The organism is Amaricoccus sp., from assembly GCF_047602525.1.
In the GTDB taxonomy this organism is placed as follows: domain Bacteria; phylum Pseudomonadota; class Alphaproteobacteria; order Rhodobacterales; family Rhodobacteraceae; genus Amaricoccus.
In genome coordinates, this window is sequence record NZ_JASGHB010000001.1 from 2,659,390 (window position 1) to 2,715,240 (window position 55,851).

Sequence of the window (55,851 nt, forward strand, 5' to 3'; positions counted from 1 at the left end):
GCCGACGTGGGCGCCGATGTCGAACGCGAGATCGCCGGGCCCGACGATGCCGCGGTAGAACCGGGCGAGGCGCGGGATCGTCCACGGCCGGGCGCGGTAGACGACGAGCGAGCGCGCGAGCCCGAGCCGGCCGCGCCAGCCCAGGCCCGCCCCGGGCACGCTCCCGCCGCCGGTCATCGCACGCCGAGGAGATGCGCGAGGTCGGCAGCGAACGACCCGGCGAGCGCGGCAAGCGCCGCCGCGGCGAGCAGCGCGGAGGTCGGCGGGCCGAGCGGCGGCGCGAGCAGGACGGCGAGGACGGCGATCTGCATCCCGCACACCGCCCGGCGCCGGGTCGACGGCGGCAGCGGCGCCGCCAGCGCGGGCACCAGCCAGCCGGCGGCGACGAAGCCGTATCGCATGAGGCCGATCGCCAGCACCCAGGTCCCGGCCTTGCCGAGACCGAGCGCCAGCACCGAGAGCGCGAGGATCAGGAGCGCGTCCACCTCCATGTCGAAGCGCGCCCCGAACGCCGAGGCGAGGCCCTGCCGGCGGGCGAGCCAGCCGTCGAGGCCGTCGAGCGCGAGCAGCGCCAGCGCGAGGCCGAACGCCGCCCAGCCGGCCCGGGCCGGCATGAGGGGCGCGGGTTCGAGCGCGAGGGCGGCAAAGACGGCCGTCGCGCCGGCGCGCACAAGGGTGACGGCGTTGGCGAGGCCGAATCGCGGATGGGGATGAAAGGCGGCGATGCGGTCGAGCGCGACGGCCCCCACCCCCGCGAGGACGAGGACGCCGGCGGCCGGCGCAAGGCGCCCCTCGAACGGCAGCGCCGCGAGCACTGCCGCCGTTGCCGCCGTGGCCAGCGCCAGGGCCCGCGCCGCCGGGCGGACCACCTGCCGCCCCGGCGCCGTCGGGATCACGCTCACCGGCGCGCCCCGCAGGGGATGCCGGCGCGCGGCTTTCGTGCTAGGCTGCCACCCGGTCGCGGGCGGAAGGAGAGGCCGTGCGGTACGGGCGCGTTTCCCGGCTGTTCCACTGGATCACCGTGCTCCTGATCCTGGTGATGATACCGGTTGGCCTCACGATGATACAGGAGATCCCGCGGCCGCTTCAGGACCGGCTGTTCGTCCTGCACAAGGGGCTCGGGCCCGTCGTCCTGCTCGTGGTGGTGCTGCGGCTCGGCTGGCGCGCCTTCCATCCGGCGCCGCCGCTGCCCGCCGACCTGCCGCGACTGCAGCGCGGCGCCGCGGCGGTGGTACACGCGGGGCTCTACCTGCTGCTCCTCGTCATGGCGACCAGCGGCTATGTCCGGGTGACGACCGGCGGCTATCCGATCGAGGCGCTGAACGCGCTCGGCATCCCGCCGCTCTTCGGCAAGCACGAGACGGTCTCGGCGGTGGCGAAGACCGTGCACGCAACCGCCCTGTTCGCGCTTCTGGCGCTGATCGCCGCGCACATCGGCGCCGCGGTCTGGCATGGCCTGGTGCGGCGCGACGGCATCGTCCGGCGGATGTGGCCGCCGCTCTAGCGGAGCCAGGCGGCCAGCCCGTCCCAGACCAGCTTCAGCGAGATGAGAAAGAGCGCGACCCGGATCAGCTCGAAGAAGATCTTCTCCGGCAGGAGCCGGGTGGCATACATGCCGGAGACCGCCCCGACCACGGCCACTGGCATCAGGAACGCGGCGCTCTCCACCGTGCCGAGGTTCATCTGGCCGAGTGCCCAGTACGGCGGGATTTTCGCGAAGTTGATGACGGCGAAAAGGATGGTGGAGGTTCCCGCGAACACCATCTTCTCCAGCCGTTGCGGCAGGACGTAGACCTGGAACGGCGCGGCGCCGGAATGGGCGACGAAGCTCGAGAAGCCCGCGAGCGTGCCCCAGGCGATGCCGCGCGGCAGATCCGCCGGCTTCGGCTCGGCCGGGACGCGGCGAAACCAGCTCGACAGGCAGTAGAACAGGCCGACGAAGCCGACGAAGAGCAGCACCGTCTCCTCCGACACCGCCTCCGCCGCCATCCAGCCGCCGAGGACGCCGAGCAGCCCGGCGGGGATCAGGATGCGCAGGTTGCGCGCGCTGTATTCCCGCCGGTAGAGCCAGAGCCCGACCAGATCCGACGCGACGTAGATCGGCAGCAGCAGCCCGGCCGCCACCACCGGCGAGATCTTCAGCGCCATCAGCGGCACCGCGAGCGAGCCCACCGCCGGCAACCCGCCCTTGGAGAGCCCGACGATGAACGCCGCGAGCGCCGCGACGATGATGAAGGCGAGGGGCTGATCGAGCAGGCTCACGGGGACGCGTCTCCTCTGCGAACCGCGGGGCGGCCGCCCGCCGTGCCTAGGGCCAAGCCGCGGCGGAGGTCAACGCTCCTCGCGCGGGCCGCCGGGTGGCATCACGAAATCCTCCTGCGCCTCGCGCACGATCTCGGCGAGGAAATCGGCCACCGCCCGCACGCGCGCCACGTCGCGGAGGTTTTCGTGCACCGCGGTCCAGTAGGAGCGGACGGCCCGGGCCTCGGGGACGACCGGCACGAGGTCGGCCTCGGGCGCCGCGAGGTAGTCGTGCAGGATGCCGATGCCCGCACCCGTGCGGACGGCAGCGAGCTGGCCGATCGCGCTGCTGATCTCGAGGCTCGAACGCCAGCTGCGCAGGAATTCCTGCGCGTAGTTCAGCGCCGGGGCGGCGACCAGATCCTCGACGGATCCGACCAGCCGGTGTGCGCCGAGTTCGGCGAGGCTCGCCGGTGCGCCGTGCGTATCGAGATAGCCGCGCGCGGCGTAGAGCCCGAGCGTGTAGTCGGTGAGCCGCCGCGCCACCAGCCGCCCCTTGTCCGGCCGGCCGACCATCACCGCGATGTCCGCCTCACGCCGCGAGAGCGAGAAACCCCGGGGCGTCGGCACGAGCTGCACCGTCAGGTCGGGGTGCCGCGCCGCGAGCCGGGCCAGCCGCGGCGCGAGGAACCCGACGCCGAAGCCATCGGGCGCCCCGACCCGCACCACGCCGGCGACGGTCGCGTCCGCGCCGTGCAGCCGGCCCTGCGACGCCAGCAGCTCCGACTCCACCCGCTCCAGCGCCTCGAGCAGCGCCCGGCCGGCGTCGGTCAGCTCGGAGCCGTGCGTCCGCCGGATCAGGAGCTTCGCGCCGAGCGCCTGTTCCAGACCCGCGATCCGCCGGCTGAGGGTCGCCTGGTTCAGCCCGAGCGTGCGCGACGCCGCCAGCATCTGCCCGGCGCGTGCAACCGCGAGGAACAGCCGGCAGTCGTCCCAGTTCAGCTGGCTGAATGCCGATTCCTGCATATCAGATCCTGATTTCGGATGATTGATTTCGGATTTCTACAATGCGATCTCTCCGCCTGCAAACTGGGAGGAAGCAACATGACCGATCTTAGCAATTTCGTCGGCGGCAAGGCCGTCGCCGGGACGTCCGGCCGCTTCGCCGATGTCTTCAACCCGGCGACCGGCACGTCCGAGACCCGCGTCCCCCTCGCGACCACGGAAGAGGTGAACGAGGTCGTGGCCGTCGCCAAGGCGGCGTGGCCGGCCTGGGCCAAGACCCCGCCGCTGCGCCGCGCCCGCATCCTCGACAAGTTCAAGGCGCTCCTCATCGAGAATTCCGACAGGATCGCCGAGCTGATCTCGGCCGAGCACGGCAAGACCCACGACGACGCGCTCGGCGAAGTCACCCGCGGCCTCGAGGTCGTCGAGTTCGCCGTCGGCATCCCCCACCTCCTCAAGGGCGAGATCACCGAGAATGTCGGCACCGGCGTCGACAGCCACTCGCTCCGCCAGCCGCTCGGCGTCGTCGCCGGCATCACGCCGTTCAACTTCCCCTGCATGGTGCCGATGTGGATGTTCCCCGTCGCGCTCGCCTGCGGCAACTGCTTCGTGCTGAAGCCCTCCGAGCGCGACCCCTCCGCGCCGCTCTTCATCGCCGAGCTGCTGGCGCAGGCCGGGGTGCCCGAGGGCGTGTTCAACGTGGTGAACGGCGACAAGGAGGCGGTGGACGCGCTGCTCGACAACCCCGACGTCAAGGCGGTGAGCTTCGTCGGCTCGACCCCGATCGCCCGCTACATCTATGCCCGCGGCACCGCGGCGGGCAAGCGCGTCCAGGCCCTCGGCGGCGCGAAGAACCACGCGATCATCCTGCCCGACGCCGACATCGACATGGCGGTCGGCGCGCTGATGGGTGCCGCCTACGGCTCGGCCGGCGAGCGGTGCATGGCGATCTCGGTCGCCGTCCCGGTCGGCGAGGAGACCGCGAACCGGCTGATCGAGAAGCTCGTCCCGAAGATCGAGGCGCTGAAGATCGGGCCGGCCGCCGACAAGGCGTCGGAGATGGGGCCGCTCGTCACCGCGCAGCACCTCGCGAAGGTGAAGGGCTACGTCGACGCCGGCGAGAAGGAAGGTGCGAAGATCGTCGTCGACGGCCGCGGCTTCAAGGCGCCGCAGGGCTATGAGGGCGGATATTTCATCGGCGGCACGCTGCTCGACGACGTGACGCCGGACATGACCGTGTGGAAGGAGGAGATCTTCGGGCCGGTGCTGTCGGTGGTGCGGGCGAAGAACTACCAGGAGGCGGTCGATCTCGTCGGCCAGCACGAGTACGGCAACGGCGTGGCGGTCTTCACCCGTGACGGCGACGCCGCCCGCGCCTTCGCCCACGACATCGAGGTCGGCATGGTCGGCGTCAACGTGCCGATCCCGGTGCCGATGGCGTTCCACTCGTTCGGCGGCTGGAAGGCCTCGCTCTTCGGCGACCACCACATGCACGGGCCCGAGGGGGTGCGCTTCTACACCCGCCTGAAGACCATCACGACGCGCTGGCCCACCGGCATGCGCGCCGAGGCCGAGTTCGTCATGCCGACGATGGGCTGAACCCGGATTTCCGGCCCGCGCTTGATCGAGATCAACGGCGCGGTGCCGGAAGCCCGGTAGCAACCCACCAGCGTCCGCGCTTCCTCCGATGCGCCGGGCGCACGTGCCTCGGGGGGCCTTCCCGGCCCCCGGGGCACGAGCCTGCCGTCAACCCTGCGGCACATGCCCCGGGCGGCCGGTGGCACCGGCCAGCAGACCGAGAGCGCGGTTCATCCCGCCCGTCTCCCGCAGCGCCGCCACCTTGGCGTGCAGCGGTCCCCAGTCGTCGGCCGAGTCGATCGCCGACCAGATTGCCTCCACCTCCTCGATCACCATCGTCTCGGGCGGCCGCCCGGCCGCCGGATGCGCCAATGCCGCAGCCAGCCCGGCGGCGGGCGCCTGCGCCCGAAGCCCGTCGATCACCTCTGCCCAAGCGGCGGTTTCGAAGGTGGCGCGGATCGGGCTCTCCCGCAGCCGCTCGGGCAGGCCACCGCCGAGGAGGTCGTGGAACACCTGCTGAAACGGCGGGGAGGTCTCCTGCATCGCCCCCCAGAAGCCATGCATCAGCGGCTCGTCGGCGGCATCGAGGCCGAGACGGGCAAAGGTCTGGCGGGCGAGGGCCGCCCGGAAGCGGCCGGGAAAGCTCTCGAACACCGGCTCGATCGCCTCGCGCGCGGCGATCGGGATCAGGCATTCGCCGAGGCGGGCGAGGTTCCAATGCAGCGCCTCGGGCTGGCGGGCGAAGGCATAGAGCCCGGAGTGATCGAAGTAGGCGGCCGTGAACGCCGGATCGAAACGGTCGAGGAACCGCCACGGGCCGTAGTCGAAGCTTTCGCCGGTCAGGTTGATGTTGTCGGTATTGAGCACGCCGTGGACGAAACCGGCGGCGAACCACTCGGCCCCGAGACGCGCGACCGCGCCGACGACGGCATCGTAGAGCCCGCCCGGCCCGTCGGCATCGGGCCAGTAGTGGGCGATCGAATGGTCGACGAGCGCCCGCAGGTCGTCCCACTGCTCAAGGGCGGCGAGGCGCTGGAAGCTACCGATGCGGATATGGGAGTGCGAGAGCCGGACGAGGACGGACGACCGCGTGGGCGACGGCTCGTCGCCACGGGTCAGCGCCTCGCCGGTTTCGATCACGGAGAACGTCCTGGAGGTGTAGACCCCGAGTGCCTCCAGCATCTCGGTGGCGAGGACTTCGCGGACGCCGCCCTTCAGGGTCAGCCGGCCGTCGGCCGTGCGGCTCCAGGGCGTCTGGCCGGAGCCCTTGGTGCCGAGGTCGAGCAGGCGACCGTCGGCGAGGTCGCGCGCCTGGGCGAAGAGGAAGCCCCGGCCGTCGCCGAGGTCGGGGTTGTAGCTGCGAAACTGGTGCCCGTGATAGCGCAGCGCCAGCGGCTCCGGCAGGCTGCCCGGCAGCGGCTCGAAGCGGGCGAAGTGGGCGATCCAGTCCGCGTCGGTGAGGTCGTCGAGGCCGATGCGGGCGGCCCATCGGTCGTTGCGAAACCGCAGGATCGCGGCCGGAAAGTCGGCCGGACGGACCGTATCGTAGAAGGCCGGGCCGAGGCGGGCGTGGATCGTCTCGGGGCGGAAGGCCGGCGTCACCACCGGCGCCCGGGCGCGAAGCAGACGGATTTCTCGCGCGAAGTGGGCGTTATACCCCTGATTTCAATTGAATTCATCCTGGTTGGTAGCCTCCCCGCCCCGTTGGGGAGACTTAGGACGCCGGAGGGCCGGCGTCCAGCATGGCCTCAGGGCGCCAGCGCCCCGCGGGTCATCCGCTCGAGCGTGCCGTCGCGACGCACCCGGGCGTGGTAGAGCGCCATGACGACATGGCCGACGACGAGCGCGAGCAGCACCCAGCCGAGCAGGGAATGCAGCGCGTTTCCCGGCGCCGTCAGCGCCGGGATCGCGGCCTGGCGCGGCGCCGAAAGCTGGATGCCGTAGACCGTGAAGCCGCGCGTGCCGCCGACCGCGCGCAGGATGGCAAGGCTCGGGACGGCGACCATCAGCGCGTAAAGCGCGAGATGGCCCGCCTTTGCCGCCCGCGCCATCCGCGCCGATCCCTCATGGGCCGGCCGCCGGCGCAGGTTCGCAAGGCCCCAGGCGCCGCGGACGAGCACGAGCAGCCAGAGCGTGAAGCCGACGCTGAAGTGGGTGTTCCAGAAGAACCGTTCGATCGCGGTCTTGTCGGCGAGCAGGTGCAGCAGCGCCCCGGCGAACTGCCAGGCGAAGAGCGCGGCCATGCCCCAGTGCAGGGCGCGGGTGACGCTGCCGTAACCCGAGGGGCTGTCCCAGAGGCGCGATGCGGGGGCCATGGGGCGGTCCTTGCTGGTTGCTGCGCTGCGGCAGTGAGCCGGGATTCCGCTGCGAGCGCAACACTGCCGCGGGTCACGAATGGGAGAGGCCGGCGGGGACGGGCCGGACCGGGATGCCGTCAGAGCAGCGCGGCGAGGAGCACCCAGAGCGCCATCAGGATCACCGCGACGGAGCCGATGGAGAAGAACACGGCGCGGACTTCGTGGCGCTGGCCGGTGCCATAGGCCCAGGTATGGGCGAAACGCGCGGGACGAAGGCGGCGAAGATCAGGTTCGCGGCCCAGGCCGGCGGGGTGACGGTGACGAAGACGACGCCGATGGCGGGGAACGCCGGGATGCTCTCGAGATCGTTGCGCTGCATCCGCCGCGACCGCTCCACCCGCGGCTCGGGGTCAAGCTGCGCCGGCCGCGGGCTGCGGTTGGCGGGGCCGGGCCGCAGATCCTCGGGGTTGAGGAGGCCGGCGTCCGAGCGGATCATCAGGACGACGGTCGCCCAGCCCTGCACCATCAGCTTCAGGACCATCAGCGCCCCCGCGACGGCATAGGCGGCGAAGACGGGGTTCTCCAGGGTGAGGAGGGGCATGGGGGCACGGCTCTCCGGGAGGGTGACCGCTCGACGCTAGCGCGACCGCGGACTGGAGCAAGGCTTGCAGTTATCACCAGCGCTCAGCGCCGGACGGCGCGCAAGACCGCCACATCCGTAAGGTGGGTGAGTCACCCACCTTACACGCGCGGCAGCGAGACTGGCCGGATGCCGAACTATCGCCGCACCGCGGTCCCCGGAGCCGCCTATTTCTTCACCGTCGCGCCGCCGACCGCCGGGCGTGGACCCTGGTCGAGCACGCCGATGCACTGCGCTCCGCGTTCGTCGCGACCGCGCTGGAGCACCCGATGCGGGTGGACGCCATGGTGGTGTTGCCGGACCACCTGCACGCGGTCTGGCGGCTGCCGGCGGACGACGCCGGCATGGTACTTGCCGACTGGGGCGAAACGGCAGGAGAGCGAGTTCGGGGAGTGAGGAGGAAAAAGGTGGGTGCGTGCACCCACCCTACTTGCTGTAGTCTCCGCATTGCGTTTCTTACAATAGCTGGGCGCGAGGGGATGGATTGGCTGACCCTCTACCAAGGCGTGCGAGGGAAGAGAGCTGTAAATGCGGACCTACTTCCACTTCTTCGCACCAACTCAAAAACCATCTTTTAAAGCGGATGATATTGTGATATGAAACATGGTTGTTACTTCTAAAAAAATTCGATAATTATCCAGTATAAAAATGGAGATATGCTATGGCAAAATCTAAATATCCCCTCGAATTTGAAGAAGATTCGAATGAGAATCTGGAAGCGTTGGAAAGTGATATCTCACCTTATGTGGCGCCTTGGCCTTTCCCATGGGCATGCCCGCATCCGCAATTTTTTGTCGATGAGTTGGACACTCACGGCAAGGAGTGTCATCGATTCAATTTAGCACAAATAAAGAATTGGCCCGAAGTTAAGACAGATTTTAAGCTGAAGTGCGTGAAGGTATTTGGGAAGAGAATTTGCACTAAAGTTCCAGTTGTTTATCACAGGACATGCACGAAATATGCCTTCGTGAACATCTGTTATCCAACCGGCGGCCTCCAAGACGTAACTGATTGCGTGGTGGGCGCTGGCTTGGCGTCAGCAGTCGCTGCCGTAGTCAGTGGAGGCAGCGCGGCCGCCGGAACCTTCAAGGCTGCGCTAGAGACATGCTTGATCGCGAAGGAAGTGGCCTGGGCAGATCAAGTCACTGTTACGGCGGGCTGGGACTCAAAATGCGGGCCTTGGCATTAAGCGTAGCCAACAAGTCATAGAACACGCGCGGAGACATAAAATGGGAAGTCGCTATGAAGCCGTCTCGCCTACTCTTGAGGGAGCGCTCAAAGCTGCGGTCAGAAAGATACCTCCGCGAGTTGGACGCGACTTTGCGACTGGCAATGTAGTTAGCTGGGGCGTGCAACGCGGGGGATTTGTCGACGCGACGGTATTCTTCGTTTCCATCGAAGAGGATGCGGATGCGCCGCCGAGGACCGTGGCATTCGCGGATGAAGCGCTCGATAAGGGCTGACGTTCACCGCGCAAACTTCTTATACTTGATCCGCTTCGGCTCCACCGCGTCCGGCCCCAGCCGGCGGATCTTGTCCGCCTCGTAGTCCTCGAAGTTGCCCTCGAACCACTCCACATGCGCGTCGCCCTCGAAGGCGAGCATGTGGGTGCAGATGCGGTCGAGGAAGAAGCGGTCGTGGCTGATGACCACGGCGCAGCCGGCGAAGTCGACGAGGGCGTCCTCGAGCGCCCGCAACGTCTCGACGTCGAGGTCGTTGGTCGGCTCGTCGAGGAGCAGCACGTTGCCGCCGGCGCGGAGGAGCTTCGCGAGGTGGACGCGGTTGCGCTCGCCGCCGGAGAGCAGGCCGACCTTCTTCTGCTGGTCGGTGCCCTTGAAGTTGAAGGCGGAGCAGTAGGCGCGGGAGTTCATCTCGGCGTCGCCGAGCTTCACCACGTCGAGGCCGTCGGAGATTTCCTCCCAGACGGTCTTCGCGGGGTCGAGCGCGTCGCGGGACTGGTCGACGTAGGAGAGCTGCACGCTCTCGCCGTATTCGATCGTGCCGGCGTCGGGGGTCTCCTGGCCGGTCAGCATGCGGAACAGCGTGGTCTTGCCGGCGCCGTTCGGGCCGATGACGCCGACGATGCCGCCCGGAGGCAGCTTGAAGTCGAGGCCGGAGATCAGCTCGCGGTCGGCGTAGTGCTTTTCCAGCCCTTCGACCGAGATGACGTTGGCGCCGAGGCGCGGACCGTTCGGGATGACGATCTGGGCCGTCGTGATCTTCTCGCGCTCGGACTTCGACGCCAGCTCGTTGTAGGCGTTGATGCGGGCCTTCTGCTTGGTCTGGCGGGCCTTGGCGCCCTGCCGGATCCATTCCAGCTCGCGGCTGAGGGTCTTCTGCCGCGCCTTGTCCTCGCGGGCCTCCTGCTCGAGGCGCTTGGCCTTCTGCTCCAGCCAAGCGGAATAGTTGCCCTCGTAGGGGATGCCGCGGCCGCGGTCGAGCTCGAGGATCCAGCCGGTGATGTCGTCGAGGAAATAGCGGTCGTGGGTCACGATCAGGATCGTGCCCTTGTACTCGATCAGGTGCTTCTGCAGCCAGGCGATGGTCTCGGCGTCGAGGTGGTTCGTCGGCTCGTCGAGCAGGAGGACGTCGGGGTTCTCGAGCAGCAGCTTGCAGAGCGCGACGCGGCGCTTCTCGCCGCCGGACAGGCTGTCGACGGACGCGTCGTCGGGGGGGCAGCGCAGGGCCTCCATGGCGACGTCGACCTGGCTGTCGAGATCCCAGAGGTTCTGCGCGTCGATCTGGTCCTGGAGGGTGGTCATCTCCTCCATCAGCTCGTCGGAGTAGTCCTCGGCGACCTTCATCGCCACCTCGTTGTAGCGATCGAGCAGGCCGCGCTTGGCCGCGACGCCTTCCATCACGTTGCCGCGCACGTCGAGGGCCGGGTCAAGCTCGGGCTCCTGCGGCAGGTAGCCGACGGTGACGCCCTTCGCGGCCCAGGCCTCGCCCTGAAAGTCCTTGTCGGTGCCGGCCATGATGCGGAGCAGCGACGACTTGCCGGCGCCGTTGACGCCGACGACGCCGATCTTCACGCCGGGCAGGAAGGAGAGGCGGATGTTCTCGAACACCTTCTTGCCACCGGGATAGGCCTTGGAGAGGCCGTCCATGTGGAAGACGTACTGCGGGGTGGCCATGGGAGTCGCCTCTCGGGTATCGCGGGTTGCCGCGGGGTGTAAGCGCTCGCGCGACGGAAGGCAAACCCGGGCGTCAGCCGAGGCCCGGCAGCAGGGCCTTCAGGCCGGCGGTGAACATGCCGACGGCGAGCGCGAGCAGGATCATTCCCATCAGGCGGGAGATGATGACGCGCAGCGTCGCCGAGAGGTGTTCGCCGATCGCGGCGGCGAAGTGGAGCACCGTGCCGAGGAGCGCGACCGTGAAGAGGACCACCCCGGCAAAGACGGCGTAGCCGAGCGGCGTGCGCGCCTCCTGCACGAAGACGAGCAGCGTGGTGATGGTGCCGGGGCCGATCACCATCGGGAAGGTGAGCGGATAGAACGCGACGGCATCGACGCGGGTCGGTTCCACCGCCTCGTTCTGGCCGCCCTCGTGCGCCGGGTTGCCGGCGCCGTTCAGCATGTTGAGGGCGATGATCGCCAGCACGAGCCCGCCCGCGATGCGGAAGTCGTCGATGCGCACGCCGAAGAAGGCGAGGATCGAGGTTCCGGCAATGGAGATCACCGCGCACATGACCGCCGCGTAGAAGGTGACGGAAAGCGCGGTGCGGCGCTGGTCGGCCGGCGTGAAGCGGTCGGTCAGCGCGAGGAACAGCGGCAGGACCATGAGCGGGTTCATGATCGCAAAGAGCGCGCCGAAGAAGCGCAGGCCATAGGCAGGGTCCATGGGCGTCTCCGAGCGAGGGGCCGAGGCTTGGGGTAGCGGGCGGATTGGGGAAAGGTCAAGCGGCAGGCGCCGCGGGCGTGAAAACCGGGAGGGACGCCAGGTATCGTTCTGAAATTGCGCCTGGAAGTTCGCCGTCCCGCAATTGCTGCGGGACAGCTTGGCCGACCGCGTGTCGAGACGGGCGCCGCCGCCGGTCAGAACCGGATCAGCACGACGCCGAGGATCAGGCAGGCGGCGCCGGCGAGGCGCAGGGGGCTCGCCGGCTGCTGCGCGAGGCCGAGGATGCCGAAGTGGTCGAAGGCGAGCGAGCCCAGCATCTGGCCGACGACGATGAGCGCGAGCACCGTGGCGGCGCCGAAGCGCGGCACCATCAGCACGACGACGGCGATGAAGATCGCGCCGAAGAGGCCGCCGGTCCACGACAGCCACGTGCTGCCGGCCGACGGCAGCGGCAGGCGCGGACCATCGACGAGAAGCGCCGCGAGGGTGATGGCGAGCAGGCCACCGACATAGCTCACGACGCCCGCCCACCACGGCGAGCCGATCTCGGCGCGCAGGTTCGCGTTCAGCACCTGCTGCAGTGCCACGCTGACGCCGGCGGCAACGACGAGGAGATAGGCCAAGAGGCTCGGCATCGGCGTCAGCGCTCCGGGAAGGCGGCGGCGGGGTCGAGGCGGAAGATCTTGCCGGGGTTCATGATGTTGCCGGGATCGAGCGCGCGCTTGATCGCCCGCATGATCTCGATGCCCGCGCCGTGCTCGGCCTCGAGGTGGCGCATCTTGCCGGAGCCCACGCCGTGCTCGCCGGTGCAGGTGCCGCCGAGGTCGAGCGCGCGCATCACCACCTTGTCGTTGACCGCCTCGGCGGCGGCCATCTCGGCAGGATCGTTCACGTCGATGAGAAAGCTCATGTGAAAGTTGCCATCCCCGACATGGCCGACGATCGGCGCGGCAAAGCCCGCGGCCTCGGCATCGGCGCGGGCGGCGAGCACCGCCTCGGCGAGGCGCGAGATCGGCACGCAGACGTCGGTCGACTTCATCTCTGCGCCCGGGCGCAGCATCTTGGTGGCCCAGAGCACGTCATGGCGCGCCTGCCAGAGGCGCGACCGATCCTCCGGCCGGGTCGCCCAGTGGAAGGCGCCGGCACCGAAGCCCGCAGCGATCTCCTCGACCAGCCGCGCCTGCTCCTCGACACCCGCCGGGGTGCCGTTGAACTCGAAGAACAGCGTCGGCCGCTCCGGGTAGGCGAGTTTGGAGTAGGCATTGACCGCCCGCATCTGCAGCGCGTCGAGCAGCTCGATGCGCGAGACCGGCACGCCGGACTGGATGGTGGCGATCACCGTGTCGACCGCGCCCTCCAGCGTCTCAAACGGGGCGACGGCGGCGGAGATCGCCTCCGGCACGCCGTGCAGGCGGACCTGCACCTCGGTGATGATGCCGAGCGTCCCTTCCGAGCCGACATAGAGGCGGGTCAGGTCGTAGCCGGCGGCGGACTTGCGCGCGCGCGTGCCGGTGCGGATCACCGTGCCCGTCGGGGTGACGACGGTGAGCCCGAGCACGTTCTCGCGCATGGTGCCATAGCGCACGGCGTTGGTGCCCGAGGCGCGGGTCGCGGCCATGCCGCCGATCGACGCATCGGCGCCGGGGTCGATCGGGAAGAACAGGCCGCGGTCGCGCAGGTGGGCGTTCAGCGCCTTGCGCGTGACGCCGGCCTCGACGCGGGCGTCCATGTCCTCGGCATTGGCCTCGAGGATGCGGTCCATGCCGGACAGGTCCACCGTGATCCCGCCCTCGAGCGCGGCGATGTGGCCTTCGAGCGAAGTGCCGGTGCCATAGGGCACGATCGGCACACCCGACCGGGCGCAGGCGCGGACGATCGCCGCGACCTCCTCCGTGCTGCGCGGAAAGGCAACGGCGTCCGGCGCGTGGCCCGCGTGATAGGTCAGGTCCTTGCCGTGCTGCGCGCGCACCGCCGCCGCGGTCGAGAGCCGGTCGCCGAGCAGGAGGCGCAGCTCCGCGAGCACCGGGGCCGGATCGGTGCGGGACGGCGAGAGGGCGGCGGGCATGGTGAAGGCTCCGGCTCGGTTGGGCGGGGCGCCGAGGATGCCCGAAGCCGCCGCGCGGGTGAACCTGCGAAATTTCCCGCGCGGGTTGCGGCGGCCCCTCTCCCGCTCTATCGTTTCCGGCAAAACGAACGACAATCGACCGGGGGGAGGCCGCAGCCGATGGCATCGGTGACGACGGTCCTTGTGCCGTTCTTGCGCCTGGCGGATGCCGGGCCATGTCCGCGCGATCCGCGTGCACAGCGAGGCGGGCCCGCTGGTCGACGACCTGCTCGCAGCCCCGGCCGAAGGCCGTCCGACCGGATCGCATTGGTGCCGGTGCCCGGTGCCGCGGTCCCGGCGCTTTCCGGCGCGCGGGGCCGCCGATCCCGCTCACTCCAACATCGGGAGGCCGCATGATCCACGACCCCGTTCACACCGCGACCATCCTTGCCGCCGGGGAATGGCGCGCCGCCGCCTCCGGCGACCTTCTTCCCGTCCACGCGCCCGACACCGGCGAGGTCACGGGCTCCATCGCCCGCGGCGGTCCCGACGACATCGACGCGGCCGTCTCGGCGGCGCGCGCGGCCTTCGAGGGCCCGTGGGGCCGCACCGCGCCGGTCGATCGCGGCCGCATCCTCGCCCGCTTCGCCGCGCTGATCCAGACGCACGCCGAAGATCTCGTCGCCTCCGAGGCACAGGACTGCGGCAAGCCGCTGAAGCAGGCGCGCGCCGACATCGCGGCGGTGGCGCGCTATTTCGAGTTCTACGCCGGGGCCGCCGACAAGCTGCATGGCGAGACCATCCCCTGTCAGCCGGGCCTGACGGTGCTGGTGCAGCGGGTGCCGCATGGCGTGACCGGACACATCATCCCGTGGAACTATCCGGCGCAGATGTTCGGCCGCACGCTGGCACCCGCGCTCGCCGCCGGCAACGCCTGCGTGCTCAAACCGGCGGAGGAGGCGTGCCAGACGGTGCTGCGCCTCGCGGCGCTGGCCAAGCAGGCGGGCCTGCCCGACGGGGCGCTCAACGTCGTGACCGGCCTCGGCGAGGAGGCCGGCGCGGCGCTGGCGGCGCATCCGGGCATCGACTTCCTGTCGTTCACCGGCTCGCCCGAAACCGGCACGCTGGTGCAGAAGGCGTGCGCCGAGCACCACCGCGCCTGCACGCTGGAGCTGGGCGGCAAGTCGCCGCAGATCGTCTTCGCCGACGCGGATCTCGACAAGGCGCTGCCGGTGATCCTCAACGCCATCGTGCAGAACGCCGGCCAGACCTGCTCGGCGGGCAGCCGCCTGCTGGTGGAGCGCAGCCTGCTCGACACACTGGTGCCGCGGCTGGCCGAGGAGTTTGCCGAGGCTCTGCCTCGCGCCGTCGTACCTCAATGCCGACTGCGGGCCGCTGATCTCGGCGGCGCAACTGGACCGGGTGCGCAGCTTTCTCGCGCGCGCCGACATGGATGGCCTGCCGCTGATCGCCGAGGGCCGTTCGGCGGACGGCCTGCCCGCGGGTGGCTACTACGTGGCGCCGCGCCTCTACGGGCCGGTGCCGGAGCATCACCCGCTGGCGCAGCAGGAGGTGTTCGGGCCGGTGCTGGCGCTCTTGCCGTTCGAGGACGAGGCCGACGCGGTGCGGATCGCCAACGGCACGGCGTTCGGTCTGGTGGCCGGCGTCTGGACCGAGAACGGCGGGCGGCAGATGCGGATGGCGACGGCGCTGCGCGCGGGCCAGGTGTTCGTCAACGGTTACGGCGCCGGGTCGGGAATCGAGCTGCCGTTCGGCGGCACCGGGCGTTCCGGCCACGGCCGGGAAAAGGGGATGGAGGCGCTGCACGGCTTCACCACCACGAAGACCGTGATCCTGAACCATGGCTGAGCGGCTGGCGGGCAAGTCGGCGCTCGTCACCGGCGGCGGCTCGGGCTTTGGCGCGGGCATCGCCGCGGCCTATGCGCGCGAAGGCGCGGCGGTGACGATCCTCGATCTCGACGGCGCCGCCGCCAGCCGGGTGGCGGAGCAGACGGGCGCACGCGTCGTCGTCGGCGACGTGACCCGCGCCGACGACATAGAGGCGGCGGTGCAGGCGGCATCCGAGGGCGGGCGGCTCGACATCGTCGTGAACAACGCCGGCTGGACCCATCGCAACCGGCCGCTGATGGAGGTGAGCGAGGCGGATTTCGACCGGATCTTCGCGATCAACGTGAAGGCGATCTTCCTGATGACCCGGGCGGTGGTGCCGCTGATGCGGGCACAGGGCGGCGGGGTGATGCTCAACATCGGCTCGACGGCGGGCATCCGGCCGCGCCCGGGGCTCACCTGGTACAACGCTTCAAAGGGCGCGGTAAACCTGGTGTCTCGCTCGCTGGCAGCGGAACTGGCGCCGGACGCGATCCGGGTGAACTGCATCGCGCCGGTGATGGGCGCGACGGGTTTGCTCGAGAGCTTCATGGGGGTGCCGGACACGCCGGAGAACCGGGCGCGGTTCGTCGCCACCATCCCGCTCGGGCGCCTGTCGACGCCGGAGGACGTGGCGGGAGCCTGCGTCTATCTCGGGTCGGACGAGGCGGCGTTCGTGACCGGCGTCGTGCTCGAGGTCGACGGCGGGCGGACCATCTGACGGCCTATTCCGCGGCGTGGCGGGCGGCGGTGATGTCCCCGATCGCCGAGAGCGCGTCGGCGGTGCTGCCATAGCCGAGGCGCCAGGCCGGGGTGCGCTCGATGGCGGCGAGGGCGGTGGCGAGGCCGGCGGGGTCGCGGGCGAGCCAGGCGCGGCCGGCGACCAGCGCGGCCAGCGTCTCTTCCGGCGGCATGGGCGCGAGCGTGAGGCGCGCGCCCTCGGCATAGCTCGGGAACACGAAGGCCGTCAGCGGCAGCGGCCGGGCGGCGACGCGCGGCGGCGCGACATAGCGGCAGGGACCGCGCTCGGCGCAGTGGAAGACCGGCGCGGCGGCGGAGGCGGGCAGCACGGCCTCGCCCGCCGCCCAGCCGGATTGCTTCAGGCACAGGCTGAACGGGACGGCGACGGCGCGGCCGAGCGCGTCGAGCGGCACGCAGTCGTCGCTGAGGTAGGCCGCCCCCGCCCCGACCAGCGCGGCGGTCAGCGTGCTCTTGCCGCGACCGCAGGCGCCGGGCAGCACGATGGCGCCGCCGGCCCCATCGGCAACGGCGGCGGCGTGCAGCACGGCAGCCCAGTCGGCGCGGCCGGCACCGATCTCCACCAGCCGGCGGACGACGGCCCCGACCAGCGCCTCGGCGCGGTGGTGGTGCTCGGGCGGCCGGCCCTGCTCGATGAGGGCAAAGCCGGTGGCGGTGCGGCGCAGGTGGAGCGTCGCGGCGGCGGGCGCCTGCGTCTCGGCATGTGCGAGGCGCGGGTGCATCAGGTCGAGGATCTCCTCGTCGGCACAGTCGAGCACGACGGCGGGCCCCGCGAAGGCGTAGGTGCGACGGCGCGGCCACCGGGCGCGACGCAGGCGCGGGGCGGCCGGCGACGGGTCGGCCAGCGCCGGGATGCGGGCGGCACGCACGGCTTCGGGGACGTCGCCGCCAAAGTCGCCCGCGTCGAGCGACTCCCAGATCGCCCGGCCGGCGGGGTCGAGCAGCAGCAGTGGCGCCGCGGCGCCACGGTCGATGACGAGGTGCCGGGCGAAGGGATAGGCTCTGACCGTCGTCACGCCAGGACTCCGGCGCCGTGCAGGGCGCGGTTGAGGCCGCGCCACGCCCGGCCGGAGTGCTCCGCCACGTTGGCGAGGCGGCGGCGGACCCGTCCCGTGGGCGCGCCGCGCCGGTCGCGCCAGGCGCGGAGCGCCCGGGCGGACGCGCCGGAGACCGGCAGCTCCGGCAGGTCGCACCAGGGCAGCGCCTCCCGCGTGGCGGCGAGGGCGAAGGCAAGCGCCGCGGCGCCCTGCGGCGCGCGCTCGATCCGCGCGGCGACCGCGTTCCAGTCGACCCCGCCCGCCCGGCCGACCAGCGCGAGGTCGAGCGCGTCACGCAGCGGCAGCTCGGCCATCGCGAAATTCCAGTCGTGCAGCATGCCGTGCAGGACATTGTGAAGCACGAGGTCGGTGGCCGACGGCACGCTCGCACCGGGCAGGGCCGCGACGGGTCGGGCCGCGGCCCGCATGGCGTCGGCGCCGAGCGGCCCGGCGAGGTGGCCGGGAACCGCCGGGTGGTGCAGCTCGACCGCGGCCGGCCGGTCCGGGTGCGCGAGCTTCACCCGGTCGTGCACATGCGCCGGCGCGGACGAGACGCAGGCGAACCCGAGCGCCGCGATCGCCCCGGCGGCCGCCTCGATCTGGTCCGGCGGGACGAGGATGTCGATGTCCCCGAGAAACCGGCTCGCCGGATCGGCGTGCAGGCCGAGCAGCAGCAGCGCCGTGCCCTTCAGGAACAGCGGCCGGACGCCCGCAGCGACGAGCGCCGCCGCGATGTCGCCCGCCTCCGCCATCAGGCGCGCGTTGCGCCGCGCGTTCAGCGCGTGCATCGCGTCGAGATAGGCGGCAAGCTCCGGCTCGTCGGGCCGGACGCCCCGCCGTGCCAGCGCCGAGGCCAGCGCCGGCACCAGATGGTATCGCCCGGCAACCGCGAGCACGGCCGGATCGACCGCAACGGGGCGCGGCTCGCCCGATAGGTCGGGCGCGGCCACAGGTTCGAGCAGCGCGCCCAGGCGCGCGCAGGGGTGCGCCTCCGGCGCGATCGGATTGTCCAGCATGGGAATTTCGGAGCCGCCCGCGCCGCTTGCGCCTAATGCGCCATCACCGGCGGGACCGCCCGCGCGACGGCTGTCCCGGCCGCTTCGGCCCGGTCTTGCCGCTGGTCGCCCAGGCCTCCGAGGCATCGGCGGTGAGCAGAGCCACCACCGCCGGTGCCGTGACGCCGGCATACATGCCCATGGTCGCCAGAGCCGCGCGCCGATCCGGATTGGCCGGACCGTCCGGTGCCGCCTCGTTCGGAATGTCTCCGCTCATCGCAGTCTCCTCGCACACTCGATCGGCACTCGCCTATCGTCTTGCGATCTTGAGCCGCCTTTCCGATCTGTCAATTCACCCATTCGGTCGATGCCGGCGCGCGCCCAACGCGCACAGGCCGGTTGCATCAAATCCAATGGACTGATCGGGAGGCGGCCGCCGGCTGGCTCGGAAATGCAGGGACCGGATGCCGGCTCGGCTCAGAACGGCACGTCGTCCGCCGCCACGACGAATCGCGCAACGATGTTCTTGCGGCCGGCCTTCTCGAACTCGATGGCGAGCTTGTCGCCCTCCACCCCGACGACGGTGCCATAGCCGAACTTCTGGTGAAACACCCGAGTGCCGACATCGAAGGCGGGCAGCGCTGTGGCGTCGATCACCATGTTCTTCGCCTCCTGCGGCTGCGAGGTGCCGCGGGCGCCGGCGCGCGCCTGCATCCGCCGCCAGCCGGGGGAGTTGTAGACATCGGCCTTGGCCGCCGCGTCGACCAGCGCCGACTCCGGCGACCGCCCGACCGGCGCCGCCGCGCCGAAACCGCCGCCATAGAGGCCGGGCGGGGTCAGCACGTCGACGTGTTCGGCGGGCAGCTCGTCGATGAAGCGCGACGGCAGCTGCGACTGCCACTGGTTGTAGACCCGGCGGTTCGCCGCGAAGGAGATGGTACAGAGCGCGCGCGCCCGGGTGATGCCGACGTAGGCGAGCCGGCGCTCTTCCTCGAGACCCTTCAGCCCGCTCTCGTCCATCGAGCGCTGCGACGGGAACAGGCCGTCCTCCCAGCCGGGCAGGAACACCACGGGAAACTCCAGCCCCTTCGCCCCATGCAGCGTCATGATCGACACCTTGGCGCCGCCATCTTCGGCGTCGTTGTCCATGACGAGGCTGACGTGCTCGAGAAATCCCTGCAGGTTCTCGAACTCGTTCAGTGCCTTCACCAGCTCCTTGAGGTTTTCGAGCCGGCCGACCGCATCGGGCGTGCGCTCGGCCTTCCACATCTCGGTGTAGCCGCTTTCGTCGAGGATCTGCTCGGCCAGATCGACGTGCCCGGGCTCGCCCCGCCGGATCGCGGCGTGCCAGCGGTCGAAGCCGGCGACAAGCTCGCCCAGCGCGTTGCGCGCCCGCGGCGGCAGACCCGCCCGCTCGACCAGCAGCCGCGCGCCTTCCAGCAGCGACACCCCGGCCGCACGCGCGGTGCGGTTGATCTCCTGCACCGCCTTGTCGCCGAGGCCGCGCTTCGGCACGTTGACGATCCGCTCGAACGCCAGCCCGTCGTCCGGCGACACCGCGACGCGGAAATACGCCATGGCGTCGCGGATTTCCTGCCGCTCGTAGAACCGCGGGCCGCCGATCACCCGGTAGGGCAGCCCGATGGTGAGGAACCTGTCCTCGAACGCCCGCATCTGGTGCGAGGCGCGCACCAGGATGGCGATGCCATCGGAATCGACCGGCGCGAGGCCGCGGGTGCCGTGCCCCAGCGCCTCGATCTCCTCGCCGATCCAGCGCGCCTCCTCCTCGCCGTCCCAGTGGCCGATGAGGCGGACCTTCTCGCCCTCGGCGACGTCGGTCCAGAGCGTCTTGCCGAGCCGGCTCTCGTTGCCGGCGATGACCCCGGAGGCGGCGGCGAGGATATGCGGCGTCGAGCGATAGTTCTGCTCCAGCCGGATCACCTGCGCGCCGGGGAAATCCTTCTCGAAGCGCAGGATGTTGCCGACCTCGGCGCCGCGCCAGCCGTAGATCGACTGGTCGTCGTCGCCGACGCAGCAGATGTTGCGATGCCCGCCGGCCAGCAGGCGGAGCCACAGGTACTGCGCGACGTTGGTGTCCTGGTACTCGTCGACGAGGATGTAGCGGAACCAGCGGCGGTACTGCTCCAGCACGTCGTCGTGCCCCTGCAGGATATGCACGACATGCAGCAGCAGGTCGCCGAAATCGCAGGCGTTGAGCGTCCGCAGCCGCTCCTGGTACTCGGCATAAAGCTCGGTGCCGCGGTGCGCGTAGGCCGATGCCTCGGACGCCGGCACCTTGTCCGGCCCGAGCGCGCGGTTCTTCCAGCCGTCGATGAGCCCCGCGAGCATCCGCGGCGGCCAGCGCTTCTCGTCGATGCCGGCGGCCTGCACCAGCTGCTTCAGCAGGCGCACCTGGTCGTCGGTGTCGAGGATGGTGAAGTTCGACTTCAGCCCGACCAGCTCGGCGTGGCGGCGCAGGATCCTGACCGAAAGCGAGTGGAAGGTGCCGAGCCACGGCATCCCCTCGACCACGCCGCCGACCAGCCCGCCGATGCGGTGGCGCATCTCGCGCGCCGCCTTGTTGGTGAAGGTGACGGCGAGGATCTCGTTCGGCCGCGCCCGGCGGGCCGCAAGAATATGCGCGATTCGCGCCGTGAGCGCCCGGGTCTTGCCGGTGCCCGCGCCGGCGAGCACCAGCACCGGCCCGTCGATCGCCTCGACCGCCGCGCGCTGCGCCGGGTTCAGCCCGTCGAGCCAGGGACCGGCCACCGGCGCACCGCCGGGCATGGCACGCTCCGACAGGCGAAGCGGCGGCCTCGCCTGCGCTGCCGCCTCGAAGGCGTCCGCCTCGTCGCTCGTCCAGCTCATGCCCCGAAGTTAATGCCGCGGCGCGGGAAAGGAAAGAGCGGCGTTCGCGGTGTGTTCGTCCCGCGGCATCAACATGCTGCGTCCCCCGCGTGGCGGGCGCGCGCCTGTAGCGGCAACCGCGCCGACTGCGGGCCGTTGCGCCGGCGCGCCGGGCGGACTACCTCCCCGGTCATGCCCGCGCCTTCCGCCCCCGTGTTGCCTGCCGACGGCCTCGCGCGCCTCACCGAGGAAGTGCTCGCCTGCCGCGCCTGCGCCGGGCGGTTTGCCGCCACCCGAACCCACCATGCGCCACGGCCGGTGCCGTGGCTGTCGGCGACCGCGCCGATCCTGCTGTGCGGGCAGGCGCCGGGCGCGCAGGTGCATGCGCTCGGGCGGCCGTTCGACGATCGCTCGGGCGACCGGCTGCGCGACTGGCTCGGGGTGGACCGGGCGACGTTCTATGACCGGCGTCGGTTTGCCGTGCTGCCGATGGCGTTCTGCTTTCCCGGCTACGATGCCGGCGGCTCCGACCTGCCGCCGCCCGCGCTCTGCGCGACGCTCTGGCGCGAACGGGCGCTGGCGGTGATGCCGGGGGTGCGGCTGACGCTGCTGATCGGCGGCCACGCGCAGCGCTGGCACCTCGGCCGTGCCCGGCCGGTCACTCAGGCCGTGGCGGACTGGCGGAACGCCCTGCCCGCCCTGCTGCCGCTGCCGCATCCGAGCTGGCGCAACACCGGCTGGCTGAAGCGCAACCCGTGGTTCGAGGCGGAGGTGGTGCCGGAGCTGCGCACCCGTGTGGCCGCCCTGCTGGAGACCGTCGCCTGATGCAGACCCCGCTCGATCTCGCCCACGCCGCCCACGAGGCCGCCCCGGAAGACGCCGCGCTGCGCCTGCGCTTCCACGAGCGCATCCTCGACACCGAGCTGATCGTGCCGCTGGCCGCGCCACCGGAGGACGAGCGGATCGAGCCGCAGATTTTCGGGCTGAGCGACGGCCCGGTGGTGCTGGCCTTCGACCGCGACGACCGGATGGCGGAATTCCTCGGCGCGCCGGCCGACTTCGCCGCGCTGACCGGCCGCCGGCTGGTGGCGCTGCTCGCCGGCCACGGCACCGGCCTCGCGCTGAACCTCGGGGCGCCGTCGGCGGCGCTGCTGCCGCCCGAGGCCGTCGACTGGCTGGCGCGGATCGCGGCGGAGGCGGTGCCCGAAGCCTCGGCGCGGGCCAGCGACATCGGCCCTCCGGGGATCGTGCCGCGGCCGCTCCTCGATGCGCTCGGGCCGAAGCTCGCCGCGATGGCCGACCGGCTGGCGAGCGCCCATCTCGTCTCCGCGCGCCTCGGCGACGGCCCGCCCGCGCTGCTGCTCGCGCTCGTCGGCGTGCCGGTGGCGGCACGTCCGGCGATGGCGGCGGCGGTTGCCGAGGCGGTGCGCTTCTCGGGCCTCGACGACGCGGCGCTCGACGTGACCTTTCCGGACGCAGGATCAGCCCTTGCAGCCGCGGTCGCGCGGGAGGGCCTGCGCTTCGAGATGCCGGCGCCGGTGGAAGAGCCCGCGCCCGTGCGGGAGAACCGTCCGCCCCGGCTGCGCTGAGGACCGCTCGGCCGAGCTATTCGGCGGCCCGCGCTCGCTTCGCCTCCTGCCCGCGCAGATAGCGTTCGTTGGCGAGCACCCCGAGCCAGCCAACGCCCGCGACGATGGCGGGCATGACCAGCCCGAACACCACCCAACCGGCCGTCATGGCCTCAATCCTCCGGCACACGCCGCGCCGCCATATGTGGCATGATTGCCGCCGCGAGCCATCCTGCGAACGAGACCACGATCCCGAGCAGCGGGACATGCGCGCTGCCGAGCGTCGCGGCGGAGAGCCGCGCAAAGATCCCCACCGCCAGACAGGCCGTCGACGCACGGTCCAGAGCATTCGCGGCGAGCCGGGTACGCTCGTTGTCGCTTGCCGGCGGAACCGGGCCGCTCAATACCCCTCCGCCCGGTTCACCACGTGCAGGAACGCGAGCCCCGCCTCGCCACGCCGAACGTTCTCGGCCACTGCGAGCGACGCGCTCGCCGGCCGGGTCGCCGCCGCGACGTGCGGCGTGACGGTGATCTGCGGATGCGCCCAGAACGGATGCGAAGGCGGCAGCGGCTCGTCGCGGAAGACGTCGAGCGTGGCGTGCGCGACATGGCCGTTGTCGAGCGCCTTCAGGAGCGCGGCGTCGTCGATCAGTGGCCCGCGTCCGGCATTGATGATGCGCGCGCCGCGCGGCAGCCGGGCCAGCGCACGGGCGTCGATCAGCCCTTCGGTCGCCGCCGTCGCGGGCAGCAGCAGCACGAGGATCTCCGCCTCCGCGAGCACGTCGTCGAGCCCGTCGGCGCCGCTGCGGGTTTCGACCCCGGCCAGCTCGCGCGGACCGCGGCTCCAGCCGGTGACGCGGAAGCCGAGGCCCGCCAGCGTCGCGGCCACCGCGCGACCCAGCTCGCCGAGCCCGAGGATGCCCACCGCGCGATCCGGCGCGAGCGGCGGCACGACGCCATGGCGCCAGACCCCGTCCTGGCCCAGCACGTGCGCATCGGTGCCGAGGTGGTAGCGCATGACGTGCGCCGTCACCCATTCCACCATGCCGCGGGTCAGCCCCTCGTCGACCATGCGGCAGAGCGGCACGACGATCGAGCTGTCACCGACGATCGTCTCGACCCCGGCCCAGAGCGAGAGCACCGCCTTCACCCGCTCGAACGGCGCGAAGTCGTCCACCGGCCCGCCGGGGGCGTAGACCACGTAGTCGAAGGTCCAGGGCCCCGACGGATCGTCGGTCAGCGTCACGTCGAGCCCGGCGTCGGCGAAGGCCGCGAGCAGGTGCGGCCGCCACAGCGGCCACTGCCCCTCGGGGGCCGAGAACAGGATGCGCGGCGCCATGGTCGTCCCCCTTCGCTCAGTCGTTGCCGCGCGGCCGGTGGATGTGCGCGCTCTGCACCAGCCCGAAGGCCGCCAGCAGCACCAGCATCGCCGACCCGCCGTAGGAGATGAGCGGCAACGGCACGCCCACCACCGGCATCAGCCCCATCACCATACCCATGTTCACCGCAAAGAGCAGGAAGAAGCTCATGGCGATGCCCCCGGTCAGCAATGCACCGAAGCGGTCGCGGTTCGAGGCCGCCGAGACGATGCAGAACACGATGATGAGCAGGTAGAGCACCAGGATCGTCGTCGTCCCGACATAGCCGAACTCTTCGGCCAGCGTGGTGAAGATGAAATCGGTGTGCTTCTCCGGCAGGAAGTTGAGCCGGGCCTGCGTGCCCTGCATGTAGCCCTTGCCGAGCAGGCCGCCCGAGCCCATGGCGATCTTTGCCTGGGTGATGTGATAGCCGGCGCCGAGCGGGTCGGCGGACGGGTCGAGGAACGTGAAGATCCGGCGGAACTGATAGTCCTCGATCAGCTGCCAGTCGGTGCCCTGCGACTTCAGCACGGCGGTGACGAGCCCGCCGCCGAGCGCCAGCGCCGCGCCGAAGTACCAGAGGCTGACGCCCGCGAGGAACATCACCGCGCCGCCGCCGGCGAGCAGCAGGATCGCGGTGCCGAGGTCCGGCTGCTCCATCACCAGCGCCACCGGCATCAGGATCAGGACGAGCGGCAGGATCACCCAGAGCGGCCGCGACACCTTCTCGACCGGCAGCTTCGCGTAGTAGGCGGCCAGCGCCATCACGAGGGCGATCTTCATCATCTCCGACGGCTGGATCTGCAGCGGCCCGAGCGCGATCCAGCGCTGTGCGCCCATGCCGATCACCCCCATCACGTCGACGGCGACGAGCAGCACCAGCGACACCGCGTAGGCGAACGGCGCCATCCAGCGCCAGAAGCGGATGTCGACGAGGCCGATCCCGAGCATGATGGCCAGCCCGACCGCGAAGCGCACCATCTGGGCGTCGGCCCACGGGTCGAGCGAGCCGCCGGCGACGGAATAGAGCATGAGAAAGCCCGCCGTCGCGACCGCGCAGAGCAGGAGCACCAGCGACCAGTTCACCAGCAGCAGCTTGCGCAGGATGCCGTCCCGCTCCGCCACGCTCATCGCCCCGCCCCTTCCGCACCGGGTTGCGACGGGCTTACCGGCGGCATGGCCGCGCCTTCACCCTTGAGGCCGGCCCGACCCGGCTCATCCCACCGGCAGAGGCGCCTTGACGGAGCGTCCCAGCCGGACCTTCCAGCAACGCCGGAACCATCCCCGACGCCCGTGCGCGGGCGGGCCGACGCCGCCGCTCTCGCGGACGCTGGCGCAGCGCCCGTCACGCGCGGTCCCGCACGGGTGCCGCCGCGGCCTCCTGACCCTCGGGCTGCATCGCCGCGCGCTCCTTCTCGATCGCCTCGCGCTGTTCCGCCGGATAGGCGGTCAGCGGCGCGAGGCCGCCGCAGAGCGCATAGAGCAGGATGTCGCGGGCGATCGGCGCTGCCACGGCCGAGCCGCCCCCGCCATGCTCGACGATCTGCGCCACCGCGTATTTCGGCTTGTCGTAGGGCGCGTAGCAGACGAACAGCGCGTGATCCCGCCGCTTCCACGGCAGCTGGTCGTTCGAGGTGACGCCCGCCGCCCGCTCGGCCGCGGAGATGATCCGCACCTGGCTGGTGCCGGTCTTGCCCGCCATCAGCATCGCCGGATCGACGATGCGCGAGCGGAACGCCGTGCCCTCGTTGGAAACCGCATACATCCCGTCGCGCACCGCGTGCAGGTGCACCGGGTCGATGTCGAGCGCCACGGGCGCCGGCGCCGCCGCCGCGACCCCGCCCACCGAGCGGATCAGCCGCGGCGTGAGGTCGAGGCCGCTCGCCACCCGCGCCGCCATCAGCGCGAGCTGCAGCGGCGAGGCGAGGGTGAAGCCCTGGCCGATGCCGTAGTTGAAGCTGTCGCCGGTCGTCCAGGCCTCCCGGCGGTTCGCCTTCTTCCAGGCCGCATCGGGCATGTTGCCGGCCGAGACCGCCGGCATCGGCAGGTCGTGTGCCACCCCGAGGCCCAGCCGGTGCGCCATGGCGCTGATCCGATCCGGTCCGAGCCGGCGGCCCATCTCGTAATAGAAGCAGTCGCAGGACTGCGCGAGGCTGCGCCGCAGGTCGACCCGGCCGTGGCCGCCATGCTTCCAGCAGTGAAACCGCCGGTTGCCGAGCTGGGTGAACCCCGGGCAGCTCACTGAATCCCGCGGGCTCACCACCCCCGCCTCCAGCGCGGCGAGCGCCATCGCCACCTTGAAGGTCGAGCCGGGCGGATAGGTGCCGGTCACCGTCTTGTTGGCGAGCGGCCGGTACTCGTCGGCCAGCAGCCCCTTCCACTCCGGCGACGAGATGCCGAAGACGAAGCTGTTCGGATCGAAGCCGGGCGCGGAAGCCAGCGCCACGATGTCGCCGTTCGTCACGTCGATCACCGCTGCCGCCGCGCTCTGGCCCGCCATCCGGCGCATGGCATAGTCCTGCAGGCCCTTGTCGAGCGTGAGCTCGATGTCCTGTCCCGGCGTGCCCTCCACGCGGCCGAGCTCGCGCATCACCCGGCCCGAGGCGCTCACCTCGATCCGCAGCGTGCCCGCCTCGCCGCGCAGGTCGGCCTCGAGCTTCTGCTCGATCCCGGTCTTGCCGATCTGGAAGCGCGGGATCTGCAGCACCGGGTCGGGGCTCTCCATCTTGGCGAGGTCCGCGTCGGAGACCGGCCCGACATAGCCCACCACATGCGCGGTCGAGAGCCCGTCGGGATAGAAGCGGCTGAGGCCCACCTCGGCGTCGACCCCGGGCAGGACCGGCGCGTTGGCCGAGACCCGCACCACATCGTCCCACGTCAGGTGCTCGGCCACCACCACCGGCACGAACGGGCTGCGCCCGGCCATCTCCTTGATCGCGCGTTCCTGCCGGTCGGGCGGCAGGTCGATGATCTCGGCGAGGCGCGCCAGCACCGCGGCGGTGTCGCGCGCCTGCTCGCGCACCATGACGATGCGATAGTTCTGCCGGTTGCCGGCGATCAGCGCCCCGGTGCGGTCGGTGATGAGGCCGCGGGCCGGCGGGATCAGCCGCAGGTTGATGCGGTTCTCCTCCGCCAGCAGCTTGTACTTGTCGCCCTGCACGATCTGCAGGTCGCGCATCCGCCAGGCGAGCGCGCCGGCCAGTCCGGCCTGCAGGCCGAGCAGCATGACGGCGCGGCGGCCGATCCCGCTCATGTCTTGCCTCCCCGCGGCCGGAGGCCGAGGCACCAGACGAGGCCGAGCACCACCAGCGGATAGGCGGCGGCGGTCGCCGCGGCGGCGATCCCGAGCCGGCCGAGCCCCGGCCCGCCGGCAAAGGTGGCGCCGAGCACGAGGCGCATGCCGAGCAGCATCGCGACGTAGCCCAAGGCGGCGGCCAGCCATTCGAGGGGGAACGGCGCCGCCTGCAGCGCGGTCGCGCGGCCGCGGAATACCTCGGTCGCGAGCATCAGACCGAGCGCACCGAGCCCGATCGGCCGCATCAGCAGCGCATCGCCGAGCAGCCCGAGCAGCGGCGCGGCCCAGACCGGCACCCGGTCCGGCCGCCGCACCACCCAGGCGATCATCAGGCAGAACACCAGATCCGGCGGCGTCAGCCGGCCGGGATCGAGCGGCATGGTCATGCCGACGAGCGCGACGACGCCGATCGCCGGCAGCAGCACGGCCTCCACCCCCCGGGACAGCCCGGCGCTCATTGCCCGCCTCCGGTGCCGGCGTCCGCCACCGGCGCGCCCGGCTGCAACGGGCCGATCAGTCCGCCGGGCCCGTCCACCTCCGGCGCCGGCACCGAGCGCACCACGCGGACGAATTCGAGCCGGCGGGTATCGGCGGCGAGGCGCACCCGGGCGCGGCCGTCCTTGCCGATATAGACCTGGCCGATCAGGATGTCCGGCGGATAGATGCCGCCGTCGCCCGAGCTGACCACCCGGTCGCCGGGGCGCAGCTCGTCCTGCTGGTCGAGGAACTCCAGCGTCGGCGCGGCGGTGTTGTCGCCCGCCACCATCGCCCGCTGGCCGGACGGCCGGATCGTCGCCGGCACCCGGCTCGACGCATCGGTGACGAGGATGATCCGGGACGACCGCTCGCCGACACCCGCCACGCGGCCGACCAGCCCAAGGCCGTCCATCGCCGCCCAACCGTCTTCCACCCCGTCGATCCGCCCGACGTTCACCATTGCCGAGTTGCTGAACGGGCTGCCGGAATCCGCCAGCACCTCGGCCGTCACGAAGCTGAGGCGCGGGTTCTGCCGCACCCGGTTCAGCGCCAGCAGCTTCGCGTTCTTCTGCTCGAGCTGCAGCGCCGCCTCGCGCCAGCCCTGCATCCGCTGCAGCTCGCGGCGCAGCTCGGCGTTCTGCTCGTAGATCCGGCCGTAGGCGCGCAGGTCGGCGATCATCCGCGTGGTCTCGGCGATCGGCCGGGTCGTCCACTCGAAGCTCGGCACGAATGTATCCACGAGATCGACGCGAAACTGCTCCACCCGGGCGTTGTCGATGCGCCAGAGCAGGAACAGCGCCACAAGCACCACGACAAACGTGCCGAACAGCACGCGCCGGAGCCCGCGGAGGTAGTCGGGAGGGGAATCGCTGCGCAGCGCCACGGGTTTCAATGCCTTTTACCGGGCCGATGTCTTTGCAGGACACGCCGGCGTGCCTCGGCCGGGCAGGTCTCGCGCCCGCCTCAGTTCGCTCCGAAGTCTATCACATGGGCGAGCTGGGTTTCAAACTCCAGCGACTTGCCGGTGCCGAGCGCGACACAGTTGAGCGAGTCCTCCGCCACCATGATCGCGAGCCCGGTCTGCTCGCGCAGCGCCAGGTCGAGGTCGCCGAGCAACGCGCCGCCGCCGGTCAGCATCACCCCGCGGTCGACGATGTCGGCGGCCAGATCCGGCGGCGTCTGCTCCAGCGCGTTCATCACCCCGTCGACGATCAGCGCCACCGTCTCGGCCAGCGCCTCGGCGATCTGGCCTTGCGTGATCTCGATCTCCTTCGGGATGCCGTTCAGCAGGTCGCGCCCGCGCACGTCCATCCGCGCACCGCGGCCGTCGTCGGGCATCCGCGCCGTGCCGATCTCGCACTTGATCTTCTCTGCCGTCGCCTCGCCGATCAGCAGGTTGTGGTGCCGGCGCAGGTAGTTGATGATCGCCTCGTCCATGCGATCCCCGCCGACGCGCACGCTTCGCGCATAAACCACGTCGCCGAGCGACAGCACCGCCACCTCCGTCGTGCCGCCACCGATGTCCACCACCATGTTGCCGGTCGGATCGGCGATCGGCATGCCCGAGCCGATGGCCGCCGCGATCGGTTCGGAGATCAGCCCCGCCTTGCGCGCGCCCGCCGCGAGCACGCTCTCGCGGATCGCCCGACGCTCCACCGAGGTCGCGCCATGCGGCACGCAGACCAGCACCTTCGGCTTCGCCCAGCCGCCGCGCCGGTGCACCTTCTTCATGAAGTGCTTGATCATCTCCTCGGCGACCTCGAAGTCGGCGATCACCCCGTCGCGCAGCGGCCGGATCGCCTGGATCGACTCGGGAGTGCGCCCGAGCATCAGCCGCGCCTCCTCGCCGACGGCGAGCACCCGCTTCTTGCCGTCCTTGAGCGAGTAGGCGACCACCGAGGGCTCGTTGAGGACGATGCCCTTGCCCTTGATGTAAACCAGGGTGTTCGCGGTCCCGAGGTCGATCGCCATGTCCGACGAGAACAGCCCGCTCAACGCACCAAACATATGTCCCTTGCCCTCTCGCCTCGGCCGATGTTGTGGTTCTCAGTGGAGCACGTACAGCTTATAGTCCGCCCGAATGCGCGCGGTAAAGTCCTTCCACCGCACCCCTCGATAGATCGTTAACAAGGTTAACACAACTCTAAGGGGATAACGGCATTTGCGGATTTTGCCGCTGCTGCCGGCGCGCGCCACAAGGCGACGACGGCTAAGAAGGGACTCGCGGATTGACATCTATTGCACTGTAGTTCCGTAAGTATTGCAAGACGTCTGGACCCGTCTTTCATCTCCGCAGAGCGAATCGCCGTGACGCCGACGAGCCCCTCGGCGCCACGGGCGGCATTTCGGAGCCGCTGAACCGCAGCGTCGCGATCACCCCCGTCATGCCAGCCGCGATCGAGGCGGGCGTCGGCGCGGACGCGCTGCCGGCCACCTCCCGCGACGGGCCCCTCAGAAGTCCCCCAGCGCCTTGAAGTCCATCGCTTCGAGGTAGGCGGTCTTGTCCTCGATCGTGGCGCTGCCCGAGACGCTGACCATGACCTTGTTGTTCACCACGCCCTGCAGCTCGTCGCCGTCGTGGTGGAACTCGGTGCGCTGGACGCGAATCGGCTTGTCGCCCGTCGCCATTCCGGCGACGCCGGAGATCATCGCCGCGACGCTCGAGACCATCGGCGAATTGGCGACAAGGGTGATCGTCAGGTCGGCGCCGTCCTTGCTGTACGACGCTTCCGTGGTGGTGCCGCCGCCGAACATGCCCATGAAGTCGGCGCTGTCCCCGTCGCTCGGCTCCGCCCGGGTCCAGCCCGGCAGCGCCTCGGGCAGGAACTTCGCCAGGCTCTGGGCCTTCATGCTGCCGAGGAGCTTCGAGGCATAGTCGAGGTCCTGCCGCGCCCCGTCCACATCGCCGTCGGTGTACGCCTTGAGGGCGCTCTCCACGGTGTCGGTGAACTCGTCGGCGGCGGCGGGCAGCGCCGCGAAAGCGAGCGCGGCGGCGAGGGCGAGGCGGGCGAACGGCTGGTGAGGGCGGATCATTGCGGGATCTCCCGTTGTCTTGCGAGCTGCCGGCACCATACGGGCCGCGCCGCCGGAGCGGGAGGGGGCAACTGCTGCCCGGAGCACCCCCCGGACAGCGAAAAGGCCCGGGTCTGCCGGCCCGGGCCTTGTTCGCACTCGCCGCCCGCAGGCGGTACGTCCTGCCACTCCGAGTGGTCGCGGCGCCTCGCCTCAGGCCCCGACCGCCAGCCTGCGTTTCGCCTCGCTGCTCGCAGGATCGCGGAGCACATATCCGCGACCCCACACCGTCTCGATGTAGTTCTCGCCTCCCGTGGCCTCGGAGAGCTTCTTGCGGAGCTTGCAGATGAAGACGTCGATGATCTTCAGCTCCGGCTCGTCCATGCCGCCGTAGAGATGATTGAGGAACATCTCCTTGGTCAGGGTCGTGCCCTTCCGCAGCGAGAGAAGCTCCAGCATCTGGTATTCCTTGCCGGTGAGATGCACCGACTTGCCGTCGACCTCGACGGTCTTCTGGTCGAGGTTCACCATGAACTTGCCGGTCTGGATCACCGACTGGGCGTGCCCCTTCGAGCGGCGCACGATCGCGTGGATCCGCGCGATCAGCTCCTGCCGGTGGAACGGCTTCGTCATGTAGTCGTCGGCCCCGAAGCCAAAGCCCTTGAGCTTGTTCTCGGTGTCGTCGGCGCCGCTGAGGATCAGGATCGGCGTCTCGACCTTGGCGAGGCGCAGCTGGCGCAGCACATCGTGGCCGTTCATGTCCGGCAGGTTCAGGTCCAGCAGGATCAGATCGTAGTCGTAGAGCTTGGCGAGGTCGATACCCTCTTCGCCGAGATCCGTCGCGTAGACATTGAGATTCGCGTTCTGAAGCATCAATTCGATGCTCTTCGAAGTCGTCGGATCGTCTTCGACAAGGAGGACGCGCATGCCCTGCACTCCGTTCTACCAACCGGCCCTTCGCGCCGCGTCCGTGGATAACCCCTGAATGGTTAACGACTGATTACGCGATAGCCGATCCCGTAGCAGCTCGCCCTAAAGTTGTCTATACTTCTGGAGCGAGGTGACGCGCAAAGCCGATGCGCCGTGCCGGGCCATCGCCGCCCGCCAGGCGTCGAGCTCCTCCTCGGAGATGCAGTACATCTCGCAGGCCTCCGCCGCGTCCATCAGGCCGTGGTCGACCGCCGCGACGACAATCGCCTTGCGACGGGCAACCCAGCGGTCGGTATCGGCCGGCGGCAGGTCAGATCGCGTCAGCCGACTGCCATCCGGCAGAACGACGGCGACTGGTCCTTTCCCGCGACGAATATACATGATCCACTCCACAAAACTCGCGCACTCGACACATGGCTACCTAGCGGCCGATCCCTTAAGTGCCCATGAAGCTAACCCTTGCCGGTGCTTAGGGTTTTACTATATTCCAGCCCACTCATGACCACCGCCGTGCCCCTCGACGACCTGAATTCGCTCGGGCTTGCGAAGCCCGCCGCCGAAACGCGCGTGGTCGTCGCCATGTCGGGCGGCGTCGACAGCTCGGTGGTCGCGGCGCTGCTCAAGGCCGAGGGCTACGACGTGGTCGGCATGACGCTGCAGCTCTACGACCACGGCGCGGCACTCGCCCGGAAGGGGGCGTGCTGCGCCGGGCGCGACATCCACGACGCGCGCCGGGTGGCCGAGGCGATGGGCTTTCCGCACTACGTCCTCGACTACGAGAGCCGGTTCCGCGCCGCGGTGATCGACGAATTCGCCGACGCCTATCTCGCCGGCGCCACGCCCGTGCCCTGCATCCGCTGCAACGAGCGGGTGAAGTTCCGCGACCTGATGGAGACGGCGCGCGATCTCGAGGCGGATTGCATGGCGACCGGCCACTATGTCCGGCGCCTGATGGGGCCCGCCGGGCCGGAGCTGCACCGGGCGGCGGATCCGGATCGGGACCAGAGCTATTTCCTGTTCTCGACCACGCCCGCGCAGCTCGAGTTCCTGCGCTTCCCGCTCGGCGGTCTCGCCTCGAAGGCGGAAACCCGGGCGCTCGCCGCGCGCTTCGGCCTGCCGGTGGCGGAAAAGCCCGACAGCCAGGACATCTGCTTCGTGCCGGACGGCTCCTATGCCGCGGTCATCGAAAAGCTGCGGCCGGGGGCGGCCGAGCCGGGCGACATCGTGCATCTCGACGGCCGCGTCCTCGGCCGGCACGAGGGGGTGATCCGCTATACCGTGGGGCAGCGGCGGGGCCTCGGGGTCGGCGGCGGCGACTCCGGCGGCGAGCCGCTGTTCGTCGTCCGCCTCGACGCCGAGGCGCGCCGGGTGATCGTCGGTCCGCGCGACGCGCTGGCCCGCGCCACGTTCCCGGTTGCCGAGGTGAACTGGCTCGGGTCGGGGCCGTTCGAGGCGGCCCCTGCGGAGGGCTGGGAGGTGGACGTGCGGGTGCGCTCCACCCGGCGGCCGAAGCCTGCGCGGGTGTTCCCCGCCGGGCCGGCGCGGGCGCGGGTCGAGCTGCTCGCCCCGGAGGAAGGGGTGGCGCCCGGCCAGGCCTGTGTCTTCTACGCGGCGGACGGCGCGCGCGTGCTCGGTGGCGGCTGGATCGCGCGGGCCTGAGCGGCGTGGGCAAGCGCGCGATCCTGCCGAGCGATCCCGCCGAACGGCTGCACCGGATCCTGCTCATCGTGTTGCAGACGGCCATGGGGATCGAGGCAGCACTGCTGCTCTGGCGCCGTGACCTGCAGGACGCGCTCCTCGTCCTCGCGATCATGGCGGTGACGCTGCTGCCGCTGCTGCTGCGCCACCGGCTGTCCGTGCGGATGCCGTACGCCTTCCAGATCCTCGCCGTGGTCTTCGTCTTTGCCGCGCTCTACCTCGGGTCGATGCAGCGGTTCTACGTGATGTTCCCGTGGTGGGACTCGGTCCTGCACTTCAGCTCCGGCCTGCTGCTCGGCATCCTCGGCTTCATGCTCATCTACCTGCTGAACGAGGACCACCGCATCGACCTGTCGGTGAAGCCGCTGTTCATGGCGGTCTTCGCGTTCACCTTCGCGCTGGCGCTGGGGGCGCTCTGGGAGATCGTCGAGTTCCTGATGGACGTGACGCTCGGCACCACGATGCAGACACCGACGCCCGGCGATCCGTCGGGCCTGACCGACACGATGATCGACCTGATCCTCGACGCCACCGGCGGGCTCATCATCGCCGCCTATGGCTTTGTCTACGTGCGCCAGGGGTCGCGATCGTTCATCTCGGACTGGATCGCGCGGTTCGTGCAGGACAATCCGGACTGGTTCCGCCGCCGGAAGCGGTTCCGGCGGCGGCCGTAGCAGCGGGCCGGATTCAGACCAGCGTCTTCGCCTCGGACTCGGACGGAACCCGGCCGTCGGGCGTCAGGCGGTGGATGGTGTCGGGCAGCGTCGTCTTCAGCCGGTTCAGGATCTCGGCACGCGACAGGCCGGTCTTCGCCGCCAGCTCGTCGAGCGTGTCGGCCCCGAGCGCAGTCTCGAGCTCGCTCTCCTCGATCCCCGCATTGTCGCCGCTCGACACCCAGGAGTCCGCCTTCTCGCCATGCCCGGCGGTGCGAAAGCGGTCGACGAGCGAGTCGAGCCCGTCCTTGAGGTTGCGCCCCGAGTTCCTCCGAGCCGCCGAACATCTTGCCGATCTCGCCCAGCAGTCCACCGGACCCGACTGCGCCAGCACCGGCGCCGGCAGGAACCGGCTCGGCGCCGCCGGCGATCATGTCGCGCAGCTTGTCCCGGTTCTGATAGCCGGCGACGGCCGCGAGGCCGAGCAGCGCCAGCAGCGACGGCATGCCTTTGGAAGCCATTTGCTTCTCCCGATCCGAATGTCAGATTACCTGTTCTTGCGTTCCGGTCAGGCGCGCTTCGAGATGAAGCCCCAGACCGCAAGCACGATGATCGCGCCGACCGCGGCGCCGATCAATCCTGCTCCCTGGTTCGGGCCGTACCACCCGAGCGCCTGGCCGAGGAATGTCGCCACGAAGGCGCCCACGATGCCAAGGATTGCGGTCAGCACGAAGCCCTGCGGCTCGTTCCGACCGGGCATGATGAACTTCGCGATGACGCCGGCCAGAAAGCCGATGATGATTGTCCAGATGATACCCAACGCCCAGTCTCCTCGTTCCGCTGGAATCGCTCCACGAACGCAGCAAACGCACGGATCGGGCGCGGGTTCCATCACGGAACCCGGCGCCCGCCTTACCGGCCGGTCAGCGCCAGCCACTCGTCCTCGCTCAGGATCACGAGCCCCAGCTCGCGCGCCTTCTTCTCCTTCGAGCCTGCGCCCGGTCCCACGACAACGTAGTCGGTCTTCGCCGACACCGAGCCCGCGACTTTCGCGCCCAGCGCCTCGGCCCCGGCCTTGGCCTCGGCGCGGGTCAGTTTCTCGAGCGTTCCGGTGAACACCACCGTCTTGCCCGCCACTGGCGAGCCGCTGGCGGACGGGGCCGCCACGTCGCCCACCGTCAGCTCCGCGACCAGCCGGTCCACCGCGGCCCGGTTCCTCGCCTCATGGAAGAAATCGACCAGCGAGCCGGCCAGCACCTCGCCGATGCCGTTCACCGCGTTCAGATCGTCCCATTCCGGCCCGACGTGTTCGTGCGCTGCGGTCATCGCCTCCGCGAACCGCGTCCACGAGCCGTAGTGCCGCGCCACCAGCCGCGCCGCCGTCTCGCCGACATGGCGGATGCCGAGCGCGAAGATCAGCCGGTCGAGCGGCACCACGCGAGCGGCGTCGATGGCGGCGAACAGGTTCTCCGCCGACTTCTCGCCCCAGCCCTCGCGATTCTTCACCTGTGTCGGCTGCCCCGGCCCATGCCGCGACGCGAGCGTGAAGATATCGGCCGGCTCCCGGATCCAGTCGTCGACGAACAGCGCCTCCACCGCCTTCGCCCCCAGGCCCTCGATGTCGAAGGCGCCGCGGCTGACGAAGTGCTTCATCTTCTCCACCTGCTGCGCCGGACAGACCAGCGCGCCGGTGCAGTAGCTGGCCGCCTCGCCCTCCTCGCGCACCACGTCCGAGCCGCAGACCGGGCACTGTTCCGGGAAGCGATAGGGCACCGCCCCCGCCGGCCGGCGCGAGAGGTCGACGTCCTCGACCTTCGGGATCACGTCGCCCGCCCGGTAGATCGTCACCCAGTCGCCGACCCGGATGTCGCGTCCCTCGCGGATCGGCGTGCCCCTGGAGTCGCGCCCGGCGATGTAGTCGGCGTTGTGCAGCGTCGCGTTCTTCACCACGACGCCGCCGACCGTCACCGGCAGGAGCCGCGCCACCGGCGAGAGCGCCCCGGTGCGGCCCACCTGGATGTCGATCGCCTCCAGCTCGGTGGTCGCCCGCTCGGCGGAGAACTTGTGCGCCAGCGCCCAGCGCGGCGTCGTGGAGCGGAACCCGAGCCGCGCCTGCAGGTCCAGCCGGTCGACCTTGTAGACCACGCCGTCGATGTCATAGCCGAGGCTCGCGCGGCGCCCCTCGATCAGCCGGTAGTGCGCCAGCATCTCATCGACGCGCCCGCAGCGGCGCATCAACGGATTGGTGGCAAAGCCAAGGGCCGCCAGCCGCTCGATCGCGCCGGCCTGCGTCTCGGCCAGCGGCTCGGACACCTCGCCCCACGCATAGGCGAAGTACCGCAGCGGCCGTGCCGCGGTGATCCGCGCGTCGAGCTGGCGCAGCGAGCCGGCGGCCGCATTGCGCGGATTGGCGAACGTCCGCCCCGACGCCTCGGCCTGCCGCAGGTTCAGAGCCTCGAAGTCGGCGTGGCTCATGTAGACCTCGCCGCGCACCTCGAGCACCTCCGGCGCTCCCGCAAGCCGGGCGGGAATGTCGCCGATCGTGCGGGCGTTCGCGGTGACGTTCTCGCCCACCTCGCCATCGCCGCGCGTCGCCGCGGTCACGAGCTCGCCCGCCTCATAGCGCAGCGACAGGGAAAGGCCGTCGATCTTCGGCTCGGCGGTGAAGGCGAGCGGCGCGTCGGCGCCGAGGTTCAGAAAGCGCCGCACCCGGTCGGCGAACTCCACCACCTCGGCATCGTCGAAGGCGTTTTCGAGGCTCAGCATCGGCCGGGCGTGCCGCACCTTGGCAAAGGCCTCGGCCGGCGTCGCGCCCACCTGCTCCGACGGGCTGTCCGCGCGCTTCAGCTCGGGAAACCGCGCCTCGATCGCCGCGTTCCGCCGCCGCAGCGCGTCATAGTCGGCGTCGCTCAGATCCGGCGCGTCGTCGCGATGATAGGCGAGATTTGCCCGCTCGATCCGCTCGGCCAGCGACGCAAGCTCGTCGCGCGCCGCTTCGAGGCTCAGGTCGTCGACAGGGCGGAGCGTGGTCTGCATGGGGCCTCCGGAGCGAGCGCCCGACACTTATCCCGTGGCTCGCAGCAGGAGCAAGCCGGGCCGAAAACTCGCGGGAAGGGCGCCGGAGTCGCCCTTCCCGCCGCCGCGTGACCAGATACTCGGTTTGGGGAGGAAACCACCAGAGAACGCGCGGCTCATTGCCCTCTTCATACCGCGGCTGCGCGGGCGGCAGCAAGGGGCAGTCGCCCGCCGCGCGGGCATTTCTCCGCTATGGCTGAAATTGTGAGCACCTTTCCGTCACATTCGATGCATTTCCGCTCAGAGGCGCGCCAGCAGGGCCTCAACCTCGGCACGGGATGGCATCGAGCGTGCCGCGCCGGCGCGAGTCACCGACAGGCCGGCGGTCGCGCAGCCGTAGCGGACGGCGACGTCGGCGTCGGCCCCTCGGGCGAGCGCCGTGGCAAAGCCGCCGTTGAACGCGTCCCCGGCCCCGGTCGTCTCCACCACCGGACCGGCCGAAACCGCCGGCACCACCACCGAGCGGCCCCGGCCGTGCAGCAGCGCGCCCTTTTCCCCCAGCGTGACGACGACCGTGCCCACACCGCGCGCCAGCAGACGGTCGGCCGCCGCGCGGGCGCTCGCCACGTCCGTCACCGCCATGCCGGCGATCTCGCCGATCTCCGTCTCGTTCGGCGTCAGGTAGTCGCAGAGGCGGAGCACGGCATCGTCGAGCGGCTGCGCCGGCGCCGGGTTCAGGATCGTCGCGACGCCGTTCGCCCGGGCGATCTCGAGCCCGCGCACCGCCGCGTCGAGCGGCTGCTCCAGTTGCGTGACGAAAACCGCCGCCCCAGCGATCAGCCCGGCCTGCGCGTCGAGATCGGCCGGCGTGATCTCGGCCGCGGCGCCGGGCGAGATGATGATGGCGTTGTCGCCGGTGCCGTCCTCGATGAAGATGCAGGCGGCGCCGGTATAGCTCTCCGGATCGCGCTGCACCGCCGGGCGCACGCCGGCCTCGGCCCAGATCGCGAGCGCCATGGCGCCGAAGGCGTCCGCCCCGAGCCGGGTGATGAAGCTCACCTCTGCCCCGAGCCGGCCCGCCGCCACCGCCTGGTTCGATCCCTTGCCGCCGGGGCCGAGCACGAAGCTCCGCCCCAGGATCGTCTCGCCGATCCGTGGCAGCCGGCTGGCACGGTACGACGTATCGGCCACGAAGACGCCGAGGATGACGACGCGGTTTGCGCGCGGCATGGCTCAGGCCTCCGGCGGCAGGACGCCCTTGCGCAGGGCGACGCAGCCCCAGAACCGCCGCTCGCCGGTCTGGATCACCGCATAGGCCTGCTTTGCCCGCTCGTAGAACGCGAAGCGCTCGATGGCGATCATCGGCCAGCTCCGGCCCTCGGCGGCGTCGATCTCGGCCTGCACCTCGCGCTGCACGTCCGGGATCTGGTCCGGGGCATCGCTCCGCTCCATGCGCGCGGCGGCGTCGTCGACGAAGCTGTCGATCGGATAGACCGAGAGCACGGCGCGCGCGACCCGCGGCATCGGCGCGTCGATCCGAAGCAGCCGGCCGAGGCCGGTGCGCTGTGCCACCGACTGCGCCGGAAAGTTCAGGTCGCAGAGGATCAGGTCGTCGCCATGGCCCATGGCCCGCAGCGTGCCCAGCACCTCGGCGTTCAGGATCGGGTCGATCCCCTTCAGCATGTCTCGTCCTCCCGTTCAGGCACCTCTCCCGGGTGCCGGCCTCGGCTGCGATCCTTAGCACGCGGCTTCCCGCCGTCCAGCCTCCAAGCCGGTTGCGGCCGATCCTCTTAACGCCACTCTTGCTGCGGCGCACAATCGTCGCCATCTTGAGGAAAAGCCCCCCGGTCGCCCGGGGGCAATGCGACGAGGAGCGGGCAGTCATGGGAAAGGATATTGTCGGGGCCCTGCGCCAGGCGATGAGTGCGGCACGCGGGCTCGACTTCTCCGGCGCGGCGGCGAGCCTGCGCATCGCACTGGGCGACAGCCTGCCGCCGGTCGTGCCGGCCTCCCGCCCAGATGCGCGGCGCCAGAGCCTCGGCCAGGTGGTCGCGGACCTCGCGGGCCGGCCGATGCCCGTTCCGCTGGCCCCGCCGCCGGGGCTGGAGCCACGCAGCTTCGAGTGCGCGGCCGGACGCCGCAACTATCGCCTGTTCGTGCCGCCCGGCCCCGTCGAAGGGCTCATCCTCATGCTGCACGGCTGCCTGCAGACCCCGGAGGATTTCGCGGTCGGCACCGGCATGAACGCGCTGGCCGCGGACCGCGGTCTCGTCGTCGCCTGGCCGGAGCAGGAGACGCCCCACAACGCGCGGCACTGCTGGAGCTGGTTCGAGCCAGAGCACCAGCAGCGCGGCGCCGGTGAGCCCGCGATCCTCGCGGGCCTCGCCACCGCGCTCGCGGCGGAGTTCGGCGTCCCGCCGTCGCGGGTATTCGTCGCCGGCCTCTCCGCCGGCGGCTCGATGGCGGCGGTGCTCGGCGAGGGCTACCCGGACATCTTCGCCGCGGTCGGCGTCCACTCGGGCCTCGCCTGCGGCACGGCCCACGACGCGCGCTCGGCCATCGCGGCCATGCGCGGCGCCCCCGCCGCCGCCCGGCCGCTGGCCCCCGGCGACCACGCCCCGCGCGTGATCGTGTTCCAGGGCACGTCCGACGCCGTCGTCCACCCGATGAACGCCGACCGGCTGGCGGCACGCGCCTGCGCGCTGGCCGGCGTCCGCCCGTCACGCGAAGGCCACACCTCGTTCGGCGACCGGGCGATCGGCCGATCCGTGGCGCGCGGCCCCGACGGCCAGCCGATCGTGGAACTCTGGATGATCGAGGGCACCGGCCATGCCTGGTCCGGCGGGCGCAAGGCCGGCAGCTTCACCGACCCCGCCGGCCCCGACGCCTCGGCCGAGATGGTGCGCTTCTTCCTCGCTGCCGGCTGAGACCTGACGGAAAGCCGGCCGCCGGGGCCGGCTTTCCGTCACAAACGCAAGGGGCCGGGCGATCGCCGCCCGGCCCCTGTCTCGAACCCGTCGGGCTCCCGTGTCTGGTGTCAGCGGCCGTAGACCGCGTCATAGGCGATCTGCCGCGTGGAGTAGCGCGAGATCCCGAGGTCGCGGAGATCGCGGTTCGACAGCGACTCCAGCTCGGAAAGCGTGCGGCGGTAAAGCCGATAGTCGGCGATCGCCCCGCTCAGGCGGGAAAGCAGGCCCGGACGGGCGCGACCGAATTCAGCGTGAACGACGTTGGCCATGGTGATGATCCTTCGGATTGGGTGCGGCGCCCGCGGGCGCGTGTGTTCAGTTGCCGTAGACGGAGCGGTGCGCGATGCCCCGGATGCCCGCCCGGCCGAGGCCGAGATCGGCCAGCTGGCGGTCGGAGAGCGCCCTCAGCTCCGCGAGGGTGGCGTGATAGGCCCGGAAGTCCTGCCAGGCGCGATTGATCCTTCCGAGGAGACCCTCGGTCCGCTCGCCGACCACGGTAAAACCGGAGCCGAACTTTGCGGTGCTCGATGCCGTCATGTCCGTTTCCTTTCGCATGCGTTCGTGACTGAGCGTTTCCGTCTTTGTTGCAGTGCAAAATAATCGCGCTGCACCGCAATGCAACGCCCTGTGGGTAAAACCAGCCATGCGGGTCACGCATGGCTTGTAACAAACTGTTAATCATTGCCAAAATTCCTTCTAAAACACCGACATGGCTCCGGCCGGCATAGGGGCGATCCTGCCGGCGCCGTGCATGAGCGGCACAATCGGAAACGAACATCCCGCAGCGTTAACCCGGGATTCACCCTTTTCACTGAGTCGGAGCGGGCCTTGCCTCCGCCCACCGACTGGATGATCTAGAGGCCACGGGCCGCCGACCGCGGCCCCGCAGAACGAGGCGAGCTTCGACGATGACCCTGACCCGAGACGACGTCCTCGCAGCCCTGCGGCGCGTGCCGATGCCCGGCACCAGCGGCAGCGTGGTGGAGGCCGACGTCGTGCGCGCGATCGCGGTCGAAGGCGGCCGGGTGCGCTTTCTCCTCGAGGTCGACCCCGCCCTCGGCAGCCGGCTCGAGCCGACCCGGGCCGCAGCCGAGGCGGCGGTCGCTGCCCTGCCCGGCGTCGCCAGCGTCTCGGCGCTGCTGACGGCGCACGGCCCGGCATCCAGGGGCCCGACGCCCAAGGCGCCGCCGCCCGACCTCAAGATCGGCCGCCACCCGACGCCGCAGGCCGGCCCCGAGCCGGTCCCCGGCGTGCGCACCATCGTCGCCGTCGCCTCCGGCAAGGGCGGCGTCGGCAAGTCGACGCTGGCGGCCAACCTCGCCGTCGCGCTCGCCCGCGCCGGCAAGCGCACCGGCCTGCTCGACGCCGACATCTACGGCCCCTCCCAGCCGCGGATGATGGGCGTCTTGGACCGGCCGAAGTCGCCGGACGGCAAGACCATCCTGCCGCTCACCGCGCACGGCGTGACGCTCATGTCGATCGGCCTGATGCTGAAGGAAGGCGAGGCGGTGGTCTGGCGCGGCCCGATGCTGATGGGCGCGCTGCAGCAGATGATGGGACAAGTCGCCTGGGGCGAGCTCGACACGCTGATCGTCGACCTGCCCCCCGGCACCGGCGACGTGCAGCTCACGCTGTCGCAGCGCTATCCGCTGACCGGCGCCGTCGTCGTCTCCACTCCGCAGGACGTGGCGCTGCTCGACGTGCGGAAGGCGCTCGACATGTTCGGCAAGCTCAAGGTGCCGGTCCTCGGCATGGTCGAGAACATGTCCGCCTACATCTGCCCCAACTGCGGGCACGAGGCGCACATCTTCGGCCACGGCGGCGCGCGCGCCGAGGCGGAAAAGCTCGGGATCCCGTTCCTCGGGGAAATTCCCCTCGACCTGAAGGTCCGCGTCGCCGGCGACAGCGGCGCGCCGATCGTCGCCACCCACCCCGACAGCCCGGAGGCCCGCGCCTTCGCCGCCGTGGCCCGCCGCCTCATCGACACGGGGATCGTCTAGCCCGCGGGACCGCCGGTGCGACCGGCGGCCCCGCGCGTCGCTCACACCGCCAGGTCGTCCGGCAGCACGTCGGCGGGCAGGTTCTGGTAGGAGACCGGCCGGAGGAAGCGCCGGATCGACAGGGTGCCGACCGACGTGGCGCCGAAGTTCGTCGACGCCGGATAGGGCCCGCCGTGGACCATCGCGTCGCAGACCTCGACCCCGGTCGGGAAGCCGTTGGCGAGGACGCGGCCTGCCTTGCGCTCCAGCACCGGCAGCAGCCTGCGCGCCAGCGCGGTATCGCCCGCGTCGAGATGCAGCGTCGCCGTCAGCTGCCCCTCGAAGCTCTTCGCGACCTCGATCATCTCGGCCTCGTCCGCGACAGTGACGATGAGCCCGAGCGGCCCGAACACCTCTTCGGCCAGCGCGTGGTTGCTGACCCAGGCGGCGGCCTCGACCAGGAACAGCTGCGGCGTCGCCTGCCGCCGGTCGCAGGCGGTGGCGAGCAGCTCGCGCACGCCGGCGCCGCCGGCGATCCGCGCCGTGCCGTCGCGATAGGCGCGCGCGATGCCTTCGGTCAGCATCACCTGCGCGCCGACCTTGCCGAGCGCCGCCGTCGCCGCCTCGGCAAAGCCCTGCGCCTGATCCGCGCGGATCACCGCGATCCCGGGGTTGGTGCAGAACTGCCCCGCCCCCATGGTCAGCGACCCGGCCCAGCCCTCGGCGATCGCGCCGCCCCGCGCCTTGACCGCCTCCGGCAGCAGGAACATCGGGTTGACCGACCCCAGCTCGCCGAAGAACGGGATCGGCTCCGGCCGGGCCGCGCAGAGGTCGAAGAGCGCCCGTCCCCCGCCCAGCGAGCCGGTGAAGCCCACCGCCTTGATCCGAGGATGCGTGACCAGCGCCTCGCCGACCTTGCGGTTGCCGCCCTGCACCAGACTGAACACGCCGGGGTGGATCCCGAGCCGCGTCCGGGCCGCGTTCACCGCCTCGGCGACGATCTCGCCGGTGCCCGGGTGCGCCGAATGCCCCTTCACCACGACCGGGCAGCCGGCGGCCAGCGCCGCGGCCGTGTCGCCGCCCGCCGCCGAGAACGCGAGCGGAAAGTTCGACGCGCCGAACACCGCCACCGGCCCGATCGGCCGCTGCATCAGCCGGATGTCCGGCCGCGGCAGCGGCTTCCTGTCCGGCAGCGCCTTGTCCACGCGCCGGTCGAGATAGTCGCCCTCGCGGATGTGCGAGGCGAACAGACGCAGCTGCCCGGTCGTGCGGCCCCGCTCGCCCTCGAGCCGGCCCGCCGGCAGGCCGGTCTCCTGCGTGCCGATCTCGGTGATCGGCGCGGCCCGGGCCTCGATCTCGTCGGCGATCGCCTCGAGGAACGCCGCCCGCTCCTCGCGGCTGGAATAGCCGTAGGACCAGAATGCCGCCTCCGCCGCCTCGCAGGCGCGGTCGACCAGCTCCGGCGTGCCCACCGCGAAGTCGTGCGCCGGCCCCGACGCCGGCTCCGAGCGGAAGGTCGCCCCGGCGCCGACCCACTCGCCCGCGATCAGATGCCTGCCATGCGGCACGAAGACCGCCGTTTCCCCAGCCGTCATCTCGCTCGTCGCCATCCGCGACCTCCCTTGCTCTCGCTTGCCCCGCAGTTCTGCCGGTTCTCGCCCGCTACGCAAGCCTGCGCGCACCGGCTCCTGCGGCCCCGGCCGCAGCTTGACCACGGCGGCTCCCCGGCCTTAGGTCGGCCGGACAGACGGGAGGTGGACGTGACCAGCCAGAACGCAACCCCCGCGGACCACCCGGCCGGCGCGACGATCGCCGCCGGCCCGATCACCCCCGACTGGATCGCTGTCGACTGGGGGTCCTCCAACCTGCGGGCCTGGGCGATGGACGCGGACAGCCGGCCGCGCGCCGAGACCAGCGCCCCGACCGGCGCCTCGACCCTCGCGCCCGGCGCCTTCGAGGCCGCGCTGCTGGCCGCCATCGGCCCGTGGCTGGGCGACCGGAAAAGCACCCGACCGACCGACGTGATCGTCTGCGGCATGGCCGGCGCCCGCGGCGCCTGGGTCGAGGCGCCCTATGCCGCCGTCCCCTGCCCGCCGTCGCCCGCCAGCCCCGCCCGCGTGGCGACCGCCGACCCGCGCCTCGCGGTGCGCATCCTGCCCGGCCTGTCGCAGCTCGACCCCGCCGACGTCATGCGCGGCGAGGAGACCCAGATCGCCGGCCTCCTCGCCCGCGAGCCGCGCTTCGACGGCGTCGCCTGCCTGCCCGGCACCCACACCAAGTGGGCCCATCTGTCGGCCGGCGAGGTGGTGAGCTTCGCCAGCTACATGACCGGCGAGATCTTCGCGCTCCTCGCCACCCAGTCGGTCCTGCGCCGCACCGTCGCGCCCGACGGCTGGGACGAGGCCGCCTTCCTCGCCGCCGCCGAGGAGGGCCTCGCCCGGCCCGAGCGCGTGCCCGCGCGCCTCTTCGGCCTGCGTGCCGGCGCGCTCGTCGCCTCGCTCGACCCGACGCTCGCCCGCGCGCGGCTCTCGGGCCTGCTCATCGGTGCCGAGATCGCGGCCGCCCGGCCCTACTGGCTCGGGCGCGACGTGGTGCTGATCGGCGCGCCCGCGATCGCCGGAGCCTACCGTGGCGCGCTCGGCCTCGCCGGCCTCGACGCCCGCGTGGCCGACGCCACCGCCATGACCCTCGCCGGCCTCGCCGCCGCCCACGCGGCCATCGCGGTCCGCGCTGCCAGCAACGGAGCCCACCCATGACCCGACCGCTCATCGCCATCCTGCGCGGCCTCGAGCCTGCCCATGCCGTCGAGACCGGCGAGGCACTCATCGCCGCCGGCATCACCCGGATCGAGGTGCCGCTGAACTCGCCCCAGCCGCTGCGGAGCATCGCCGCGATGCAGGCAGCACTCGGCGAGCGCGCGGCGATCGGCGCCGGCACCGTGCTCACCCCCGAGGACGTGCGCGCCGTCGCCGCCACGGGTGCGACCTTCATCGTCTCGCCGAACGCCGACACCCGCGTCATCGAGCGCACGAAGCAGCTCGGCCTCGGCTCCTACCCCGGCGTCTTCACCGCCACCGAATGCTTCGCGGCGCTCGCCGCCGGCGCCGACGCGCTGAAGGTCTTCCCGGCGAGCGCCCTCGGCCGCGACGGCGTGACCGCGATCCGCGCCGTGCTGCCGAAGGGCACGCAGGTCTATGCCGTCGGTGGCGTCGGTCCGGCGGATTTCGCCGAGTGGCGCGCCGCCGGCATCGACGGCTTCGGCCTCGGCAGCGCCCTCTTCAAGGCCGGCTGGACGCCCGGGCGCGTCGCGGAGGCCGCCCGCGCCGCCGTGGCCGCCTGGGACGCAACCATGGGGCTGGTGAGCGCGTAGCGCGCGACCGGCTCGCGGACCTGACGCCGCCTGCATTCCGGCACCGGCGGGGAAATCCGCCCCTGCCGCGCCAAGGTTGCCCCCCGCCTGGCGCGCAATCAGGGTTTCCCGGTTCCGTCGATGGGAGTATGCCCGGCCGCGACCCCTGAACCCCGGAGCGCCATCCCGTGCAAGACACCCTGACCGAAAGCGGCTTCTTCACCCAGGATCTCGAGTCCCGTGACGCCGAGATCTTCGGCGCGATCCGGCAGGAGCTCGGCCGCCAGCGCGACGAGATCGAGCTGATCGCCTCCGAGAACATCGTCTCCCGCGCCGTGCTGCAGGCGCAGGGCTCGGTGATGACCAACAAGTACGCCGAAGGCTATCCCGGCCGGCGCTACTACGGCGGATGCCAGTACGTCGACATCGCCGAGAACCTCGCGATCGAGCGGGCCTGCCGGCTGTTCGGGGCCGGCTTCGCCAACGTCCAGCCGAATTCGGGCAGCCAGGCCAACCAGGCGGTGTTCCTCGCGCTGCTCCAGCCCGGCGACACCTTCCTCGCGATGGACCTGTCCGCCGGCGGCCACCTGACCCACGGGGCAAAGCCCAACATGTCGGGCAAGTGGTTCAAGGCCGTCCACTACGGCGTCCGCAAGCAGGACCAACGCCTCGACTACGACGCGGTGGCCGAGCTGGCGGCGGAGCACAAGCCGAAGCTCATCATCGCCGGCGGCTCGGCGATCCCGCGCCAGATCGACTTCGCGAAGTTCCGCGAGATCGCCGACTCGGTCGGGGCCTACCTGATGGTCGACATGGCGCATTTCGCCGGCCTCGTCGCCGGCGGACAGCACCCGACCCCCCTGCCCCATGCCCATGTCGTCACCACCACCACCCACAAGACCCTGCGCGGCCCCCGCGGCGGCATGGTGCTGACGAACGACGAGGCGATCGCGAAGAAGATCAACTCGGCCGTGTTCCCGGGCCTGCAGGGCGGCCCGCTCATGCACGTCATCGCCGGCAAGGCCGTCGCCTTCGGCGAGGCTCTGCGCCCCGAGTTCGCCGACTACGCCGCCGCCGTGGTGGCGAATGCCAGGGCGCTGGCCGAGAGCCTGATGAAGGGCGGCGTCGACATCGTGACCGGCGGCACCGATACCCACCTGATGCTGGTCGACCTGCGCCCCAAGGGCGTCACCGGCAAGGACGCCGAGGCCGCGCTCGGCCGCGCGCACATCACCTGCAACAAGAACGGCATCCCGTTCGATCCGGCGCCGCCGACCGTCACCTCCGGCGTCCGCCTCGGCACGCCCGCCGGCACCACCCGCGGCTTCGGCGAGGCGGAGTTCCGCCAGATCGGCGCGCTGATCGTCGAGGTGCTCGACGGCCTCGCCGCCAACGGCCCCGACGGCAACGCCGAGGTCGAGGCGTCGGTGAAGGCCCGCGTCCAGACGCTCTGCGACCGCTTCCCGATCTATCCCGGGCTCTGAGGAGGACTTTCGCACCGGGGCCGGCCGCGACGCCGGCCCCGCAGATCATTTCCAACCGTATGCTTGCGAGCCGATTTGCCCAAACCTATATAGCCTGCCAGCCCCGGGTCGGCGCGTACCGCCGCCCGGACAGGGATCCCCGGCGGGGGCCTTTTTGGGACCCGCCAGTCAAATCGCCGCTCGAAAGGACCAGTGCATGTCTAAAGTCATCGGCATCGACCTCGGCACCACCAACTCCTGCGTCGCCATCATGGACGGGTCGCAGGCCCGCGTGATCGAAAACTCCGAAGGTGCGCGCACCACGCCGTCGATCGTTGCCTTCACCGACGACGAGCGCCTTGTTGGCCAGGCCGCCAAGCGCCAGGCGGTGACGAATTCCGAGAACACCCTCTTCGCCGTCAAGCGCCTGATCGGCCGCCGCTACGACGACCCGATGGTCGCCAAGGACAAGGGCATGGTGCCCTACAACATCGTCCCCGGTGCGAACGGCGACGCGTGGGTCGAGGTGAAGGGCGAGAAGTACTCCCCGAGCCAGATTTCCGCCTTCATCCTGCAGAAGATGAAGGAGACCGCCGAGTCCTACCTCGGCGAGAAGGTGACGCAGGCCGTCATCACCGTCCCCGCCTACTTCAACGACGCCCAGCGTCAGGCGACCAAGGACGCCGGCAAGATCGCCGGGCTCGAGGTGCTGCGCATCATCAACGAGCCGACCGCGGCGGCGCTGGCCTACGGCCTCGAGAAGACCGGCACCAAGACGATCGCGGTCTATGACCTCGGCGGCGGCACCTTCGACATTTCGATCCTCGAGATCGACGACGGCCTCTTCGAGGTGAAGTCGACGAACGGCGACACCTTCCTCGGCGGCGAGGACTTCGACCTCCGGATCGTCCAGTACCTCGCGGACGAGTTCAAGAAGGAGAACGGCGTCGACCTGACCAAGGACAAGATGGCGCTGCAGCGGCTGAAGGAAGCCGCCGAGAAGGCGAAGATCGAGCTTTCGTCGTCGAGCCAGACCGAGATCAACCAGCCGTTCATCTCGATGGACCCGAAGACCCACCAGCCGCTGCACCTCGTGCTGAAGCTGACGCGGGCCAAGCTCGAGTCGCTCGTCTCCGACCTGATCGCGCGCACCATGAAGCCCTGCGCGCAGGCGCTGAAGGACGCGGGCGTCTCCAAGGGCGAGATCGACGAGGTGGTGCTCGTCGGCGGCATGACCCGCATGCCGAAGGTCATCGAGGAGGTGCAGAAGTTCTTCGGCAAGGAGCCGCACAAGGGCGTGAACCCCGATGAGGTGGTGGCGCTCGGCGCGGCGATCCAGGCCGGCGTGCTGCAGGGCGACGTCAAGGACGTCGTGCTGCTCGACGTGACGCCGCTGTCGCTCGGCATCGAGACCCTGGGCGGCGTCTTCACCCGCCTGATCGACCGCAACACCACGATCCCGACCAAGAAGAGCCAGATCTTCTCCACCGCCGAGGACAACCAGAACGCGGTGACGATCCGGGTCTTCCAGGGCGAGCGCGAGATGGCGGCCGACAACAAGATCCTCGGCCAGTTCAACCTGGAGCAGATCCCGCCCGCCCCTCGCGGCGTGCCGCAGATCGAGGTGACCTTCGACATCGACGCCAACGGCATCGTCTCCGTGTCCGCCAAGGACAAGGGCACGAACCGCGAGCAGAAGATCACCATCCAGGCCTCGGGCGGCCTCAGCGACGCCGACATCGACAAGATGGTGCGGGAAGCCGAGGACAACGCCGAGGCCGACAAGGCCCGCCGCGAGCTGGTCGAGGCCAAGAACCAGGCCGAGAGCCTGATCCACGGCACCGAGCGGTCGGTCGCCGAGCACGGCAAGCTGGTCGATCCGACCACGATCGAGGCGATCGAGCTGTCGATCAAGGTGCTGAAGGAGGCGATGGAGGGCGAGGACGCCGAGAAGATCCGCGCCCGCAGCCAGGACCTGACCGAAGCGGCGATGAAGCTCGGCGAAGCGATCTACAAGGCGCAGGCCGCCGAGCAGTCGGGCGAGGCCGATGGCCCGGCCGGGGCGGCGTCCGACGACGACGTGGTGGACGCCGACTTCGAGGATCTCGGCGACAACAAGAAGTCCTGATCCGGCATGTGACTGGTGATCGGATGGCCCCCCTGGAAACCGGGGGGCCATTCGTCCGTTTGAAGGGAACCGCGCTGCAATGGCGAAACGCGATTATTACGATGTGCTCGGCGTCGCCAAGGGCGCCTCGTCCGACGACATCCGCAAGGCCTTCAAGAAGAAGGCGATGGAGCACCATCCCGATCGCAACCGCCACGATCCCAAGAGCGAGTCCCGCTTCAAGGAAGTGAACGAGGCGTACGACGTCCTGAAGGACGACCAGAAGCGCGCCGCCTACGACCACCACGGCCACGCCGCCTTCGCCCACGGCAACGGCGCGAGCGCCGGTGCCGGCGGCTTCCGGCCCGGCGGGGCCGACTTCTCCTCGGCGTTCTCCGACATCTTCGAGGATCTGTTCGGCATGGGCGCCGCCGCCCAGCGCACCCGCTCGCGCAGCCAGCGCGGCTCCGACCTGCGCTATAACCTCTCGATGACCCTCGAGGAGGCGTTCAACGGCAAGCAGGCAACGATCTCCGTCCCCTCCTCCGCCCCCTGCGACGTCTGCAACGGCACCGGCGCCGAGGGTGGCGCGGTGCCCGCGACCTGTCCCACCTGCTCGGGGATGGGCAAGGTCCGCGCGCAGCAGGGCTTCTTCACCGTCGAGCGCCCCTGCCCCACCTGCGGCGGCCGCGGCCAGATCATCAAGAACCCCTGCACCGCCTGCGCCGGCGCCGGCCGGGTGGCGCGCGAGCGCACGCTCAACGTCAACATCCCGGCCGGCGTCGAGACCGGCACCCGCATCCGGCTCGCCGGCGAGGGCGAGGCGGGCCTGCGCGGCGGCCCGGCGGGCGATCTCTACATCTTCGTCGAGGTCGAGCGGCACCCGATCTTCGAGCGCGAGAACCAGGATCTCTACTGCCGCATCCCGCTCGCCATGACCACGGCGGCGATGGGCGGCGAGATCGACGCGCCCACGCTCGACGGCGGCAAGACCCGGGTCAAGGTGCCTTCCGGCGTGCAGTCCGGCAAGCAGCTGCGCCTGCGCGGCAAGGGCATGCCGGCGCTGCGCGGCACCGGCGCGGGCGACCTCTACATCGAACTGGCGGTCGAGACCCCGGTGAACCTCACCCCCCGCCAGAAGGAGCTGCTGCGCGAGTTCGAGGAGGAGGGCCGCGACAACAGCCCGGAAGCCCAGGACTTCTTCAGCCGCGTCAAGAGCTTCTGGGACGGCATGAAGGGCTGACCGCGAGGGGCGTCATCCCGCGCCCCCGTCCTTTTTCTTGGTGGCAAATACTCCCGCCGGAGGCTCCCGTCCCCGCAGCCCGCCGGCCGCTGCACGCTGCTCCCCCGGCCCGCGGCTGTCTCGCGGGCCGCAGTCGACAACGCCATCCGGCGCGGCGACGCCCACATCGCTCGCCACACCCGCGTCAGCGGCCTTCCGGCCAGTTCAGGCGCGAAATCCCCCGATTTCGCCCCTACCGATCCGACTCCCGCCACCGCGGATTGATCCACGGCGCCAGATCCGACGGTGGCAGGCGGCGCCCGAGGATGTGGTCGGCGGCCTTCTCGCCCACCATGATCGACGGCGCGTTCAGGTTGCCGTTGGTGATCCGTGGAAACACCGAGCTGTCGGCGACGCGCAGGCCGTCGACGCCGATCACCCGGCACTCCGGGTCGACCACCGCCAGCGGATCGTCCGCGGCTCCGAGGCGCGCCGTGCCGCAGGGGTGATAGGCGCTCTCAACGTGCTCCCGCAGGAAGCCGTCCAGCTCGTCGTCGCTCTGCAGCCCCCGGCCCGGCTGGATCTCGTCGCCGGCGTAGGGCCCGAACGCCGCCTGCGCGAAGATCTCGCGGGTGAGCCGGATGCAGCGGCGGAAATCCCGCCAGTCCTGCTCGGCCTCCATGTAGTTGAACCGGATCGCCGGCGCCTCGGCCGGATCGGCGCTGCGGAGCCGCACCGTGCCGCGCGAGGGCGAGCGCATCGGCCCGACGTGCGCCTGGAACCCGTGCCCCCGCACCGCCGACTTGCCGTCGTAGCGCACGGCCAGCGGCAGGAAGTGATACTGGATGTCGGGGTACTCGACCCCCGGGCCCGACCGCACGAACGCCGCCGACTTCGAACTGGTTCGAGGTGCCGAGGCCCATCTTGGCGAACAGCCACTGCGCCCCGATCCGCGCCATGCCGCGGTAGTTATAGACGCTGTAGAGCGTCACCGGCTTCAGGCTCTTCATCTGGAAGTACATTTCCAGATGGTCCTGCAGGTTCGCCCCCACCCCCGGCCGGTCGGCGATCACCTCGATGCCGTGCTCGGCGAGATGCCCCGCCGGCCCGATGCCCGACAGCATGAGCAGCTTCGGCGTGTTGATCGACGAGGCCGAGACGATCACCTCGCGCCGCGCCGCGATCACCTGCCGCTTGTCGCCCTGCTGGATCTCGACGCCGCGCGCCCGCCCCTCCGCGATCACCACCCGGGTCGCGAGCCCGCTCACCACCCGCACGTTGCCGCGCCGGAGCGCCGGCCGCAGATAGGCGTTCGCCACCGACCAGCGCCGGCCGCGCCACACCGTCTGCTCCATCGGCCCGAAGCCCTCCTGCTTCTGGCCGTTGTAGTCGAAGGTCAGCTCGAAGCCCGCCTGCGCGCCGGCCTCGACGAAGCTGTGGTAGAGCGGATTGCGCCGCGGCCCGCGCGTGACGTGCAGCGGCCCGGAGTCGCCGCGCCAGTCGGAATGCCCGCCGTGCCAGTTTTCCTGCCGGATGAAGTAGGGCAGCACGTCGGCGAACGACCAGCCCGCCGCCCCCATCTCGGCCCAGGTGTCGAAGTCACGCGGGTGGCCGCGGACGTAGACCATGCCGTTGATCGACGACGACCCGCCGAGCACCTTGCCGCGCGGCGTGACCAGCGTGCGCCCGCCGAGGTGCGGCTCCGGCTCGGAATGAAAGCCCCAGTCGTACCGGGCCATGTTCATCGGGTAGCTGAGCGCCGCCGGCATCTGGATGAACGGCCCCCAGTCGGTGCCGCCGTATTCGATGACCAGCACCGAATGCCCGGCCTCGCCCAGCCGGTAGGCGACCGCCGCACCCGCCGAGCCCGAGCCGATGATGACGTAGTCGGCTTCCATCACCGCATCATCGCCGCAAGATGGTGATAGTCGATCATCACGTGCTCGACGAATGTCGGTCGATCGCACAGCCGCCGGTAGTAACTCGCCACCCGTGGCCAGTCCCGGCGCTCGAGATCGAGCGTGAAGTAGCGGTAGAGCGGCAGGCCGACCTCGATGTCCGCAAGCGTGAACGCCTCGCCGAGCACCCAAGGTCCGGCCGCGAGCTGCGCCTCGAGGATCCCGAGGTGACTGTCGAGCGCGGCACGCCCCTTCGGCTCCGGCGCACCCCCCCTCAGCACGGGATGGAAGATCGCACTCAGGAAATTCGCCTGCAGCGTCACCTTCCCCCACTCGGCCCACATGTCGACCGGCGCGCGCGCCACCGGGTCCTCCGGCCAGAACGGAAACCGCCCGAAGCGCGCGGCGAGATAGCGCAGGATCGCCGCGCTCTCGAACATCGTGACGTGCTCGTCCCGGAGCACCGGCACCAGGCCGTTCGGGTTCATCGCGCGGTACTCCGGCGTATCGGTGCCGCCGAAGCCGAAGCCCGCGTCGACGCGCTCCGCCGTGAGCCCGAGCTCGGCGATGCCCCACATCACCGCCTGCACGTTCATCGAACTGGCGCGACCATAAACCGTCAGCATGGCCTTCTCCCTCTCAGAACGGCGCCTCGACCGGCCCCGTGGCGACATAGACCGACTTCACCCGGCTCCAGTGATCGAGTGCGGCGCGGCCGTTCTCCCGCCCGATGCCGCTCGCCTTCACGCCACCGAACGGCGCCTCGACCGGCGTCAGGTTGTAGGCGTTGATCCAGGTCGTCCCCGCCTCGAGCGCACCGACGACGCGGTGCCCCCGCGCGAGGGCGCGGGTGAAGACCCCGGCGGCGAGGCCGTAGGGCGTCGCATTGGCGCGCGCCACCGCCTCGGCCTCGTCGTCGAAGGCGAGAACGCTCATCACCGGGCCGAAGATCTCCTCCCGTGCGATGGTCATCGCGTCGGTCACGTCGGCGAAGACGGTCGGCTGCACGAAGAAGCCGCCTTCGAACCCCTGCACCCGCGCCCGTTCGCCGCCGGTGACGAGCCGGGCGCCCTCGGCGCGGCCGGCCGCGATGAAGCCCATGACCTTCTCGCCCTGCGCGGCCGAGATCAGCGGCCCCATCGTCACGCCCTCGTCGAACGGATCGCCCAGCACGATCCGCTCCGAGCGCGCCGCCAGCCGGCCGAGGAAGTCCTCGTAGACCCCGCGCTGCACGAAGACCCGCGTGGCGTTCGAGCAGACCTGACCCGCCGAATAGAAGTTGCCGAGCATCGCCCCGCCCACCGCGCTGTCGAGGTCGGCATCGTCGAAGACGAGGAGCGGCGACTTGCCGCCGAGTTCCAGCGTCACCGGCTTCAGCCCCGCGGCCGCCGTCTCGTAGACCCGCCGGCCCGTCGGCACCGAGCCGGTCAGCGACACCTTGGCGACCTGCGGATGCCCGGCGAATGCCGCGCCCACCGCGCCGCGGCCCTGCACGACGTTGAACACCCCGTCCGGCAGCCCGGCCTCGGCGAAGATCTCGCCGAGCTTCAGCGCGCCGAGCGGCGTCATCTCCGACGGCTTGAAGATCAGCGCATTGCCGCAGGCGAGCGCCGGGGCGGCCTTCCAGCAGGCGATCTGGCTCGGATAGTTCCACGCGCCGATCCCGAAGCAGATGCCGAGCGGCTCGCGCCGGGTGTAGACGAAATCCCCGCCCAGATCCGCGGTCTCGCCGCCGAGCCCGGCCGCGAGGCCCGCGAACCACTCCAGCGCATCCGCGCCCGAGGCCCAGTCCGCGACAAGCGTCTCGGACAGCGGCTTGCCGGTGTCGAGCGTCTCCAGCTCCGAAAGCTCGCGATTGCGCGCCCGGATGAGGTCCGCCGCCCGGCGCAGCACCCGCGCCCGCGCTGCCGGCGGCGTCGCCCGCCACACGGCAAAGCCGTCGGCCGCCGCCGCGACCGCCGCGGCCACCACCCCCGGGGTCGCCTCGTGCAGCGCGGCGATCGACTCACCCGTGGCGGGATAGACCACCGCGAGCGGCTCTCCGGCCGTATCTTCGACCGGCGCTCCGCCGATCCAGTGCGAAGCTTTCGGCTGCGCCCGCATCACGCTCTCCTTGCCAGCTCGAGGTCGAGGTAGTCCTCGACCGCAGACACCGCGGCGCGCGGCGACACCTGCCCCCGCAGCGCGCCGCGCAGATAGACCCCGTCGATGAACGCCCCGAGGTTGTCGGCGATGCGCTCCGCCTCGGCCACCGTCACCAGATGGCGCAGCGCATGCACGAGGTTCGAGTGGAGCCGGCGGTGATAGACGCGGAGCAGCCGCGCCGCCGGCTGTGAACTCTGCGCGAGCGCGTAGAACGTCAGCCATGCGCTCACCGTCGCCCGGTGAAACTGCTCCGGCCCGAAGCTGCCGCGCAGCACCGCGTCGATTCGCTCGCGCGGCGTCGAGGCCCGGCGCAGGCCATCGGCCACCACCGCCCGGAACTCGACCAGCAGATACCGCATGGTGGCATGGATCAGCCCGTCCTTGCCGCCGAAGTAGTGATGCGCCAGCGCCGCCGACACCCCGGCCCGCTCGGCGATCTGTGCCACCGTCACGTCGAGCGAGCCGCGATCCGAGATCTCGCGCAGCGCCGCGCCGATCAGCGCCTTGCGCCGCATCTCCGCCGTTCCGCTCGCCATCGCCGGGCGCTCCCACCAAAAGTTGATTGACGGATCAATCAATATGGGTTTTGCTTGCAAGCGTCAACGCATTCGAGTGTCGTCACAAATGACGCCGGAAACCAACGCAGTTTCCGGCCACTGCAACACGGAGGCCTGGATGTTTCGCCTGCTCACTGCAGCTGTGATGGCGGCTGCCCTTGCGGCACCTGCGATCGCCGCAGAACCGAAAAGCTGCAATTCCGTGCGTTTCTCCGATGTCGGCTGGACCGACATCACCGCCACCACGGCGACGGCCTCGGTCCTGCTGAAGGCGCTGGGCTACGAGCCCACCACCTCGATCCTGTCGGTTCCGGTCACGTATGCCGGCCTCTCCAAGGGAGACATCGACGTCTTCCTCGGCAACTGGATGCCGACCATGGAGGGCGACCTCGCCCCGCACCGCGACGACGGCAGCGTCATCGTGCTGCGCCCGAACCTCGAGGGGGCGAAGTACACGCTCGCGGTCAACAAGAGCCTCGCCGACGCAGGCCTGAAGGACTTCTCCGACATCGCCAAGTTCGCCGACCAGCTCAAGTCGAAGATCTACGGCATCGAGCCCGGCAACGACGGAAACCGCCAGATCCTCGACATGATCACCAAGGACGCCTTCGGCCTCGGCAAGTTCCAGCTCGTCGAATCCTCCGAGCAGGCGATGCTGGCCGAGGCGAAACGCGCGCAGAAGTCGGGCAAGGGCATCGTCTTCCTCGGATGGGAGCCGCATCCGATGAACAAGAACATCGACATGGTGTATCTCACCGGCGGCGACGACTTCTTCGGTCCGAACTTCGGTGGCGCCACGGTCTACACCAACGTGCGCAAGGGCCTGGTCGAGGATTGCCCGAACGTCGGCCAGTTCCTGAAGAACCTCGGCTTCACCCTCGACATGGAGAACGCCATCATGGGCTCGATCCTCGACGACGGTGACGATCCGGAAAAGGCGGCGACGACCTGGCTCAAGGCCAATCCCGATGCCATCGGCCCGTGGC

General features: G+C 70.8%; 53 protein-coding genes and 2 pseudogenes (2 of these 55 cut by a window edge). 17 read left to right on the forward strand and 38 right to left on the reverse strand.

Going from position 1 to position 55,851, the window contains the following annotated elements:
- Together QM699_RS13685 and QM699_RS13690 are read right to left on the reverse strand one after the other, a co-directional pair.
- On the reverse strand, positions 1-159 hold the beginning of the coding sequence (locus QM699_RS13685; protein ID WP_415011645.1) for an FkbM family methyltransferase. Its footprint begins 597 nt before the window's first position; only the first 159 of its 756 coding nucleotides appear in the window; it begins with the start codon at positions 157-159; its stop codon lies off the left edge, out of view.
- Between the two features lie 14 nt (positions 160-173).
- Complete coding sequence (locus QM699_RS13690) at positions 174-902, reverse strand: CDP-alcohol phosphatidyltransferase family protein (RefSeq protein ID WP_415011646.1); 729 nt, start codon at positions 900-902, stop codon at positions 174-176.
- A gap of 77 nt (positions 903-979) precedes the next feature.
- Between QM699_RS13690 and QM699_RS13695 the strand changes: the two genes are divergently transcribed.
- Positions 980-1,504 carry a cytochrome b gene (locus QM699_RS13695; RefSeq protein WP_415011647.1) on the forward strand — a complete coding sequence of 175 codons (525 nt, stop codon included), beginning with the start codon at positions 980-982 and terminating at the stop codon, positions 1,502-1,504.
- Here QM699_RS13695 and QM699_RS13700 read toward each other — a convergent pair.
- Positions 1,501-2,262 carry a sulfite exporter TauE/SafE family protein gene (locus QM699_RS13700; RefSeq protein ID WP_415011648.1) on the reverse strand — a complete coding sequence of 254 codons (762 nt, stop codon included), beginning with the start codon at positions 2,260-2,262 and terminating at the stop codon, positions 1,501-1,503. The two genes, QM699_RS13695 and QM699_RS13700, sit on opposite strands and share 4 nt — an antisense overlap.
- 69 nt (positions 2,263-2,331) lie before the next feature.
- The gene (locus QM699_RS13705; protein WP_415011649.1) at positions 2,332-3,267 is read right to left on the reverse strand and encodes a LysR family transcriptional regulator; all 936 of its coding nucleotides are present in this window, start codon (positions 3,265-3,267) and stop codon (positions 2,332-2,334) included.
- Between the two features lie 78 nt (positions 3,268-3,345).
- On the opposite strand from QM699_RS13705, the gene QM699_RS13710 reads away from it, so the two are divergent.
- On the forward strand, positions 3,346-4,845 hold the full coding sequence (locus QM699_RS13710) for a CoA-acylating methylmalonate-semialdehyde dehydrogenase (RefSeq protein WP_415011650.1): 1,500 nt from the start codon (positions 3,346-3,348) through the stop codon (positions 4,843-4,845).
- Between the two features lie 147 nt (positions 4,846-4,992).
- Here the strand turns inward: QM699_RS13710 and QM699_RS13715 are convergent, their stop codons facing one another.
- From QM699_RS13715 to QM699_RS13725, 3 genes are all read right to left on the reverse strand, one after another.
- Positions 4,993-6,426 (reverse strand): protein adenylyltransferase SelO, encoded by a 1,434-nt coding sequence (locus QM699_RS13715; protein WP_415011651.1) that lies wholly within the window; start codon positions 6,424-6,426, stop codon positions 4,993-4,995.
- A 146-nt stretch (positions 6,427-6,572) separates the two neighbouring features.
- Positions 6,573-7,139 (reverse strand): cytochrome b, encoded by a 567-nt coding sequence (locus QM699_RS13720; protein ID WP_415011652.1) that lies wholly within the window; start codon positions 7,137-7,139, stop codon positions 6,573-6,575.
- 160 nt (positions 7,140-7,299) lie between these two features.
- Positions 7,300-7,722, reverse strand: a complete 423-nt coding sequence (locus QM699_RS13725) for an MAPEG family protein (protein ID WP_415011653.1) — start codon at positions 7,720-7,722, stop codon at positions 7,300-7,302.
- Between the two features lie 700 nt (positions 7,723-8,422).
- Between QM699_RS13725 and QM699_RS13730 the strand changes: the two genes are divergently transcribed.
- Positions 8,423-8,950 (forward strand): hypothetical protein, encoded by a 528-nt coding sequence (locus QM699_RS13730; protein WP_415011654.1) that lies wholly within the window; start codon positions 8,423-8,425, stop codon positions 8,948-8,950.
- Positions 8,951-9,227: 277 nt separating this feature from the next.
- Here QM699_RS13730 and ettA read toward each other — a convergent pair whose 3' ends face one another.
- The 4 genes from ettA to QM699_RS13750 form a co-directional block, all read right to left on the reverse strand.
- Entirely contained in the window at positions 9,228-10,895 is a 1,668-nt protein-coding gene (ettA, locus tag QM699_RS13735) for an energy-dependent translational throttle protein EttA (RefSeq protein WP_415011655.1), read from the reverse strand.
- 73 nt (positions 10,896-10,968) lie between these two features.
- Positions 10,969-11,601, reverse strand: a complete 633-nt coding sequence (locus tag QM699_RS13740; RefSeq protein ID WP_415011656.1) for a MarC family protein — start codon at positions 11,599-11,601, stop codon at positions 10,969-10,971.
- Positions 11,602-11,795: 194 nt separating this feature from the next.
- Entirely contained in the window at positions 11,796-12,236 is a 441-nt protein-coding gene (locus tag QM699_RS13745) for a DMT family transporter (protein WP_415011657.1), read from the reverse strand.
- A gap of 5 nt (positions 12,237-12,241) precedes the next feature.
- Positions 12,242-13,666 carry an FAD-binding oxidoreductase gene (locus tag QM699_RS13750; RefSeq protein ID WP_415011658.1) on the reverse strand — a complete coding sequence of 475 codons (1,425 nt, stop codon included), beginning with the start codon at positions 13,664-13,666 and terminating at the stop codon, positions 12,242-12,244.
- A gap of 392 nt (positions 13,667-14,058) precedes the next feature.
- Between QM699_RS13750 and QM699_RS13755 the strand changes: the two are divergent.
- A pseudogene (locus tag QM699_RS13755) lies at positions 14,059-15,514 on the forward strand (aldehyde dehydrogenase family protein).
- Positions 15,507-16,253: a glucose 1-dehydrogenase gene (locus tag QM699_RS13760; RefSeq protein ID WP_415011659.1), complete on the forward strand. Its 747-nt coding sequence runs from the start codon at positions 15,507-15,509 to the stop codon at positions 16,251-16,253. The pseudogene QM699_RS13755 and the gene QM699_RS13760 overlap by 8 nt, the downstream one beginning before the upstream one ends.
- Before the next feature lie 4 nt (positions 16,254-16,257).
- Here QM699_RS13760 and QM699_RS13765 read toward each other — a convergent pair whose 3' ends face one another.
- From QM699_RS13765 to QM699_RS13780, 4 genes are all read right to left on the reverse strand, one after another.
- Positions 16,258-17,307 (reverse strand): hypothetical protein, encoded by a 1,050-nt coding sequence (locus QM699_RS13765; protein WP_415011660.1) that lies wholly within the window; start codon positions 17,305-17,307, stop codon positions 16,258-16,260.
- Positions 17,304-18,344 carry a nucleotidyltransferase family protein gene (locus QM699_RS13770; protein ID WP_415011661.1) on the reverse strand — a complete coding sequence of 347 codons (1,041 nt, stop codon included), beginning with the start codon at positions 18,342-18,344 and terminating at the stop codon, positions 17,304-17,306. The genes QM699_RS13765 and QM699_RS13770 overlap by 4 nt, the downstream gene beginning before the upstream one ends.
- Positions 18,345-18,387: 43 nt before the next feature.
- The gene (locus QM699_RS13775) at positions 18,388-18,600 is read right to left on the reverse strand and encodes a hypothetical protein (RefSeq protein WP_415011662.1); all 213 of its coding nucleotides are present in this window, start codon (positions 18,598-18,600) and stop codon (positions 18,388-18,390) included.
- Between the two features lie 200 nt (positions 18,601-18,800).
- Complete coding sequence (locus QM699_RS13780; protein ID WP_415011663.1) at positions 18,801-21,191, reverse strand: ATP-dependent helicase; 2,391 nt, start codon at positions 21,189-21,191, stop codon at positions 18,801-18,803.
- Positions 21,192-21,362: 171 nt separating this feature from the next.
- Here QM699_RS13780 and QM699_RS13785 point away from each other — a divergent pair, with 171 nt between their 5' ends.
- Positions 21,363-21,995, forward strand: coding sequence for a uracil-DNA glycosylase family protein (locus tag QM699_RS13785; protein WP_415011664.1), 633 nt, complete (start codon positions 21,363-21,365; stop codon positions 21,993-21,995).
- Positions 21,995-22,759, forward strand: coding sequence for an SseB family protein (locus tag QM699_RS13790; protein ID WP_415011665.1), 765 nt, complete (start codon positions 21,995-21,997; stop codon positions 22,757-22,759). The genes QM699_RS13785 and QM699_RS13790 overlap by 1 nt, the downstream gene beginning before the upstream one ends.
- A gap of 16 nt (positions 22,760-22,775) precedes the next feature.
- Here the strand turns inward: QM699_RS13790 and QM699_RS13795 are convergent, their stop codons facing one another.
- From QM699_RS13795 to QM699_RS13845, 11 genes are all read right to left on the reverse strand, one after another.
- Entirely contained in the window at positions 22,776-22,907 is a 132-nt protein-coding gene (locus QM699_RS13795; protein ID WP_415011666.1) for a hypothetical protein, read from the reverse strand.
- A gap of 4 nt (positions 22,908-22,911) precedes the next feature.
- A complete protein-coding gene (locus tag QM699_RS13800) occupies positions 22,912-23,142 on the reverse strand; it encodes a hypothetical protein (RefSeq protein WP_415011667.1) in 231 nt (76 codons plus the stop codon).
- A complete protein-coding gene (locus tag QM699_RS13805) occupies positions 23,139-24,077 on the reverse strand; it encodes a 2-hydroxyacid dehydrogenase (protein WP_415011668.1) in 939 nt (312 codons plus the stop codon). Before QM699_RS13805 ends, QM699_RS13800 begins: the two co-directional genes overlap by 4 nt.
- 16 nt (positions 24,078-24,093) lie before the next feature.
- Positions 24,094-25,227 carry a rod shape-determining protein RodA gene (gene rodA, locus QM699_RS13810; protein WP_415011669.1) on the reverse strand — a complete coding sequence of 378 codons (1,134 nt, stop codon included), beginning with the start codon at positions 25,225-25,227 and terminating at the stop codon, positions 24,094-24,096.
- Positions 25,228-25,441: 214 nt separating this feature from the next.
- Positions 25,442-27,349, reverse strand: coding sequence for a penicillin-binding protein 2 (mrdA, locus tag QM699_RS13815; protein WP_415011670.1), 1,908 nt, complete (start codon positions 27,347-27,349; stop codon positions 25,442-25,444).
- Positions 27,346-27,849 carry a rod shape-determining protein MreD gene (gene mreD / locus QM699_RS13820; RefSeq protein WP_415011671.1) on the reverse strand — a complete coding sequence of 168 codons (504 nt, stop codon included), beginning with the start codon at positions 27,847-27,849 and terminating at the stop codon, positions 27,346-27,348. The genes mrdA and mreD overlap by 4 nt, the downstream gene beginning before the upstream one ends.
- The gene (mreC, locus tag QM699_RS13825; protein ID WP_415011672.1) at positions 27,846-28,751 is read right to left on the reverse strand and encodes a rod shape-determining protein MreC; all 906 of its coding nucleotides are present in this window, start codon (positions 28,749-28,751) and stop codon (positions 27,846-27,848) included. Before mreC ends, mreD begins: the two co-directional genes overlap by 4 nt.
- Before the next feature lie 80 nt (positions 28,752-28,831).
- The gene (locus QM699_RS13830) at positions 28,832-29,875 is read right to left on the reverse strand and encodes a rod shape-determining protein (protein WP_415011673.1); all 1,044 of its coding nucleotides are present in this window, start codon (positions 29,873-29,875) and stop codon (positions 28,832-28,834) included.
- Between the two features lie 444 nt (positions 29,876-30,319).
- Positions 30,320-30,901 carry a hypothetical protein gene (locus QM699_RS13835; RefSeq protein ID WP_415011674.1) on the reverse strand — a complete coding sequence of 194 codons (582 nt, stop codon included), beginning with the start codon at positions 30,899-30,901 and terminating at the stop codon, positions 30,320-30,322.
- Positions 30,902-31,093: 192 nt separating this feature from the next.
- On the reverse strand, positions 31,094-31,807 hold the full coding sequence (gene ctrA / locus QM699_RS13840) for a response regulator transcription factor CtrA (protein WP_415011675.1): 714 nt from the start codon (positions 31,805-31,807) through the stop codon (positions 31,094-31,096).
- Positions 31,808-31,912: 105 nt separating this feature from the next.
- The gene (locus QM699_RS13845) at positions 31,913-32,191 is read right to left on the reverse strand and encodes a DUF1153 domain-containing protein (protein ID WP_415011676.1); all 279 of its coding nucleotides are present in this window, start codon (positions 32,189-32,191) and stop codon (positions 31,913-31,915) included.
- Positions 32,192-32,308: 117 nt separating this feature from the next.
- On the opposite strand from QM699_RS13845, the gene mnmA reads away from it, so the two are divergent.
- Together mnmA and QM699_RS13855 are read left to right on the forward strand one after the other, a co-directional pair.
- Positions 32,309-33,469 carry a tRNA 2-thiouridine(34) synthase MnmA gene (gene mnmA / locus QM699_RS13850; protein WP_415011677.1) on the forward strand — a complete coding sequence of 387 codons (1,161 nt, stop codon included), beginning with the start codon at positions 32,309-32,311 and terminating at the stop codon, positions 33,467-33,469.
- Positions 33,470-33,474: 5 nt separating this feature from the next.
- Positions 33,475-34,182 (forward strand): hypothetical protein, encoded by a 708-nt coding sequence (locus QM699_RS13855; RefSeq protein WP_415011678.1) that lies wholly within the window; start codon positions 33,475-33,477, stop codon positions 34,180-34,182.
- Positions 34,183-34,195: 13 nt separating this feature from the next.
- Here the strand turns inward: QM699_RS13855 and QM699_RS13860 are convergent, their stop codons facing one another.
- The 5 genes from QM699_RS13860 to QM699_RS13880 all read right to left on the reverse strand — a co-directional run bounded on the left by QM699_RS13860 (position 34,196) and on the right by QM699_RS13880 (position 38,859).
- The gene (locus QM699_RS13860; protein ID WP_415011679.1) at positions 34,196-34,534 is read right to left on the reverse strand and encodes a YidB family protein; all 339 of its coding nucleotides are present in this window, start codon (positions 34,532-34,534) and stop codon (positions 34,196-34,198) included.
- A gap of 195 nt (positions 34,535-34,729) precedes the next feature.
- Positions 34,730-34,981, reverse strand: coding sequence for a GlsB/YeaQ/YmgE family stress response membrane protein (locus QM699_RS13865; RefSeq protein ID WP_415011680.1), 252 nt, complete (start codon positions 34,979-34,981; stop codon positions 34,730-34,732).
- A 92-nt stretch (positions 34,982-35,073) separates the two neighbouring features.
- Positions 35,074-37,197 (reverse strand): NAD-dependent DNA ligase LigA, encoded by a 2,124-nt coding sequence (ligA, locus tag QM699_RS13870; protein WP_415011681.1) that lies wholly within the window; start codon positions 37,195-37,197, stop codon positions 35,074-35,076.
- Between the two features lie 279 nt (positions 37,198-37,476).
- A complete protein-coding gene (gene rbsK, locus QM699_RS13875; protein WP_415011682.1) occupies positions 37,477-38,406 on the reverse strand; it encodes a ribokinase in 930 nt (309 codons plus the stop codon).
- Positions 38,407-38,409: 3 nt separating this feature from the next.
- On the reverse strand, positions 38,410-38,859 hold the full coding sequence (locus QM699_RS13880) for an RbsD/FucU family protein (RefSeq protein WP_415011683.1): 450 nt from the start codon (positions 38,857-38,859) through the stop codon (positions 38,410-38,412).
- A 200-nt stretch (positions 38,860-39,059) separates the two neighbouring features.
- Between QM699_RS13880 and QM699_RS13885 the strand changes: the two genes are divergently transcribed.
- Positions 39,060-40,103: an alpha/beta hydrolase family esterase gene (locus QM699_RS13885; RefSeq protein WP_415011684.1), complete on the forward strand. Its 1,044-nt coding sequence runs from the start codon at positions 39,060-39,062 to the stop codon at positions 40,101-40,103.
- Positions 40,104-40,213: 110 nt separating this feature from the next.
- Here the strand turns inward: QM699_RS13885 and QM699_RS13890 are convergent, their stop codons facing one another.
- Both QM699_RS13890 and QM699_RS13895 read right to left on the reverse strand, forming a co-directional pair.
- Complete coding sequence (locus QM699_RS13890) at positions 40,214-40,414, reverse strand: DUF1127 domain-containing protein (protein ID WP_415011685.1); 201 nt, start codon at positions 40,412-40,414, stop codon at positions 40,214-40,216.
- Positions 40,415-40,460: 46 nt separating this feature from the next.
- Positions 40,461-40,682 (reverse strand): DUF1127 domain-containing protein, encoded by a 222-nt coding sequence (locus QM699_RS13895; RefSeq protein ID WP_415011686.1) that lies wholly within the window; start codon positions 40,680-40,682, stop codon positions 40,461-40,463.
- A gap of 371 nt (positions 40,683-41,053) precedes the next feature.
- Here QM699_RS13895 and QM699_RS13900 point away from each other — a divergent pair, with 371 nt between their 5' ends.
- Complete coding sequence (locus QM699_RS13900) at positions 41,054-42,145, forward strand: P-loop NTPase (protein ID WP_415011687.1); 1,092 nt, start codon at positions 41,054-41,056, stop codon at positions 42,143-42,145.
- A 41-nt stretch (positions 42,146-42,186) separates the two neighbouring features.
- Here the strand turns inward: QM699_RS13900 and QM699_RS13905 are convergent, their stop codons facing one another.
- Positions 42,187-43,734: an aldehyde dehydrogenase (NADP(+)) gene (locus tag QM699_RS13905; RefSeq protein WP_415011688.1), complete on the reverse strand. Its 1,548-nt coding sequence runs from the start codon at positions 43,732-43,734 to the stop codon at positions 42,187-42,189.
- 213 nt (positions 43,735-43,947) lie between these two features.
- Between QM699_RS13905 and QM699_RS13910 the strand changes: the two genes are divergently transcribed.
- The 5 genes from QM699_RS13910 to dnaJ all read left to right on the forward strand — a co-directional run bounded on the left by QM699_RS13910 (position 43,948) and on the right by dnaJ (position 50,286).
- Positions 43,948-44,880, forward strand: coding sequence for a 2-dehydro-3-deoxygalactonokinase (locus tag QM699_RS13910; protein WP_415012758.1), 933 nt, complete (start codon positions 43,948-43,950; stop codon positions 44,878-44,880).
- A complete protein-coding gene (locus tag QM699_RS13915) occupies positions 44,877-45,494 on the forward strand; it encodes a 2-dehydro-3-deoxy-6-phosphogalactonate aldolase (RefSeq protein WP_415011689.1) in 618 nt (205 codons plus the stop codon). The genes QM699_RS13910 and QM699_RS13915 overlap by 4 nt, the downstream gene beginning before the upstream one ends.
- Positions 45,495-45,661: 167 nt before the next feature.
- Positions 45,662-46,957, forward strand: coding sequence for a serine hydroxymethyltransferase (gene glyA, locus QM699_RS13920; RefSeq protein ID WP_415011690.1), 1,296 nt, complete (start codon positions 45,662-45,664; stop codon positions 46,955-46,957).
- A gap of 196 nt (positions 46,958-47,153) precedes the next feature.
- Entirely contained in the window at positions 47,154-49,064 is a 1,911-nt protein-coding gene (dnaK, locus tag QM699_RS13925; RefSeq protein ID WP_415011691.1) for a molecular chaperone DnaK, read from the forward strand.
- Between the two features lie 79 nt (positions 49,065-49,143).
- Positions 49,144-50,286: a molecular chaperone DnaJ gene (dnaJ, locus tag QM699_RS13930; protein ID WP_415011692.1), complete on the forward strand. Its 1,143-nt coding sequence runs from the start codon at positions 49,144-49,146 to the stop codon at positions 50,284-50,286.
- A gap of 232 nt (positions 50,287-50,518) precedes the next feature.
- Here dnaJ and betA read toward each other — a convergent pair.
- The 4 genes and pseudogenes from betA to betI all read right to left on the reverse strand — a co-directional run bounded on the left by betA (position 50,519) and on the right by betI (position 54,844).
- Positions 50,519-52,163: pseudogene (betA, locus tag QM699_RS13935) on the reverse strand (choline dehydrogenase).
- Positions 52,163-52,789, reverse strand: coding sequence for a glutathione S-transferase family protein (locus QM699_RS13940; RefSeq protein ID WP_415011693.1), 627 nt, complete (start codon positions 52,787-52,789; stop codon positions 52,163-52,165). Before QM699_RS13940 ends, betA begins: the two are co-directional and overlap by 1 nt.
- A gap of 13 nt (positions 52,790-52,802) precedes the next feature.
- Positions 52,803-54,266, reverse strand: a complete 1,464-nt coding sequence (gene betB / locus QM699_RS13945) for a betaine-aldehyde dehydrogenase (RefSeq protein WP_415011694.1) — start codon at positions 54,264-54,266, stop codon at positions 52,803-52,805.
- Complete coding sequence (gene betI / locus QM699_RS13950; RefSeq protein WP_415011695.1) at positions 54,266-54,844, reverse strand: choline-responsive transcriptional repressor BetI; 579 nt, start codon at positions 54,842-54,844, stop codon at positions 54,266-54,268. The genes betB and betI overlap by 1 nt, the downstream gene beginning before the upstream one ends.
- A 139-nt stretch (positions 54,845-54,983) precedes the next feature.
- Between betI and QM699_RS13955 the strand changes: the two genes are divergently transcribed.
- On the forward strand, positions 54,984-55,851 hold the 5' portion of the coding sequence (locus QM699_RS13955; RefSeq protein WP_415011696.1) for a choline ABC transporter substrate-binding protein. 68 nt of this gene lie beyond the right edge of the window; 868 of the gene's 936 nt are visible here — the first part of the coding sequence; its start codon is at positions 54,984-54,986; its stop codon lies off the right edge, out of view.

What these genes read in the sequence shown, in the direction of transcription:
- QM699_RS13705 (WP_415011649.1), bottom strand. Translation starts at nt 3,267, where the DNA reads ATGCAGGAATCGGCATTCAGCCAGCTGAACTGGGACGACTGCCGGCTG.
- QM699_RS13710 (WP_415011650.1), top strand. Translation starts at nt 3,346, where the DNA reads ATGACCGATCTTAGCAATTTCGTCGGCGGCAAGGCCGTCGCCGGGACG.
- QM699_RS13720 (WP_415011652.1), bottom strand. Translation starts at nt 7,139, where the DNA reads ATGGCCCCCGCATCGCGCCTCTGGGACAGCCCCTCGGGTTACGGCAGC.
- QM699_RS13725 (WP_415011653.1), bottom strand. Translation starts at nt 7,722, where the DNA reads ATGCCCCTCCTCACCCTGGAGAACCCCGTCTTCGCCGCCTATGCCGTC.
- QM699_RS13730 (WP_415011654.1), top strand. Translation starts at nt 8,423, where the DNA reads ATGGCAAAATCTAAATATCCCCTCGAATTTGAAGAAGATTCGAATGAG.
- ettA (WP_415011655.1), bottom strand. Translation starts at nt 10,895, where the DNA reads ATGGCCACCCCGCAGTACGTCTTCCACATGGACGGCCTCTCCAAGGCC.
- QM699_RS13740 (WP_415011656.1), bottom strand. Translation starts at nt 11,601, where the DNA reads ATGGACCCTGCCTATGGCCTGCGCTTCTTCGGCGCGCTCTTTGCGATC.
- QM699_RS13745 (WP_415011657.1), bottom strand. Translation starts at nt 12,236, where the DNA reads ATGCCGAGCCTCTTGGCCTATCTCCTCGTCGTTGCCGCCGGCGTCAGC.
- QM699_RS13750 (WP_415011658.1), bottom strand. Translation starts at nt 13,666, where the DNA reads ATGCCCGCCGCCCTCTCGCCGTCCCGCACCGATCCGGCCCCGGTGCTC.
- QM699_RS13760 (WP_415011659.1), top strand. Translation starts at nt 15,507, where the DNA reads ATGGCTGAGCGGCTGGCGGGCAAGTCGGCGCTCGTCACCGGCGGCGGC.
- QM699_RS13770 (WP_415011661.1), bottom strand. Translation starts at nt 18,344, where the DNA reads ATGCTGGACAATCCGATCGCGCCGGAGGCGCACCCCTGCGCGCGCCTG.
- QM699_RS13775 (WP_415011662.1), bottom strand. Translation starts at nt 18,600, where the DNA reads ATGAGCGGAGACATTCCGAACGAGGCGGCACCGGACGGTCCGGCCAAT.
- QM699_RS13780 (WP_415011663.1), bottom strand. Translation starts at nt 21,191, where the DNA reads ATGAGCTGGACGAGCGACGAGGCGGACGCCTTCGAGGCGGCAGCGCAG.
- QM699_RS13785 (WP_415011664.1), top strand. Translation starts at nt 21,363, where the DNA reads ATGCCCGCGCCTTCCGCCCCCGTGTTGCCTGCCGACGGCCTCGCGCGC.
- QM699_RS13790 (WP_415011665.1), top strand. Translation starts at nt 21,995, where the DNA reads ATGCAGACCCCGCTCGATCTCGCCCACGCCGCCCACGAGGCCGCCCCG.
- QM699_RS13795 (WP_415011666.1), bottom strand. Translation starts at nt 22,907, where the DNA reads ATGACGGCCGGTTGGGTGGTGTTCGGGCTGGTCATGCCCGCCATCGTC.
- QM699_RS13805 (WP_415011668.1), bottom strand. Translation starts at nt 24,077, where the DNA reads ATGGCGCCGCGCATCCTGTTCTCGGCCCCCGAGGGGCAGTGGCCGCTG.
- rodA (WP_415011669.1), bottom strand. Translation starts at nt 25,227, where the DNA reads ATGAGCGTGGCGGAGCGGGACGGCATCCTGCGCAAGCTGCTGCTGGTG.
- mrdA (WP_415011670.1), bottom strand. Translation starts at nt 27,349, where the DNA reads ATGAGCGGGATCGGCCGCCGCGCCGTCATGCTGCTCGGCCTGCAGGCC.
- mreD (WP_415011671.1), bottom strand. Translation starts at nt 27,849, where the DNA reads ATGAGCGCCGGGCTGTCCCGGGGGGTGGAGGCCGTGCTGCTGCCGGCG.
- QM699_RS13830 (WP_415011673.1), bottom strand. Translation starts at nt 29,875, where the DNA reads ATGTTTGGTGCGTTGAGCGGGCTGTTCTCGTCGGACATGGCGATCGAC.
- QM699_RS13835 (WP_415011674.1), bottom strand. Translation starts at nt 30,901, where the DNA reads ATGATCCGCCCTCACCAGCCGTTCGCCCGCCTCGCCCTCGCCGCCGCG.
- ctrA (WP_415011675.1), bottom strand. Translation starts at nt 31,807, where the DNA reads ATGCGCGTCCTCCTTGTCGAAGACGATCCGACGACTTCGAAGAGCATC.
- QM699_RS13845 (WP_415011676.1), bottom strand. Translation starts at nt 32,191, where the DNA reads ATGTATATTCGTCGCGGGAAAGGACCAGTCGCCGTCGTTCTGCCGGAT.
- mnmA (WP_415011677.1), top strand. Translation starts at nt 32,309, where the DNA reads ATGACCACCGCCGTGCCCCTCGACGACCTGAATTCGCTCGGGCTTGCG.
- ligA (WP_415011681.1), bottom strand. Translation starts at nt 37,197, where the DNA reads ATGCAGACCACGCTCCGCCCTGTCGACGACCTGAGCCTCGAAGCGGCG.
- rbsK (WP_415011682.1), bottom strand. Translation starts at nt 38,406, where the DNA reads ATGCCGCGCGCAAACCGCGTCGTCATCCTCGGCGTCTTCGTGGCCGAT.
- QM699_RS13880 (WP_415011683.1), bottom strand. Translation starts at nt 38,859, where the DNA reads ATGCTGAAGGGGATCGACCCGATCCTGAACGCCGAGGTGCTGGGCACG.
- QM699_RS13885 (WP_415011684.1), top strand. Translation starts at nt 39,060, where the DNA reads ATGGGAAAGGATATTGTCGGGGCCCTGCGCCAGGCGATGAGTGCGGCA.
- QM699_RS13890 (WP_415011685.1), bottom strand. Translation starts at nt 40,414, where the DNA reads ATGGCCAACGTCGTTCACGCTGAATTCGGTCGCGCCCGTCCGGGCCTG.
- QM699_RS13895 (WP_415011686.1), bottom strand. Translation starts at nt 40,682, where the DNA reads ATGACGGCATCGAGCACCGCAAAGTTCGGCTCCGGTTTTACCGTGGTC.
- QM699_RS13900 (WP_415011687.1), top strand. Translation starts at nt 41,054, where the DNA reads ATGACCCTGACCCGAGACGACGTCCTCGCAGCCCTGCGGCGCGTGCCG.
- QM699_RS13905 (WP_415011688.1), bottom strand. Translation starts at nt 43,734, where the DNA reads ATGGCGACGAGCGAGATGACGGCTGGGGAAACGGCGGTCTTCGTGCCG.
- QM699_RS13915 (WP_415011689.1), top strand. Translation starts at nt 44,877, where the DNA reads ATGACCCGACCGCTCATCGCCATCCTGCGCGGCCTCGAGCCTGCCCAT.
- dnaK (WP_415011691.1), top strand. Translation starts at nt 47,154, where the DNA reads ATGTCTAAAGTCATCGGCATCGACCTCGGCACCACCAACTCCTGCGTC.
- dnaJ (WP_415011692.1), top strand. Translation starts at nt 49,144, where the DNA reads ATGGCGAAACGCGATTATTACGATGTGCTCGGCGTCGCCAAGGGCGCC.
- QM699_RS13940 (WP_415011693.1), bottom strand. Translation starts at nt 52,789, where the DNA reads ATGCTGACGGTTTATGGTCGCGCCAGTTCGATGAACGTGCAGGCGGTG.
- betB (WP_415011694.1), bottom strand. Translation starts at nt 54,266, where the DNA reads ATGCGGGCGCAGCCGAAAGCTTCGCACTGGATCGGCGGAGCGCCGGTC.
- betI (WP_415011695.1), bottom strand. Translation starts at nt 54,844, where the DNA reads ATGGCGAGCGGAACGGCGGAGATGCGGCGCAAGGCGCTGATCGGCGCG.